General features: G+C 31.9%; 58 protein-coding genes (2 of these 58 only partly in view). 34 read left to right on the top strand and 24 right to left on the bottom strand.

Annotation, left to right across the window (positions count from 1 at the left end; genetic code table 11):
* From meaB to QMG60_RS22130, 5 genes are all read right to left on the bottom strand, one after another.
* Nucleotides 1-911, bottom strand: partial view of a methylmalonyl Co-A mutase-associated GTPase MeaB gene (meaB, locus tag QMG60_RS22150; RefSeq protein WP_281866447.1) — the 5' portion only. Its footprint begins 187 nt before the window's first position; 911 of the gene's 1,098 nt are visible here — the first part of the coding sequence; its start codon is at nt 909-911; its stop codon lies beyond the left edge, outside the window.
* Between the two features lie 159 nt (nt 912-1,070).
* Nucleotides 1,071-1,712 carry an NAD(P)H-binding protein gene (locus QMG60_RS22145; protein ID WP_281866446.1) on the bottom strand — a complete coding sequence of 214 codons (642 nt, stop codon included), beginning with the start codon at nt 1,710-1,712 and terminating at the stop codon, nt 1,071-1,073.
* 58 nt (nt 1,713-1,770) lie between these two features.
* A complete protein-coding gene (locus tag QMG60_RS22140) occupies nt 1,771-2,178 on the bottom strand; it encodes an Rrf2 family transcriptional regulator (protein WP_134139730.1) in 408 nt (135 codons plus the stop codon).
* Between the two features lie 155 nt (nt 2,179-2,333).
* Nucleotides 2,334-2,798, bottom strand: coding sequence for a hypothetical protein (locus tag QMG60_RS22135; RefSeq protein ID WP_281866445.1), 465 nt, complete (start codon nt 2,796-2,798; stop codon nt 2,334-2,336).
* Between the two features lie 61 nt (nt 2,799-2,859).
* Entirely contained in the window at nt 2,860-3,426 is a 567-nt protein-coding gene (locus tag QMG60_RS22130) for a Crp/Fnr family transcriptional regulator (RefSeq protein ID WP_057116913.1), read from the bottom strand.
* Nucleotides 3,427-3,529: 103 nt separating this feature from the next.
* Between QMG60_RS22130 and QMG60_RS22125 the strand changes: the two genes are divergently transcribed.
* Together QMG60_RS22125 and QMG60_RS22120 are read left to right on the top strand one after the other, a co-directional pair.
* Nucleotides 3,530-4,441 (top strand): AEC family transporter, encoded by a 912-nt coding sequence (locus QMG60_RS22125; protein WP_057116912.1) that lies wholly within the window; start codon nt 3,530-3,532, stop codon nt 4,439-4,441.
* Between the two features lie 111 nt (nt 4,442-4,552).
* Nucleotides 4,553-5,191: a peroxiredoxin gene (locus tag QMG60_RS22120; RefSeq protein ID WP_281866443.1), complete on the top strand. Its 639-nt coding sequence runs from the start codon at nt 4,553-4,555 to the stop codon at nt 5,189-5,191.
* A 137-nt stretch (nt 5,192-5,328) separates the two neighbouring features.
* Here QMG60_RS22120 and QMG60_RS22115 read toward each other — a convergent pair whose 3' ends face one another.
* The 3 genes from QMG60_RS22115 to QMG60_RS22105 all read right to left on the bottom strand — a co-directional run bounded on the left by QMG60_RS22115 (nt 5,329) and on the right by QMG60_RS22105 (nt 9,919).
* Entirely contained in the window at nt 5,329-7,566 is a 2,238-nt protein-coding gene (locus tag QMG60_RS22115; RefSeq protein WP_057116910.1) for a cation:proton antiporter, read from the bottom strand.
* 238 nt (nt 7,567-7,804) lie between these two features.
* Nucleotides 7,805-9,151 carry an adenylosuccinate lyase gene (purB, locus tag QMG60_RS22110; protein ID WP_134139736.1) on the bottom strand — a complete coding sequence of 449 codons (1,347 nt, stop codon included), beginning with the start codon at nt 9,149-9,151 and terminating at the stop codon, nt 7,805-7,807.
* A 78-nt stretch (nt 9,152-9,229) separates the two neighbouring features.
* Nucleotides 9,230-9,919, bottom strand: coding sequence for an NAD-dependent deacylase (locus tag QMG60_RS22105; protein WP_281866442.1), 690 nt, complete (start codon nt 9,917-9,919; stop codon nt 9,230-9,232).
* Nucleotides 9,920-10,051: 132 nt separating this feature from the next.
* On the opposite strand from QMG60_RS22105, the gene QMG60_RS22100 reads away from it, so the two are divergent.
* Nucleotides 10,052-10,714, top strand: a complete 663-nt coding sequence (locus QMG60_RS22100; protein WP_281866441.1) for an RNA methyltransferase — start codon at nt 10,052-10,054, stop codon at nt 10,712-10,714.
* Nucleotides 10,715-10,890: 176 nt separating this feature from the next.
* Here QMG60_RS22100 and secA read toward each other — a convergent pair whose 3' ends face one another.
* From secA to QMG60_RS22080, 4 genes are all read right to left on the bottom strand, one after another.
* Entirely contained in the window at nt 10,891-14,235 is a 3,345-nt protein-coding gene (gene secA, locus QMG60_RS22095; protein WP_057116906.1) for a preprotein translocase subunit SecA, read from the bottom strand.
* Between the two features lie 88 nt (nt 14,236-14,323).
* Entirely contained in the window at nt 14,324-14,545 is a 222-nt protein-coding gene (locus tag QMG60_RS22090; protein ID WP_007138072.1) for a DUF2795 domain-containing protein, read from the bottom strand.
* Nucleotides 14,546-14,803: 258 nt separating this feature from the next.
* On the bottom strand, nt 14,804-15,373 hold the full coding sequence (locus QMG60_RS22085; protein ID WP_057116905.1) for a cob(I)yrinic acid a,c-diamide adenosyltransferase: 570 nt from the start codon (nt 15,371-15,373) through the stop codon (nt 14,804-14,806).
* 100 nt (nt 15,374-15,473) lie between these two features.
* Nucleotides 15,474-16,160: an ABC transporter ATP-binding protein gene (locus tag QMG60_RS22080; protein ID WP_057116904.1), complete on the bottom strand. Its 687-nt coding sequence runs from the start codon at nt 16,158-16,160 to the stop codon at nt 15,474-15,476.
* A gap of 277 nt (nt 16,161-16,437) precedes the next feature.
* On the opposite strand from QMG60_RS22080, the gene QMG60_RS22075 reads away from it, so the two are divergent.
* Entirely contained in the window at nt 16,438-17,097 is a 660-nt protein-coding gene (locus QMG60_RS22075; RefSeq protein WP_057116903.1) for a DUF6565 domain-containing protein, read from the top strand.
* A 59-nt stretch (nt 17,098-17,156) separates the two neighbouring features.
* Here QMG60_RS22075 and QMG60_RS22070 read toward each other — a convergent pair whose 3' ends face one another.
* The 3 genes from QMG60_RS22070 to QMG60_RS22060 all read right to left on the bottom strand — a co-directional run bounded on the left by QMG60_RS22070 (nt 17,157) and on the right by QMG60_RS22060 (nt 20,374).
* Nucleotides 17,157-17,936 (bottom strand): class I SAM-dependent methyltransferase, encoded by a 780-nt coding sequence (locus tag QMG60_RS22070; RefSeq protein ID WP_281866439.1) that lies wholly within the window; start codon nt 17,934-17,936, stop codon nt 17,157-17,159.
* A 28-nt stretch (nt 17,937-17,964) separates the two neighbouring features.
* A complete protein-coding gene (locus QMG60_RS22065; RefSeq protein ID WP_057116901.1) occupies nt 17,965-18,429 on the bottom strand; it encodes an FKBP-type peptidyl-prolyl cis-trans isomerase in 465 nt (154 codons plus the stop codon).
* A gap of 82 nt (nt 18,430-18,511) precedes the next feature.
* Nucleotides 18,512-20,374 carry an ABC-F family ATP-binding cassette domain-containing protein gene (locus QMG60_RS22060; protein ID WP_057116900.1) on the bottom strand — a complete coding sequence of 621 codons (1,863 nt, stop codon included), beginning with the start codon at nt 20,372-20,374 and terminating at the stop codon, nt 18,512-18,514.
* Nucleotides 20,375-20,589: 215 nt separating this feature from the next.
* Here QMG60_RS22060 and QMG60_RS22055 point away from each other — a divergent pair, with 215 nt between their 5' ends.
* Nucleotides 20,590-21,021 (top strand): DUF6326 family protein, encoded by a 432-nt coding sequence (locus QMG60_RS22055; protein ID WP_281866438.1) that lies wholly within the window; start codon nt 20,590-20,592, stop codon nt 21,019-21,021.
* A 17-nt stretch (nt 21,022-21,038) separates the two neighbouring features.
* Nucleotides 21,039-21,728 carry a DUF4386 domain-containing protein gene (locus QMG60_RS22050; RefSeq protein WP_057116898.1) on the top strand — a complete coding sequence of 230 codons (690 nt, stop codon included), beginning with the start codon at nt 21,039-21,041 and terminating at the stop codon, nt 21,726-21,728.
* Here the strand turns inward: QMG60_RS22050 and QMG60_RS22045 are convergent.
* Nucleotides 21,712-22,683, bottom strand: coding sequence for a T9SS C-terminal target domain-containing protein (locus QMG60_RS22045; protein ID WP_281866437.1), 972 nt, complete (start codon nt 22,681-22,683; stop codon nt 21,712-21,714). The genes QMG60_RS22050 and QMG60_RS22045 overlap by 17 nt on opposite strands.
* 324 nt (nt 22,684-23,007) lie before the next feature.
* On the opposite strand from QMG60_RS22045, the gene QMG60_RS22040 reads away from it, so the two are divergent.
* The 11 genes from QMG60_RS22040 (at nt 23,008) to QMG60_RS21990 (ending at nt 36,381) form a co-directional block, all read left to right on the top strand.
* On the top strand, nt 23,008-23,433 hold the full coding sequence (locus tag QMG60_RS22040; RefSeq protein WP_281866436.1) for an adenylyltransferase/cytidyltransferase family protein: 426 nt from the start codon (nt 23,008-23,010) through the stop codon (nt 23,431-23,433).
* Nucleotides 23,434-23,502: 69 nt separating this feature from the next.
* Entirely contained in the window at nt 23,503-24,867 is a 1,365-nt protein-coding gene (locus QMG60_RS22035; protein ID WP_281866435.1) for an oligosaccharide flippase family protein, read from the top strand.
* Nucleotides 24,868-24,876: 9 nt separating this feature from the next.
* Nucleotides 24,877-26,238 carry an O-antigen ligase family protein gene (locus QMG60_RS22030; protein ID WP_281866434.1) on the top strand — a complete coding sequence of 454 codons (1,362 nt, stop codon included), beginning with the start codon at nt 24,877-24,879 and terminating at the stop codon, nt 26,236-26,238.
* Nucleotides 26,239-26,244: 6 nt separating this feature from the next.
* On the top strand, nt 26,245-27,141 hold the full coding sequence (locus QMG60_RS22025) for a glycosyltransferase family 2 protein (RefSeq protein ID WP_281866433.1): 897 nt from the start codon (nt 26,245-26,247) through the stop codon (nt 27,139-27,141).
* A 130-nt stretch (nt 27,142-27,271) separates the two neighbouring features.
* Nucleotides 27,272-28,165, top strand: coding sequence for a sugar transferase (locus QMG60_RS22020; protein ID WP_281866432.1), 894 nt, complete (start codon nt 27,272-27,274; stop codon nt 28,163-28,165).
* 2 nt (nt 28,166-28,167) lie between these two features.
* Nucleotides 28,168-29,343: a glycosyltransferase family 4 protein gene (locus tag QMG60_RS22015; protein WP_281866431.1), complete on the top strand. Its 1,176-nt coding sequence runs from the start codon at nt 28,168-28,170 to the stop codon at nt 29,341-29,343.
* Nucleotides 29,336-30,076, top strand: coding sequence for a WecB/TagA/CpsF family glycosyltransferase (locus QMG60_RS22010; RefSeq protein ID WP_281866430.1), 741 nt, complete (start codon nt 29,336-29,338; stop codon nt 30,074-30,076). The genes QMG60_RS22015 and QMG60_RS22010 overlap by 8 nt, the downstream gene beginning before the upstream one ends.
* Nucleotides 30,077-30,088: 12 nt before the next feature.
* Nucleotides 30,089-31,507, top strand: a complete 1,419-nt coding sequence (locus QMG60_RS22005; RefSeq protein ID WP_281866429.1) for an undecaprenyl-phosphate glucose phosphotransferase — start codon at nt 30,089-30,091, stop codon at nt 31,505-31,507.
* 86 nt (nt 31,508-31,593) lie between these two features.
* Nucleotides 31,594-32,385, top strand: coding sequence for a polysaccharide biosynthesis/export family protein (locus QMG60_RS22000; protein WP_281866428.1), 792 nt, complete (start codon nt 31,594-31,596; stop codon nt 32,383-32,385).
* 6 nt (nt 32,386-32,391) lie between these two features.
* Complete coding sequence (locus QMG60_RS21995) at nt 32,392-34,776, top strand: tyrosine-protein kinase family protein (RefSeq protein ID WP_281866427.1); 2,385 nt, start codon at nt 32,392-32,394, stop codon at nt 34,774-34,776.
* 297 nt (nt 34,777-35,073) lie between these two features.
* The gene (locus QMG60_RS21990) at nt 35,074-36,381 is read left to right on the top strand and encodes an undecaprenyl-phosphate glucose phosphotransferase (protein WP_281866426.1); all 1,308 of its coding nucleotides are present in this window, start codon (nt 35,074-35,076) and stop codon (nt 36,379-36,381) included.
* A 14-nt stretch (nt 36,382-36,395) separates the two neighbouring features.
* Here QMG60_RS21990 and QMG60_RS21985 read toward each other — a convergent pair whose 3' ends face one another.
* Nucleotides 36,396-37,133, bottom strand: coding sequence for a CpsB/CapC family capsule biosynthesis tyrosine phosphatase (locus tag QMG60_RS21985; RefSeq protein ID WP_281866425.1), 738 nt, complete (start codon nt 37,131-37,133; stop codon nt 36,396-36,398).
* 110 nt (nt 37,134-37,243) lie between these two features.
* On the opposite strand from QMG60_RS21985, the gene QMG60_RS21980 reads away from it, so the two are divergent.
* Nucleotides 37,244-38,434, top strand: coding sequence for a DUF5009 domain-containing protein (locus tag QMG60_RS21980; protein ID WP_281866424.1), 1,191 nt, complete (start codon nt 37,244-37,246; stop codon nt 38,432-38,434).
* Between the two features lie 84 nt (nt 38,435-38,518).
* Here QMG60_RS21980 and QMG60_RS21975 read toward each other — a convergent pair whose 3' ends face one another.
* Nucleotides 38,519-39,073, bottom strand: coding sequence for a hypothetical protein (locus QMG60_RS21975; protein WP_281866423.1), 555 nt, complete (start codon nt 39,071-39,073; stop codon nt 38,519-38,521).
* A 222-nt stretch (nt 39,074-39,295) separates the two neighbouring features.
* Between QMG60_RS21975 and QMG60_RS21970 the strand changes: the two genes are divergently transcribed.
* The 12 genes from QMG60_RS21970 (at nt 39,296) to QMG60_RS21915 (ending at nt 48,605) form a co-directional block, all read left to right on the top strand.
* The gene (locus QMG60_RS21970) at nt 39,296-40,399 is read left to right on the top strand and encodes a hypothetical protein (RefSeq protein ID WP_281866422.1); all 1,104 of its coding nucleotides are present in this window, start codon (nt 39,296-39,298) and stop codon (nt 40,397-40,399) included.
* A gap of 31 nt (nt 40,400-40,430) precedes the next feature.
* Nucleotides 40,431-41,594 (top strand): glycosyltransferase family 2 protein, encoded by a 1,164-nt coding sequence (locus QMG60_RS21965; RefSeq protein ID WP_281867946.1) that lies wholly within the window; start codon nt 40,431-40,433, stop codon nt 41,592-41,594.
* Between the two features lie 83 nt (nt 41,595-41,677).
* Nucleotides 41,678-43,027 (top strand): dihydrolipoamide acetyltransferase family protein, encoded by a 1,350-nt coding sequence (locus tag QMG60_RS21960; protein ID WP_281866421.1) that lies wholly within the window; start codon nt 41,678-41,680, stop codon nt 43,025-43,027.
* A gap of 218 nt (nt 43,028-43,245) precedes the next feature.
* Entirely contained in the window at nt 43,246-44,016 is a 771-nt protein-coding gene (locus QMG60_RS21955) for a 3'-5' exonuclease (RefSeq protein WP_057116877.1), read from the top strand.
* Nucleotides 44,017-44,110: 94 nt separating this feature from the next.
* Nucleotides 44,111-44,722, top strand: coding sequence for a fumarylacetoacetate hydrolase family protein (locus tag QMG60_RS21950; protein ID WP_281866420.1), 612 nt, complete (start codon nt 44,111-44,113; stop codon nt 44,720-44,722).
* Nucleotides 44,722-45,066: an Hpt domain-containing protein gene (locus QMG60_RS21945; RefSeq protein WP_057116875.1), complete on the top strand. Its 345-nt coding sequence runs from the start codon at nt 44,722-44,724 to the stop codon at nt 45,064-45,066. Before QMG60_RS21950 ends, QMG60_RS21945 begins: the two co-directional genes overlap by 1 nt.
* A 179-nt stretch (nt 45,067-45,245) precedes the next feature.
* Complete coding sequence (locus QMG60_RS21940) at nt 45,246-46,499, top strand: CinA family nicotinamide mononucleotide deamidase-related protein (RefSeq protein ID WP_281866419.1); 1,254 nt, start codon at nt 45,246-45,248, stop codon at nt 46,497-46,499.
* 71 nt (nt 46,500-46,570) lie between these two features.
* Nucleotides 46,571-46,807 carry a 50S ribosomal protein L28 gene (gene rpmB / locus QMG60_RS21935; RefSeq protein ID WP_008468080.1) on the top strand — a complete coding sequence of 79 codons (237 nt, stop codon included), beginning with the start codon at nt 46,571-46,573 and terminating at the stop codon, nt 46,805-46,807.
* A gap of 29 nt (nt 46,808-46,836) precedes the next feature.
* Nucleotides 46,837-47,019 carry a 50S ribosomal protein L33 gene (gene rpmG / locus QMG60_RS21930; protein WP_008253902.1) on the top strand — a complete coding sequence of 61 codons (183 nt, stop codon included), beginning with the start codon at nt 46,837-46,839 and terminating at the stop codon, nt 47,017-47,019.
* A 75-nt stretch (nt 47,020-47,094) separates the two neighbouring features.
* The gene (locus QMG60_RS21925; RefSeq protein ID WP_008468081.1) at nt 47,095-47,247 is read left to right on the top strand and encodes a DUF4295 domain-containing protein; all 153 of its coding nucleotides are present in this window, start codon (nt 47,095-47,097) and stop codon (nt 47,245-47,247) included.
* Nucleotides 47,248-47,465: 218 nt separating this feature from the next.
* Complete coding sequence (gene ftsY / locus QMG60_RS21920) at nt 47,466-48,419, top strand: signal recognition particle-docking protein FtsY (RefSeq protein ID WP_113679751.1); 954 nt, start codon at nt 47,466-47,468, stop codon at nt 48,417-48,419.
* Nucleotides 48,420-48,425: 6 nt separating this feature from the next.
* A complete protein-coding gene (locus QMG60_RS21915; protein WP_281866418.1) occupies nt 48,426-48,605 on the top strand; it encodes a hypothetical protein in 180 nt (59 codons plus the stop codon).
* A 93-nt stretch (nt 48,606-48,698) separates the two neighbouring features.
* Here QMG60_RS21915 and QMG60_RS21910 read toward each other — a convergent pair whose 3' ends face one another.
* Both QMG60_RS21910 and QMG60_RS21905 read right to left on the bottom strand, forming a co-directional pair.
* Entirely contained in the window at nt 48,699-49,763 is a 1,065-nt protein-coding gene (locus tag QMG60_RS21910) for a serine hydrolase (RefSeq protein ID WP_281866417.1), read from the bottom strand.
* 84 nt (nt 49,764-49,847) lie between these two features.
* On the bottom strand, nt 49,848-50,339 hold the full coding sequence (locus tag QMG60_RS21905; RefSeq protein ID WP_281866416.1) for a hypothetical protein: 492 nt from the start codon (nt 50,337-50,339) through the stop codon (nt 49,848-49,850).
* A 324-nt stretch (nt 50,340-50,663) separates the two neighbouring features.
* Here QMG60_RS21905 and QMG60_RS21900 point away from each other — a divergent pair, with 324 nt between their 5' ends.
* The 3 genes from QMG60_RS21900 (at nt 50,664) to QMG60_RS21890 (ending at nt 52,229) form a co-directional block, all read left to right on the top strand.
* Nucleotides 50,664-51,104, top strand: coding sequence for a lipocalin family protein (locus tag QMG60_RS21900; RefSeq protein WP_057116870.1), 441 nt, complete (start codon nt 50,664-50,666; stop codon nt 51,102-51,104).
* The gene (locus QMG60_RS21895; protein WP_057116869.1) at nt 51,085-51,381 is read left to right on the top strand and encodes a DUF721 domain-containing protein; all 297 of its coding nucleotides are present in this window, start codon (nt 51,085-51,087) and stop codon (nt 51,379-51,381) included. The genes QMG60_RS21900 and QMG60_RS21895 overlap by 20 nt, the downstream gene beginning before the upstream one ends.
* 128 nt (nt 51,382-51,509) lie before the next feature.
* Nucleotides 51,510-52,229, top strand: coding sequence for a hypothetical protein (locus tag QMG60_RS21890; RefSeq protein ID WP_281866415.1), 720 nt, complete (start codon nt 51,510-51,512; stop codon nt 52,227-52,229).
* Nucleotides 52,230-52,305: 76 nt separating this feature from the next.
* Here QMG60_RS21890 and QMG60_RS21885 read toward each other — a convergent pair whose 3' ends face one another.
* The 3 genes from QMG60_RS21885 to bshC form a co-directional block, all read right to left on the bottom strand.
* A complete protein-coding gene (locus tag QMG60_RS21885; RefSeq protein WP_012026941.1) occupies nt 52,306-52,725 on the bottom strand; it encodes a nucleoside-diphosphate kinase in 420 nt (139 codons plus the stop codon).
* Nucleotides 52,726-52,955: 230 nt separating this feature from the next.
* The gene (locus QMG60_RS21880) at nt 52,956-54,227 is read right to left on the bottom strand and encodes a DUF5009 domain-containing protein (protein ID WP_281866414.1); all 1,272 of its coding nucleotides are present in this window, start codon (nt 54,225-54,227) and stop codon (nt 52,956-52,958) included.
* Nucleotides 54,228-54,348: 121 nt separating this feature from the next.
* Entirely contained in the window at nt 54,349-55,938 is a 1,590-nt protein-coding gene (gene bshC / locus QMG60_RS21875) for a bacillithiol biosynthesis cysteine-adding enzyme BshC (RefSeq protein ID WP_281866413.1), read from the bottom strand.
* Nucleotides 55,939-56,209: 271 nt separating this feature from the next.
* Between bshC and QMG60_RS21870 the strand changes: the two genes are divergently transcribed.
* Nucleotides 56,210-57,487 (top strand): MFS transporter, encoded by a 1,278-nt coding sequence (locus tag QMG60_RS21870; RefSeq protein ID WP_281866412.1) that lies wholly within the window; start codon nt 56,210-56,212, stop codon nt 57,485-57,487.
* Between the two features lie 71 nt (nt 57,488-57,558).
* On the opposite strand, the gene QMG60_RS21865 is transcribed toward QMG60_RS21870, so the two are convergent.
* Nucleotides 57,559-57,671, bottom strand: partial view of a T9SS type B sorting domain-containing protein gene (locus tag QMG60_RS21865; RefSeq protein ID WP_281866411.1) — the 3' portion only. Its footprint extends 1,957 nt past the window's final position; 113 of the gene's 2,070 nt are visible here — the last part of the coding sequence; its start codon lies beyond the right edge, outside the window; its stop codon occupies nt 57,559-57,561.

Below are 57,671 nucleotides of genomic sequence, written 5' to 3'. Positions count from 1 at the left end.
CTTTTTTCGTCGAAAAATCCGCTTTCTTTAGTTAATTCAAAATATTCAGAAATAGTATTCCAAACTTCAGGAATGCCATCTTTTGTCAGCGAGCTGCAAGTAGTAACTTTTGGCTGCCAATTTGATTTTTTTGGTGGAAACAAATGCAAAGCTCTATTGAATTCAAGTTTTGCCTGATTTGCTTTTTTGATATTATCTCCATCCGCTTTATTGATGACAATTGCATCTGCCATTTCCATAATACCGCGTTTGATACCTTGAAGTTCATCGCCGGCACCAGAAATTTTTAAAAGCAAAAAGAAATCAACCATACTGTGAACGGCAGTTTCGCTTTGGCCAACACCAACAGTTTCTATAATAATAGTATCAAAACCTGCAGCTTCGCAAAGAATAATTGTTTCTCTCGTTTTACGCGCGACACCGCCTAAAGTTTCCCCAGAAGCGCTTGGTCTTATAAAAGCATTTTCATCTTTAACCAATTCTTCCATTCGGGTTTTATCTCCTAAAATACTGCCGTGTGAAAGCGAACTGCTTGGGTCGACTGCTAATACGGCTACTTTTTTTCCTAACTCAGTAAGTTGTTTTCCGAAAGCTTCAATAAAAGTACTTTTTCCAACGCCGGGAACACCTGTAATTCCTATTCGGATAGATTTATTCGCATGTTGTAAGCAGCCTTGAACAACTGCACTGGCTTTTTCAAAATGATCTGGATTTGTACTTTCGATTAAAGTTATAGCACGGCTTAAAGAAGTTCTGCTACCATCTAAAATTCCTTTAATTAATTCCTCAGAAGAAGGCTGTTGTCTGCGTTTGCTTTTAATTTGATTGATAGCCGAAACATTGGTGATTTCAGGAGGTGAAATTCCAGCTTTTTCAGTAATGCTGTTCGACTGTTTCTTTAAACTTGACAAAATACTTTTTTAATATTGTAAAAGTACAGAAAACAAAAACAGTTTCAAAAAGTTAGTTTGCCACGAATTACACGAATTATCACTAATTTGTTATGCTTAAAACTGCTTTGTATAAAAAACAATTCGTGAAAACTCGTGTAATTCGGGGCTAAAAAAAAATTAGTAACCAGCTGTAAATCTAACTTGATGATGTTTTGGATTTTCTGCTTCATCAGCGATAACAACTGCTAAATCTTCTACAGATAAAATACTTCTTTGTTCGTCGTTAAAAACTGGATTTTCTAATCCCAAACGATATTTTCCTGTTCTTCCTGTTGTAATTCCCGCATGCATTTCAAAAGCAGGACTAAAAAATGCCCAGTCTAAATCTTTTTCTTCCTTAATTACATTTAAATAATCTCTTGCCGCCGTAGCTCCTGCATAAAATTCTTTCGGAAAATCTGGAGTATCAACTGCTTGTAAACCTGGAGCTACAAGCAAACTACCGCCCCCGCCAATAGTAATAAAACGTTTTACGCCCGATTTTTTCACTGATTCCTGAATAGCTTTAGAACCTGCTAAAAAGTCATCATAGATGTTTGGGTTTGTCCATCCTGGATTGTAAGCGTTAATAATAGTATCATGACCTTTTAAGATTTCTGCCAATGCATCTACATTAAAAATATCTGCAGCAACCCAAGTTGCGTTTGCAGTATCTTTTGGAGTTCTTGCAATTGCAGTAATTTCATGTTTTCTATCTGCTAATTCGTTTAAGATTGCTGAGCCAACAAATCCTGTTGCTCCGATAAGTGCGATTTTCATAATATATAAATTTATTTAGTAATAAAAAATGTTACAGTTTTGGTTAAAAAAATAGTTGTTAAAATTGATTCGAAAAATCTTCCAACGAAATTCCTTCCAGCTGTTTGCTGACTTTTTGATTCATTTCGCTGTACAAAGCTTCCAAATGCTGATTGATGTTTTTTCCAACAGGACAATCAGGATTCGGCTGATTTTTAGCAAAACCTAAACCAATAGTCTCAAAGGTCATTTCGAATATTTGTTTTAAAGTCAGTTCAGCAGCATTAACTGCCAATTTTGTTCCGCCATTTTTTCCTTCTTTACTTTCTACAACATGATGTGCTTTTAAGTTGGCAATTTCTTTTCGAACCAAAACAGGATTTAAATTAATACTGCCCGCAATAAATTCCGATGACAAAAAATCATTTGGGAATTTATGGAGCAAAGTAAGAATGTGGATCGTTATGGCAAATTTACCTGAAATCATACTGTAATAAAATATGTTACAAATATAAGTGGCTTTTTTGAAATAAAAAAAGTTTTAACTAAAAATTAATTTTTGGCAGTTAAAAGTCACTTAACCAGTTAAAAACAAAAAAGATGCACATCATTAAATTGAATGATGCGCATTTTCCTGATTGACTATTTTGATTTTTGATTATTCCTAATAGAAGAAAAATATACCCAAAGTATAAAAAGAAGTTGCATTGGTATTCTAAGCCATAAATAGGAAAGGCCTTTGCCTGTATAGTCTGCAGTTTGTAAATTGATATTATTACTAGCCGCATAAATGTTAGCTGGAAGTAGCAGTATAAAAAATAAAATAAGCAAATTTCCGGTAAGCACTTTGGTACTTGGCAATAGGAGTCCAATTGCAGCGACTAATTCTATAATTCCTGTCGCCAGTACAATGGCGTTTGCCCAAGGTAAAAAAGAAATCATCATTGCCATTCCTTTCGTAAAGGCAAAATGACCTATAGCTGTAAATACTAGCATAATTGCCATGGCAACCCTTCCTGAGAATGATAGTTCAAGTCGTTTGGTTGTAAGCCAGATAATAAGTAGAGTTGCAGTAAAAGCACCAAATAATACAATTAAGGTTTCCATATCTTTTTGTTTTTATTATACAAAGTTGCACAGTAAAGAAACCTAAAACAATGAACCTGGGTTAAGAAATCCGCTTTCTAATTCGGCTTAAAGCTTGTGGAGTAATACCAATATAAGAAGCAAGGTATTTTTGAGGTATTTTTTGAATTAATTGAGGTTGCTCTGTAAATAAATTAAGGTATCGCTGTTCTGCAGAATCATTTAGTAACGACAATTCTCTTTTAGATTTTTTAAGAAATAATACTTCGCTTGCCAAACGGCCGATAGTATTACCGATTTCGGTTTTGGCATAAATATACTGAAGATCATTATAAGAGATACGCCATAATATAGTATCTGCAAGAGTTTCAATAGTATAATTTACGGGTAATCGGGTAATAAAGGAGTCGTAACCACTTGTAAATTCGCCATCAAATACAAAAGTAAAAGTGAGATCTTTATTTTCTGAAGGAATGTAATATCTAACGATTCCTTTTTCTATAAAGGAAAGGTAACTTTCAACGTGGCCAGTATGAAGAATTGCAGTTTTCTTTGAAAATTCCTGACGGATAAGTTTTGACGAAAAGATATTCCAGTCTTCATCAGAAAGTTTTACCATTCGTTCCAAATTGTCTCGTATTTGCTGCATTACTTTTTTTTAAATATTAAAAGTAACAAAAAACTTAAAGAAGTGCTATAATTTGTTCAGCATCGCAATTTATAAATTCCTATTTTTGTGCGTAAGCCCTGATATGAACAACTTTATATTAATATTTCTTTTTCTTTCGCTAGGTTTAGTTTTACAACACGTAAAACAATTTCCTACTCATATCTATAAGACACTTAATAAAATTGTTATTTATTTCTGTCTCCCTGCGATCACCTTATATCACATTCCGAAAATAAAATGGAGCAGTGAACTTTTGTTTCCAATAGGAGCAGGGTGGATTACTTATTTATTAGCCTTTGTGTTTTTTCATTTTTTAGGAAGAAGAAATGGCTGGTCTAATAAATTAATTGGGTGTTTGATTTTAACTGCTGGATTGAGTAATAGCTCTTTTCTTGGTTATCCAATTATTGAAGCTTTATTTGGAAAAAAAGGATTAGAAACGGCAGTGTTGGTCGATCAGCCTGGAACTTTTGTCGTTGTATCGACTCTTGGTGTGTTTACAGCAGCTTTTTATTCTAAAGGAAGCCCAAACGCTTTGGGAATTTTGAAAAAAATAATTCTGTTTCCGCCTTTTATCATGTTTGTTATATCATGTTTGATGAACATTTTCCAATTTGATTTAAATGAAAATATTCAATCACTGTTATTGAAAATAGGCAGTTTAGTAACGCCTTTAGCTTTGCTTTCTGTTGGTCTCCAATTAACTTTTGATCGAAAAAGCCAGCATTGGAAATTCTTGAGACTGGGACTTTTCTTTAAGTTAATTTTAGTTCCTTTCATAATCTTTGTACTATATGTTTTTATTTTTAATCAACGCTCTGAAGTTATAAAAATAACCTTAATGGAAACCGCTATGGCTCCAATGATTACGGGTGCTATTTTAGCTTCAACTTATGGTTTAAAGCCCAAATTAAGCAGTATGATGATTGGTTTCGGAATTCCAATTTCATTTGTAACTCTTGCTGTTTGGTACTTCGTTTTAAGTTTTATTTAGTTTAAAATAGTAATTATATCGAGGAAGTAGAATTTTAACTTTTTTTTAATTCTATGTTGTTTTCTCAATGTATTTTTTAGTTAATTTTAGAGGAACTAAAAAAATTAAATTATGTCAACATTAAGATTAGGCGATATAGCTCCAGATTTCCATGCAGAAACCACGCAGGGACCAATTAATTTTCATGAATGGCTGGGAGATTCTTGGGGTGTATTATTTTCGCATCCAGCAGATTTTACTCCTGTTTGTACAACTGAATTAGGAACTGTAGCGAATTATGTTCCTGAATTTACTAAAAGAAATACGAAAGTTATTGCTTTGAGTGTAGATGGTTTGGAGTCGCACAAAGAGTGGATTAAAGATATCAACGAGACTCAAAATACAGAAGTTAATTTCCCTATCATTGCCGATGAAGATAAAAAAGTAGCTAATTTATACGATATGCTTCATCCAAATGCGAGTGATAAATTTACAGTACGTTCTGTTTTTGTTATCGGACCAGACAAAAAAATCAAATTGACTTTAACGTATCCAGCTTCGACAGGAAGAAATTTTGACGAATTGCTTCGTGTTATTGATAGTCTGCAGTTAACAGCAAATTATAGTGTTGCAACACCTGCAAACTGGAAAGATGGCGAAGATGTAGTTATCGCACCTGCAATTCCAGACAGCGACATTCCAACGAAATTCCCAAAAGGACATACACCAATTAAACCTTATCTGCGTTTGACACCACAGCCGAATAAGTAGCCTAAAAGGTTCTAAGATACTAAGGCGCTAAGATGCTAAGTTTTTCTCTCGTAGAAGCTTACCATCTTAGCGCCTTAATTATATTAATAGGAAACTTAGAATCTTAGTATCTCAGAAACTTAGCCCCTCAAAAAAAACTATTTCACCGCTAATAAATCAGTCATCCTTTTTTTGTCACCAACCACCCAGAGAATATCGTTTTTCTCTAAGATTAAACTAGATTCTGGATTTAAGATACGATTTCCGTTTCGTTCGATTCCCACAACCATCCCGTCGGTTTTTGCTCTAAATTGCCCGATGCTTTTTTGAATGAATTCTTCCTGAGAAACTTCGAGCTGACGTAGTACAATATTAGTTTCTTCCACTTTTCCAGGTGCCTCAGTTTCATTCTGAGTTAAAAATTTAGTGAATTCAACAATCTGGGCATCTGTTCCAATTACGCAGATTTCATCTCCAGGAAATAGGCGTTCATTTTTTGTTGGAATTGGTATAGTAACTTCGCCTCTTTTGATATAGGCTATATTAATTCCTAATTGTTCCCTAATTTTTAATTCCTGTAACGTTTTACCAACTAAATTAGATTCTTTTTTAATTTCAAAAAAAGACATGTGACCGTCCCATGGCATTAAATTGGCATATCTTCTGTCTATTTTTTTGTTTTCGCGGTCATTAAGATTTTTCAAAAAGTGATTTTCAATTCTATGGTATTGTTCGTTCAGTTTTTTAGGGAAAATTTGATAGGCAGCAATAGCGATAATCAGCGCAACAAATGCTACTAAAGGAGAGAAGAAAATATTCAATAAAAATCCAACAAAAAATAATCCAAGGCTCATTCTAATTAAAATCAGCATTAAAAGGGCTCCACGATATTTTCGTTCTTCCCAAAGTATTTCTACTTCTTCCACTTTAACGCGTCGAAGCGATAGAGCCCATAAAAACGGCGCAATTATCACCAATGTTAGTAAGGCAGCTAAAGTATTTCCGAATCTAGTATCGGCTACTAACGGTGCTACAAATCGAGATGACAATAAAATAATAGCTGCAATAATTATAGTATGAAGAATAATTTGAGTGATTGAAGACCGCAATACAATCTGCCAAGTACTGACAGACTTAATTGCCTGTGCATTCACACTGTAGCGGTTGATATTTTTAACCCATTTTTTGGGCATTTTTGATTCTAAAAATTGAGCAAATGTTTCAGAATATTTGATTAAGAATGGAGTTGTAAAAGTTGTAACTGCCGATACTGCCACAATAATGGGGTACAAGAAATCGCTTGTTACTTTCAAAGTCATACCAAGCGTGGCAATAATAAATGAAAACTCTCCAATTTGCGCCAGACTCATTCCCGTTTGAACAGATTGTTTAAGAGGTTGACCAGAAATTAAGGCTCCTATAGAAGAACTAAATGCTTTTCCAAAAATAGTTATAAGCGTAATTAAAGCCACAGGAAGGGCGTAAGTCACTAAAGTTCCCGGATTAATCAACATTCCTACAGATACAAAGAAAACAGCACCAAATAAATCTTTTACGGGCTGAATTAAATGTTCGATTTTTTCTGCCATTGTAGTTTCAGCAATAATAGAACCCATGATAAATGCGCCTAAAGCTGGAGAAAAACCAACATTTGCAGCAAAAATAACCATCATTAAACAAAGTGCCAATGAAATTATCAAGAGCATTTCGTCTGTCATAAGATGTTTGGCTTTTTTAAAGATAGTTGGAATAATAAAAATTCCGCCTAAAAACCATATAATTAAAAAGAAAATCAATTTTAAAACCGATTGTAATAATTCACCTCCCGAAACTTGGTCGCTTACCGCAATGGTTGATAATAAAACAAGCATTAAAATGGCTACAATATCTTCCACGATTAAAGCTCCGAATACAATGCCGACGAACTTTTTACCTTTTACTCCCAATTCATCAAAAGCCCTGATAATAATAGTTGTAGACGAAATCGAAAGTGTTGCACCTAGAAAAATACTGTCCATTTTTCCCCAGCCCATCCACTGGCCAACACAGTAACCAATCAGCGTCATAAACATAATCTGGGTTATAGCGGTGATAGAAGATGTTCCGCCAACTTTCATTAGTTTCTTAAAACTAAACTCAAGTCCTAAACTAAAAAGTAAAAAAATAACCCCGATTTCTGCCCATACTTCGACACTCTTCATATCGGTTATAGAAGGAAAAAAATCAAAATGGTTTCCAGCTAAGAATCCTGCAATCAGGTATCCTAAAACTAGAGGTTGTTTCATTTTTTTAAATAATAAAACGGCAATTCCAGCAGTCATAAGGATTAATCCTAAATCACTAATTAAAGGTTGTAGGTGATGTGTACTTTCGGCCGCGGCATTTAATGCAATCATATTAAAATGTGGTATTTTTTTAAGGAGATGATCCAGCTTTTCATTACAAGCTTTTGTTCAAAAATGCCTATTTTTTTAACAGTTACAGGAGCTTCCGTTGGTCGCTCTGTACCTGCAAAAAAAATATGGCTTTTTTCACAAAAGGCTTTTCATTTCAATCTGGGCTAAACTCTGATTTAAATAAAAAAAGCTATCTCGATAAAGATAGCTTTTTTTGGTAAAATATTTTGAATTTTCTTTAGATTCCTGTGTAATTACTAGGTGTTATCTGCATTAATTCAGCCCTAACTGCATCAGAAACTTCCAAAGTAGCAATAAAATTATGAATTGCATTTTTGTCAATAGCTTCATTTGTTCTAGTCAAACCTTTAAGAGCTTCATACGGATTTGGGTAAGCTTCGCGGCGTAAAATTGTCTGAATTGCCTCAGCAACTACTGCCCAGTTTTTCTCTAAATCTTCAGCAAATTTACTTTCATTTAAAAGTAATTTGTTTAAGCCTTTTAAAGTAGCTTCAAAAGCAATAATTGTATGTCCAAACGGAACTCCGACATTACGTAAAACTGTACTGTCAGTTAAATCACGCTGTAACCTCGAGATTGGTAATTTTGCTGATAAGTGTTCAAAAATAGCATTTGCGATTCCTAAATTTCCTTCAGAATTTTCAAAATCAATCGGATTTACTTTGTGCGGCATTGCAGAAGAACCAATTTCTCCAGCTTTGATTTTTTGTTTGAAATAATCCATCGAAACATACGTCCAAATATCGCGGTCTAAATCGATGATAATTGTGTTGATTCTTTTCAAAGCATCAAAGAAAGCAGCAAAATGATCGTAATGTTCAATTTGCGTAGTTGGAAAAGAATGCTGCAAACCAAGATTAGTCTCAACAAATTTATTTCCAAATTGTTTCCAGTCAATCTGCGGGTAAGCCACATGATGCGCATTGAAGTTTCCTGTCGCACCGCCAAATTTAGCAGCAAATGGAATATTAAATAACAAACGCATCTGCTCTTCTAAACGTTCTACAAAAACCAAAAGTTCTTTTCCCAAACGGGTAGGAGAGGCAGGTTGTCCGTGTGTGCGTGCCAGCATCGGAATGTCCTTCCATTCAACGCTTAATTCCTTTAATTTAGAAATTACGGCAATTAAAGTTGGCATATAAACCTGCTCAAACGCTTCTTTTGTAGAAAGCGGAATAGCAGTATTATTAATATCTTGAGATGTTAATCCGAAGTGAATGAACTCTTTGTGTTGAGATAAACCTAATTTTTCAAAAGCATCTTTTATGAAGTACTCAACTGCTTTTACATCGTGGTTGGTTACTTTCTCTGTTTCCTTAATCCAAAGTGCATCTTCTGTAGAAAAGTTTTTGTAGATATTTCTTAAGCTGTCAAATAAACCTGAATCAATACCTTTTAATTGTGGTAAAGGAATTTCGCATAAAGCAATGAAGTATTCTACTTCAACTAATACACGATATTTTATTAAAGCTTCTTCAGAGAAAAAAGGGGCTAAATTTTGGGTTTTATTTCTATATCTTCCGTCAATTGGCGATATAGCATTCAGTTCGTTTAGAGTAGTCATTGTTATGTTGTTTTTCGAAAGGTGCAAATATAAACAGAATTTAGCGATTTGAGGTAATCAAAAAGTGCATTTGTGCATTCAAAATGAATTTAATCGCTCTCTTAAATCTGCAACTCCTTCTGAAGCAAATTTGGCAATCGTTTCCACTTTATTTCGAATATTGGGAATAGCAATTGGCTTTGGATCAATATAAAAAACTGGAGTTGTACTTGGAACATAAGAAATTAAGCCCGCCGCAGGATAAACCTGTAGTGAAGTTCCAATTACGGCAAAATAATCTGCGGTTTCAGTTATATCAATAGCTTCTTCGAGAGCAGGAACTTCTTCGCCAAACCAAACAATATGAGGTCTGAGCTGATGTCCGTTTGCATCAAAATCTCCTGTATTTAAATCTTCGGTCCAATCTAGAATTAGATTTTTATTCTGAATGCTTCTCACTTTTAGCAATTCGCCATGTAAATGAAGCACTTTTGTACTTCCCGCGCGTTCATGCAAATCGTCAACATTTTGAGTGATAATGTAAACATCAAAATCTTTTTCCAATTCAGCCAGAATAATATGACCTAAATTTGGATTCACTTCTTTTAACTGCTGACGGCGTTTATTGTAAAAATCTAAAACTAATTCCTGATTTTTATACCAGCCTTCAGGAGTTGCAACTTCCATTACGTCATGTCCTTCCCACAAACCGTCACTGTCGCGAAATGTTTTAATGCCGCTTTCTGCGCTTATTCCAGCTCCTGTTAAGACTACAAGTTTCTTTTTCATTTTTAAGGAGATTTTTTGATTCTCATTCAAAGATAATCAAATGAGGAATTTTTCAAATGAAATGGTTATTTTCGCAGACTAAATTTCTGTAAAATAAGTTGAAGAACTTATTTATTAATAAATAGAATTAAAATGATTGATTTAGATTACCTCGCATTTCTAGAAAATATCTTAACGGATAATAGAAAAAGCAATTTTTTGAAAGTTTTAGAAAACCGTACGAAGCATTTTACAGTTGCGGTAGAAGATGTTTTCCAGATGCATAATACAAGTGCAGTAATGCGAAGCTGCGAAGTTTTTGGAATTCAGGAATTGAACGTAATTGAACAGCGTTTCGGAAAAAGAATTGATAAAGAAATTGCTTTGGGTGCTCAAAAATGGGTAGATATCAATCGGTTTGATTCGGTTTCAGGATGTCTTTCTGATTTAAAAAGCAAAGGTTACCAGATCATTGCTACTACACCTCACGAAAACGACTGCATGCTGGAAGATTTTGATATTACAAAACCAAGTGCTTTATTTTTTGGAACAGAAAAAGAAGGTCTGTCAAAAGAAATAATGGACAATGCCGATGGTTTCTTAAAAATACCAATGGTTGGTTTTACGGAAAGTTTAAATATTTCAGTTTCGGCAGCTATTGTCATTCAAAATTTGACGAATAGATTAAGAAGATCAGATATTGATTGGAAATTGACCGAAGAAGAAATTTTAGTAAAACGTCTGGATTGGGCTAAAAATTCTATTAAAGATATTAAACGAATTGAAGCGCGTTATTATCTGGAAAATCCGAGATAAAAAAGTCGCAGTTTACATTCTCAGTCTTCAGTTTTGAGATGTTTAATTTAAAATATAAACGCTTAAAAAATAAAAAACCGACAGTTTTTGCTGTCGGTTTTTTTTATGGAATTTGAAGTATCAGTGTAAACTGTAAACAGTACTGAGACTGTAAACTGCGACTGAATACTTAGAATTTATTCATTTACAATAACCCAAGTTCCAGCAGCTAAAAGACTTTCTGCTTTTTTGAATTTCATTGTTTCTGTTTTACCAGTTGCAACTTCTTGAACTGTTACAGTATCGTTACGATTGATTTTTGGCATATCTCTCACGATAGTTTCAGTAACTTGACGTTGTTGTGTTTCTCCAGCTTCGCGATTAATATTTTCGCTGTTTGGAATTTCGTCTTTAGTTAATTGTAAATTTTCTTTTTGACGAATTTCTCTTGCTTCATGAATTTCAGGAGCGTTTTGAGCAGGTAAATCACCTTTGAATAAGAATGAGATAACTTCTTTATTAACGTTGTCTAACATTGATCTAAACAAGTTAAAAGCTTCTAATTTATAAATAAGCAATGGATCTTTTTGCTCGTGAACAGCCAATTGAACAGATTGTTTCAACTCGTCCATTTTGCGTAAGTGTTTTTTCCAAGCTTCATCAACGATAGAAAGTGTGATGTTTTTCTCGAAATCAGCAATTAATTGAGCACCTTCACTGTCGTACGCTTTTTTCAAATCAGTAACTACATTCAAAGTTTTGATTCCGTCTGTAAAAGGAACTACAATTCTTTCGAAATGATTGTTAGGTTCTTCATAAACACCTTTAATGATTGGGAAAGCTTCTCTAGCGCTTCTTTCAGTTTTTTCTGTGTAGAATGCCAAAGCTTCTTTGTAAACTTTTCCAGTGATTTCAATATCAGATGATTTCAAGAAATCTGCTTCTGAAATTGGAGATGTAATTCCGAAATAACGAATTAAATCAAAATCAAATCCTTTGAAATCATTTGCCACTTTATTATTGCTTACGATTAATTCGCAAGTGTCATAAAGCATATTAGCGATATCCAGTTTCAAACGCTCTCCAAATAAAGCGTGGCGACGACGTTTGTAAACTACTTCACGCTGTGAGTTCATAACGTCATCATATTCCAATAAACGTTTACGAACACCAAAGTTGTTTTCTTCTACTTTTTTCTGAGCACGTTCGATAGATTTAGTCATCATAGAGTGCTGAATAACTTCACCTTCTTTAAGTCCCATTCTGTCCATTACTTTAGCAACTCTTTCAGAACCAAATAAACGCATTAGGTTGTCTTCAAGAGAAACATAAAATTGAGAACTTCCTGGATCTCCCTGACGTCCTGCACGACCACGTAACTGTCTGTCTACACGACGAGAATCATGACGTTCTGTACCAACGATTGCTAAACCTCCGGCAGCTTTTACTTCTGGAGATAATTTAATATCGGTACCACGACCAGCCATGTTTGTTGCAATAGTTACAACTCCGGCTTTACCTGCTTCTTCAACGATTTGTGCCTCTTGTTTGTGCATTTTAGCATTCAAAACGTTATGAGTAACGCCTCTCATTTTCAGCATTCGGCTTAATAATTCTGAAATCTCTACAGAAGTTGTTCCAATCAAAACTGGTCTTCCAGCGTTTGATAATTCAGTAACGTCTTCAATAACAGCGTTGAATTTCTCACGTGTTGTTTTGTAGATATAATCTTCTTTGTCATGTCTAGCAATTGGACGATTGGTTGGAATTTCAACAACATCCAATTTATAAATCTGCCATAACTCGCCAGCTTCTGTAACTGCTGTACCCGTCATACCACCTAATTTGCTGTACATTCTGAAATAATTCTGTAATGTAACGGTAGCAAAAGTTTGTGTAGCAGCTTCGATTTTCACATTTTCTTTAGCTTCGATCGCTTGGTGTAAACCGTCAGAATAACGACGTCCATCCATAATACGACCTGTCTGCTCATCGACAATCATAATTTTGTTGTCCATGATAACGTATTCTACATCTTTTTCAAATAAAGCGTATGCTTTTAAAAGCTGAGTAAGGGTATGAATACGCTCGCTTTTTACACCAAAATCTTGGAATAATCTTTCTTTAGCTTCAGCTTCAGAATCTTTATCAAGTTTTTGTTTTTCAATAGCAGCAATTTCTGTTCCGATGTCTGGTAAAACGAAGAAATCTGCATCAGTATCTCCAGAAAGGTATTTAATACCATTATCTGTTAATTCAACTTGATTGTTTTTTTCTTCAATCACAAAATACAGAGCTTCGTCAACTTTGTGCATTTCGCGATTGTTGTCCTGCATATATTGATTTTCAGTTTTTTGAAGTAATTGTTTAATTCCTTCTTCACTTAAAAATTTAATTAATGCTTTATTTTTTGGTAAACTTCTGTAAGCTCTTAATAATAAGAAACCACCTTCTTTAGTATTTCCTTCTCTGATTAATTTTTTAGCTTCTGCTAAGAAACCATTTGCTAACTGACGTTGTTGTGCAACTAAGTTCTCGATTTTTGGTTTCAATTCGTTAAATTCATGACGATCTCCTTGCGGAACTGGTCCTGAAATAATAAGCGGTGTTCTAGCATCATCAATTAATACAGAATCTACCTCGTCGACAATTGCGTAATTGTGTTTTCTCTGCACTAAATCGCTAGGCGAGTGCGCCATATTATCTCTTAAGTAGTCAAAACCAAATTCGTTGTTGGTTCCATAAGTAATATCTGCGTCGTAAGCTTTTTTTCTAGCTTCTGTACTTGGCTGGTGATTATCGATACAGTCAACAGTTAAACCGTGAAATTCGAATAAAGGTGCTTTCCAAGTACTATCACGTTTTGCCAAGTAGTCATTCACCGTTACTAAGTGAACTCCATTTCCAGTTAAAGCATTTAAGTAAAGTGGAAGTGTAGCAACCAAAGTTTTACCTTCACCTGTCTGCATTTCGGCAACTTTACCTTCGTGCAATACCATACCACCAATTAACTGAACGTCATAGTGAATCATGTCCCAAGTGATATCTTTTCCAGCTGCATTCCATTTGTTAGCCCAAATTGCTTTTTCACCATCTATAGTAATGTATGGTTTTGTTGCTGAAAATTCGCGGTCTCTTGGAGTTGCAGTAACTTCAATATGTGAATTATCTTTAAAACGACGAGCAGTTTCTTTAACAACAGAAAAAGCTTCCGGAAGAATTTCCATTAAAGTTTTCTCAGAGATTTCATAGGCTTCTTTTTCAAGAGCATCTATTGCATCATAAATATCTTCTCTTTTGTCGATGTCTTCGATGTTTTCTACTTCCGCTTTAAGTGCAGCAATTTTAGCATCTTTTTCTGCTCTAGCTTCTTTTATTCTATCTTTAAAATATACGGTTCTCCCTCTTAATTCGTCATTAGATAGACTCATTAAGGTAGTTTCGAATGTTTTAATTTTGTTTAAGTAAGGTTGTAAAGCTTTGACATCTTTCTGTGATTTATCACCTACAAAGACTTTAATAATACTGTTTATGAAACTCATGATTTATTGTATTTCTTTATTGTTTAAATATGTATTTGAACCAAAAAAAAAGCCTCTGTGATGAGACTTTTTCCTTTGGTTTATTTTTTTAATATTCATCCTCATTCCAAAGATAATCTTCGTCTGTTGGATAATCAGGCCAAATTTCTTCCATTGATTCATATATCTCGCCTTCGTCTTCTATTGATTGAAGGTTTTCTACCACCTCTAATGGAGCACCAGCTCTAATAGCGTAGTCTATAAGTTCATCTTTGTTAGCAGGCCATGGCGCATCACTTAAATAAGATGCTAATTCTAATGTCCAATACATCTGTTATCTGTTTAGTTTGTGCAAAAATAAATTTTTTACTGAAAAAGACAAGTAAATTTTGATTTATTTTAATAAAATTTAAGAACGTCTCTTGTTAAATTCCAAAAAACAAATTTCAAATTCCAAAAAATGGGCTTGAAAGCCTACTCTTTAATCACCATATTGTAATATTGGATGATAATTTTGTCATTTGTAAATTCAAAGAATTTTGTTTTTTTTCTTTGGATTTGGAATTTAAAAATTGGAATTTTAGAAAATTTATTTCCTAGGTATCCATTTCACTTCCTCCGCTTTTAAGTCAGACGACAACTTCCGTGCCAAGACAAAAAGATAGTCAGAAAGTCGGTTTAAGTACTGAATTGCTATTTCTGGTACATGCTCATTGTGGCTTAAATGAACAGCTAAACGTTCTGCTCTACGGCAAATACAGCGTGCAATATGACAATGTGACACAGTAGGATGACCGCCTGGTAAAACAAAGTGAGTCATTGGCGGAAGACTTTCGTCCATTTTATCAATTTCTTTTTCTAATAATTCTATATCAGAATCAATTATTCCTAAATTTTTTAATCTAAGCTCGCCATTCTTCAAAACTTCTTTTTCTTGCGGCGTTGCCAAAATGGCACCAACAGTAAAAAGACGATCCTGAATTTCTATTAAAACTGTTTTATAATTTGAGTCAATTTCTTGGTCGCGAATAAGTCCTATATAAGAGTTCAATTCGTCAACAGTTCCATAGCTGTCAATTCGAATGTGGTCTTTTGGTACACGAGTTCCTCCAAAAAGAGCTGTTGTACCTTTATCGCCGGTTTTGGTGTATACTTTCATTTTTTTGAGATGCTAAGGTTCTGAGGTGCTATCCCGAAGCTTCGGGACTAAGTTTTTTTTTCTAATCTAAAATCTAAAATCAGAAATCAGAAATCTACAATTATTTAGTTGTATCACTTTCAATTAGTCCGTCACGTAGACGAATTACACGATGCGCATAAGCCGCAATATCTTCTTCGTGAGTTACTAGAATTACCGTATTTCCCTGTTCGTGGATATCTCCAAAGAGTTTCATGATTTCTACAGAAGTCTTACTATCTAAGTTTCCTGTAGGTTCATCGGCCAAAATAATCGAAGGTTTATTGACTAAAGCTCTGGCAACAGCGACACGCTGGCGTTGTCCTCCAGAAAGCTGATTTGGCTGGTGATCCATTCTATCTGCTAAATTCACTTGTTTTAGAACTTCGGTTGCTCGTGCAATTCGATCAGATTTGCCGTAGCCGGCATAAATCATAGGAAGTGCAACATTATCAAGAGCTGTTGTTCTTGGAAGTAAATTAAATGTCTGAAATACAAAACCAATTTCTTTATTTCTGATTTCGGCTAATTCATCATCTCTCATTTGGCTGACATCTTTTCCATTTAATATATAATGTCCAGAAGTCGGTGTATCTAAGCAGCCTAATAAATTCATTAATGTAGATTTTCCAGATCCAGAAGGCCCCATTAAAGCAACATATTCTCCTTTTTTTATTTCTAGATCTATTCCTTTTAATACATATACAATTTCGTTACCTAAAACAAAATTTCGTTTGATGTCCGTTATCTTAATTAATGGTTCAGCCATTTCTTTTTACAATTTTGGATTTAAAAGTACAAAACACTTTTGAATTAAAGAGATAAGTAGCTTATAATTGGTTTTTGTTACAAATGGATATTTTCTTATATAGTGATATTATATTTTAAACTGTTACGTAATTTTTATATTACTTTATATAATTGTCATTATTTTTTATTTTTTACAGATTTAATATATTTTTAATATTAAAAATATGGTAATAATGTAATTTATGGGGTTTTGTTTTGGGTATCTTTGAAATGTAATTAATTAAATAATCAACATTATGAAGAATATTAAAATAACTGCAGTAATTGCATTAATGGCGTTAGGTTTTACGTCATGTAAAGATGAGAAACAAGAAAAAGCACAGCGAACAATTGACTCTTATGTAACCTACGTAGATTCGGTTAAAAATGTTAAAGCCGAAGATTTAAAAGAAAATTGGAATGCTGTAGAAGCAGAATATGACAGAAGAGCGGCAGAGGCTAGTTTAGCTTTAGCAGATATTAAAGACAACGCTGCTCAAACTGAAAAAATAAATACAAGTAAAGCAAAATACGAGGACTTTAAAAATGAAATGACCACCCTTTTGGCCCCGCCAGCTCCAAGTCCTAAACAACAATTGAGAAATGCTTTATTTGGTGAAGGAAAAATTGGAGACGATATGAGTTTTAGCTGGGTTAACGCTCAGAATATTCACAGCGTTTACCAACAATTTGTACATACAGTTGAAAACAATAAAGATAGTTATTCTAGAGAAGACTGGGATGAAATTAAATTATTGTATGAAGCACTTGACAGCAGAAAAAATACTGTTGAAAAAGAAGGACTTTCGTCTGAAGATAACAGAAAAATTGCTGGTTTAAAAATCAAATTTGCACCAATGTACACTGTTAACAGAATGGGAGCAAAATCTGAAGAGAATAAAGAAGCAAAAAAATAAAAAATGTTTTTTTGAATTAGTATAAAAAAAGGCAATCAGAGATGATTGCCTTTTTTTATTTATGCTCTTATTATAAAGTGTTCTTTTTCCTGTTCTCGTCTAAAGAAAACAAGTCCCCATTGAAAAGTATCTATTGTTACTTTTACTTTTGGATGATTTTTTATAATCTCCCAAGTTTCCTCCATTTCTGGAGACCAATGAATATCATCAAAAATCCAAACAGAATCATTGTCAATCGTTGGCAATAAAAGTTCAAAATAGTTTAAAGTCGCTTTTTTTGAATGATTACCATCAAAATAGATCAGATTGTAAGTTGTTGATTGTAGATTTTCGGAAATTAAAAAAGATTCAAATTCAGAAATTATATTTTCAACATTTGTACAATCGAATTCATTCAGTTGATTTTTGGCAATATTTGCTGTATTCGGACAGCCTTCTATAGTTATTACTTTTGATTTGGGATTTCCTAAAGCTAAAGCAGAAGTTGCTAAGCCAAGTGATGTTCCTATCTCCAGAATATTTTTAGGTTGAAAATAATTGGATATTCGAAACAATAATTCGGCACGCTTAGGTGAAATTCCCGCTGTTTTAGCAATTTTCGAAATTTGTCTTTTGTTTGATTTAAAAACTTTAGAGCCTGCTCCAAAATCAGTTACTTCAATGAAACTTTTATTATTGAAAAGTGATTTTCGATATTTTTTCAGAATTGAATATTCTGGCTTTTGTTTCTTATCATAAAAACATTTTGTCAGTAAACTAAAAACAAAAGGCGAGTGAACCGCATGTTCGTTTTTAGAATTCCACAAAAATTTTAGATAAGATTTTATTTGAAAGAGCATTATTTTTCTAATAGTTCTTAAAATGGCATTAGTTTACTGCAATAATCTTTACATCAAACACAAGTACAGATCCTCCAGGAATTCCTCTGTCAGTATAACTTCCATATCCTAGGTGAGACGGTATTAGTAAAACACCACTACCACCTTCTTTAAAAAATGGAATTCCTTCCTGCCAGCCTAGTATTACACGATTTAAAGGAAAAGTTGATCCAGAAATTGGGCTTTGATCAAAAGTAGTTCCGCTTGTGTAATAACCTTTATAAACTACTGTAACTGTAGATGCTGTTGTTGGTTGTTTTCCTGTTCCTTCTTCATTAACAATATAATACAAGCCTGAACTTGTTCTCTTTGCAGTTAAGTTATTTTTTGCTAAATAATCTGTGATTTCTTTTTCATTTTCAGCCGTAAAATCTTTAGGCTTTATCAAATCATCAGAACTAGAGCAGGAAACAAAAAGGGTTAAAGTAAATAATGCAGTTAATAATTTTTTCATGTGGTATTTATTTTTAAAGTCGTAAATATATAAAAATTAGATTTCAGTCTCAGTTTAAAACCTGAAACCTGAAAACTAAAAATTACCCTTCAATCTTTGCCGAAAGCTCAAACCAGCGTTCTTCTTTTGCGTCTATTTTCTTTATGATATTTTGCAATTCATTTGCTTTCTTTTCAATATCAGCATCGGCAACTTTTCCGTCAGAGAATAACTGTTCAATTTTAGTTTTTTCGATTTCTAAATCTTTGATTTCTCTTTCGATTTTTTGATATTCTTTTTGCTCGTTAAAGCTTAAATTTCCTGTAGGATTGTTTTGTTTCCAATCTTTCTTTTCGGCTTTGTTTTCTTCTTTTTGAGCAACGTCGGCACTGTCTTCATAAGCTCTAAAATCAGAGTAGTTTCCTGGAAAATTCTCAATTTCACCTTGTCCTCTAAATACAAATAAATGATCGACAATTTTATCCATAAAGTAACGGTCGTGAGAAACTACCAATAAACATCCAGGATAATCTAAAAGGAAACTTTCAAGAACATTCAGCGTTACAATATCCAAATCGTTTGTTGGCTCATCGAGAATTAAAAAGTTCGGATTCTGAATTAAAACGGTACATAAATACAAGCGTTTTAATTCTCCACCGCTCAGTTTTTCCACATAATCGTATTGTTTTTTGGCATCAAAAAGAAAACGCTCTAACAATTGCGAAGCAGAAATAATTTTTCCTTTTGCCAGCGGAATATATTCTCCGTATTCTTTAATGATATCAATAACGCGCTGTCCTGGTTTTGGGTTTATTCCAGATTGTGTGTAGTAACCAATTTTAATAGTATCTCCTTTTACAACACGGCCATTATCGGGCGGAATTGTTCCTGTCAACAAATTTAGAAAAGTAGATTTTCCAGTTCCGTTTTTACCAATAATTCCGATTCTTTCGCCACGCTGAAAATCGAAACTAAAATTGTCTAGAATAACTTTGTCTTTGAATTTTTTAGAAAGTTTATGAAGCTCGATAATCTTGCTTCCCATTCTTTCCATATTAATTTCAAGCTCAACTTTGTTTTCTTTTCTTCGGCTTTGTGCTTTTTCCTTAATTACATAAAAGTCATCCTGACGAGATTTAGATTTGGTTGTTCTCGCTTTTGGCTGGCGGCGCATCCATTCTAATTCTTTTACAAATAAGTTTTTAGCTTTGTCAATGCTAGAGTTTTCAGAAGTTATTCTTTCTTCTTTTTTCTCTAAATAATAAGAGTAATTTCCTTTGTATTGGTATAATTTTCCGTTATCAAGCTCAATGATTTCGTTACATACACGCTCTAAAAAGAAACGGTCGTGCGTAACCATAAACAACGTAATATTTTCTTTAGCAAAATAACTTTCCAGCCATTCGATCATTTCAAGATCTAAATGGTTGGTTGGCTCATCTAAAATCAATAAATCTGGTCGATTGATTAATATAATAGCCAATGAAAGACGTTTTTTTTGCCCTCCTGAAAGATTTTTTACTTTAAGTTTAAAATCTTCTAGTTTTAATTTGAATAAAATCTGCTTGTACTGCGTTTCAAAATCCCAAGCATTATGCTGATCCATTCCGTCAAAAGCCTTTTGATAAGCCTCTTCATCATTTGGGTTTTCAAGCGCTTTTTCGTAAGCCTCAATTATCTTTAGAGTTTCATTATCTGAAGCAAAAATGCTTTCTTCAATCGTTAATTCATCTTGCAAATTATTGTCTTGCGATAGAAATGCCATTCTGATTCCTTTTCTCAGTACAACTTGTCCTGTATCTGGTTCGTCCAAACCATTAATAATGCTCATAATGGTGGTTTTACCAGAACCATTTTTGGCAATAAAAGCAATTTTTTGGTCTTTGTTGATTCCAAAAGAAATGTTGTCAAAAAGGACTCTTTCGCCAAATGACTTTGATATGTTTTCTACAGATAAGTAATTCATGAATATCTTTAACTGATATTTCAGTTTTTATTAATTAAAATTCTAAATATTGCGCAAAGATAGGCTTTTGCATCAGAGAAAAAAAACAGACTTAAAAGCTCTATATCTTTGATTTTGTAAACCTATAACAAGTCCTTCACTAAAAACAGTTTTAAAAATAGATTGTAACGTTTTAAGATTATCTCCGACATATTTAAAAACTTAATTTCTTAAATATGAGTGAGAAAGAGATAAAATCGGGCAGTTTTGAAGATTTTAAAATAAACACTAAAATCAAACTTGCTGCATTGTGGACTTCGGTAATGTTTTGCTACATATATGGAGATTATTTTTCATTGTATGTTCCAAATAAAGTAAAAGATTTTATAAATGGTGAAACGCTTCTTGATTCTCCAGTAAGATTATTTCTTGCCACAATTTTAATGACAATTCCAGCTTTAATGATTTTTGCCTCTGTTATTTTAAAACCAAAAATAAATAGGTTACTGAATATTCTTTTTGGAATTATTTACACATTAATAATGTTATTAATTGCTTTTACCACAATGGCTTCTTGGTGGAGTTTTTATGTTTTTCTGGCATTTATAGAAAGTATACTTACAGCTATAATTGTCTGGTTTGCATTTAAATGGCCAAGATATATTTAATTTTAAAAAGATAAAAGATGACTCAAGAATCAAAAATATCGTTTACTAATACAGGAAGAATTGCAGGTTTGTTATACTTAGTTGTTGTAATAACCGGAATTTTTAGTTTAGGATATGTTCCCTCAAAATTAATTGTTTGGAACAATGCATCTGAAACTTTTAATAATATTGTGAATTCTGAATTTCTTTTTAGACTTGGAATCGTCAGCAGTTTAATCTGCTATACCTTCTTTTTGTTTTTGCCTTTGGTTTTATATAAATTACTCAGGTCTTTTAATAAAACATATGCCAGATATATGGTTGTTTTAGCTGTTGTAAGTGTGCCAATTTCCTTTGTAAATATGTTGAACAAATTTGCGGTTTTGTCTATTATTAATTCGGGAGAACAAAAAAAAGATCTCGTAATGTTTTACCTCAATCAATATGATTACGGAAATTTAATTGTTCAGATTTTTTGGGGACTTTGGTTGTTTCCTTTTGGATACTTAGTTTTTAAATCAGGAGTAATTCCAAAATTTTTAGGAATTTTATTAATGCTTGGCTGTTTGGGATATTTAATAAATTTCTTGGGCAACACATTATTATCTAATTATTCTGAACTCGGAATATCATCTTACGTAAGACTTCCGGCAAGCATTGGAGAAATCGGAACTTGTTTTTGGCTCTTAATAATGGGGGCGAAAAACAAAGTTATTGTTGCCGATTGATGTATTGATTTAAAATTGGACTCAAATCTAAATAATGAATTTGCTGCTTCACATTTATCACAGGTTTGCGAACCAGAGCTTCATTCGTTAAAAAATAATGAAGACCATCTTTAGTTGTAATTCCTTCAATTTGATGAAAAGGGAGTTTTAAATCTATTCTTCTTTTATTTCCAGACAAAAAATCCTGATTTTTAAAATCGTAAAGCAGGTATAAAAATGGTTTTCCAACTTTAGTATACCCGCATAAAACAATCAAGTTTTTATTTGAGAGATAAGTTGCGCCAGTTACTAAACCTTTTGTATCGAATGTTGCTTTAAGTTTTGCAACCTGCGATCCAGTTTGATTGGGAAGAACGTAAATATTGGTTTTAGAAGATTTCCATTCTTTAGTAAACAAATAAATACTGTCTTTAGAAACAATAAAAGCTTCACAGTCAAAATCGGTTTTATTGGGTTTTGAAGCAGAAAAATCCGTTTGATCAGCATAAGAAAATGAAATTGTTTCAATCTTAGGATTTTCTTCCAAAAACGATTTTTTTTCAATTTTAAGGATTTTAAGGTCAGATCGGTTTCCAGAATAATTATTGCCAAAATCACCTATATAAATGTGTGAACTATCTTTGGCAATTTCTTCCCAATCGTGATTTGTTGCTTCATTAAGAATGATTTTTCTTTTGATTCTTCCTAAAGAATCCAATCCGTAAATCGTTTTATCGTGATCGTCGTTATGCGTCCAAAGTAAATTTTCGAAAGCAATTAATCCTGAAGTTTCTCTTATAGAATCGCTTAAAATTTTCGAATATTCTGGTTTAAGTTTTAAATTCTTATAACTACAACTGCCATCATTTTGTATAGCATTCGAATTGTAATTTTCTGCTCGAGAATCTGTACAGAGCGAGATTTGACTGTAGGTCGAAGTAACAATTAAGAAAAAGAATACTATAACTTTTTTCATTTAAAGTCGCGTTTTAGGCATTGCAAAAATAGCTTTTAATGTTCAAAAAGTAGCTTTAAACTATTTTAAATGCAAATCTATATTTTTTTATTCTACTTTTTTGTAAGAGGAACAATACGTTTTTTTTATATTAAAATAAGACATTTCTTTCATTTTTGTTTTTTGATGCTGTTTTACTAAACTACTTTTGCAAAAAAATTAAAAGGACTCGTGGATAAATGAGATGATTTATTAAGAGTATTTTTTAATAGAATTTTAATCTGAATCTGACTTTTGTGAGTGGGAGAAGCGAAGCTATGCTTATAAATAACTAATTTTTTAAATATGAAGATAGGAATAACATTTAGCGCTTTTGATTTACTACATGCTGGTCATATTAAAATGCTGGAAGAAGCAAAAAGACAATGTGATTATTTAATTGTGGGATTACAAATAGATCCGGCATTAGATCGCCCTGAAAAAAATAGTCCGACACAAACAGTTGTTGAAAGGTACATTCAACTTAAGGGATGCAAATTTGTAGATGAAATTATTCCTTATGCTACAGAACAGGATTTAGAAGATATCCTGAGATCGCATAAAATAGATGTTCGAATTATTGGTGAGGAATATCAAAATAAAAACTTTACTGGAAGAAATTACTGTGAGGAAAAAGGAATTAAACTTCACTTTAATAAACGAGATCATCGTTTTTCAAGTAGTGGACTAAGAAAAGAAGTTGCTGATCGGGAATTGAAAAAAGAGCGATAAAATATTTTTTTTTGTAATAAAAACAAGGTTTTTTTAGAAGATTTAAAAGCCGCCTTCATTTAAATTATAGTGATAAAAAAAATTAAACAAAAAGTTTTTTCTTTTTTTTTAGAGGGTCATAGTAGGACCATTTTAGCAAAAAAGAATATAGCAATTTCTTTTTTAATTAAAGGTGCTAGTATAGTTACTGGTTTACTATTGGTTCCTATGACTATAAATTATATTAGTCCTATGCAATATGGTATCTGGTTGACAATTAGCTCGTTGATTGGCTGGATGAGTTTTTTTGACATTGGAATGGGGAATGGTCTTCGAAATAAATTAACAGAAGCTTTAGCTGTAAAGAATTATCATTTAGCCAAGATCTATATTAGTACAACCTATGCCACCTTATTAATTATTTCTTCTTGCTTATTTCTTTTTTTTTCTTTTTCGAACCGTTATATAGATTGGCAAACATTTTTAAATATACCTAAATCTGTCAAAGAGGATATTTCATTTGCAGTTCTAATAGTCTTCTGTTCATTTTGTTTACAATTTGTAGTTCAATTAATTAATACAATATTAACGGCTGCTCATAAGCCTGCTGTAGCTGGCTTAATTTTGTTAATTGGTCAAATATGTGGCTTAATAACCATATATATAATGACAAAAACAATTCAGGGTAATCTTATAGTTTTGGTTTTAGCCCTAACGATAAACCCAATCATCATATTTACATTAGCAAGTTTATATTTTTACAAAACTAAACTTAGAAATATAGCTCCTGCATTTTCTCATGTCGATTTTAGTTACTCAAAAAAAATATTCAAGGTAGGAGGTTACTTTTTTATTATTCAAATAGGATCTATCGTATTACTTCAGACAGATAATATCATTATTTCAAAATTTATAGATCCAGAATCTGTTACACAATTCAATGTGGCTCTTAAATTGTTTTCAACAGTAATTATGCTTTTTTCAACGATTTTGATTCCTTATTGGAGTGCTTTTACGGATGCAAATACAAAAAAGGATTACATATGGATAAGAAATAGCATTAGAAAAATTAGGCAAATTTGGTTTTATATTTCAATTATCGTGGTTCCTATTATATTGATGGTGTCAAAATTTATATATAAATTTTGGATTGGTGATTCAGTCAAAATACCTTTTAGCCTTTCTTTTTTGCTAAGTTTATATGTAATCGCTTATATCTGTTTGAATTTAAATAGTTACTTTTTAAATGGTGTAGGTAAGATTAGGTTACAAGTGTATCTTTATATAATTGTCTGCTTTTTAAATATTCCTTTGTGCTGTTTTTTGGCAGCAAAAATTGGCGTAAATGGTGTGGTTATATCCAATTTAATAATGTTTATAGGAATGAATATTATTCTTTGGATTCAAACTAATAAGATTTTAGCTCAGAAAGATAAAAATATATGGAGCAAATAAAAAAACATTGTGCAATCAGTATATCCTAAAAGAGATTTTTTTTTAAGACAAAAAAATTCAACAAAACCAAATTTAAGCGTTTTACTCCTGATTCATTTACAGCTTATTAATATTATCACAGGACCTGATATCATTTTAAAATTTTTAGGTTTTAGATATGATGATGTAGCTGAAATTGGGCTAGGATGGTTTACATTCTCGGTAAATTTTTTATTTATTTTATTGGACGTATTCGTTCTTCTTAATAATAAAACTAAAAGTCTTAAACTTATTTTAGAGGTAAAAAAAATCGGATTTTTTTTAGTTCTAATTTTTTTGTCAAGCTTTTTAGTTTTAGAAAACTTGTTTGAACAATCTCTTAATTTAATTTTTCTTACTATTGGTTATAGCATTAAAATTTGCAGTCTAATCATTTTATTTGATAAATATAATATTGAATTTTCTTCGATACTATTAAAAGTATTAAAAATACTAATGATAGTAATGCTTGTATATCTTGTTATTTTTTTTGGAAATGGTTTTTCAACAACATTAATAGGTCGATACCAAAGTGTTTTTAATCAGCCTAATACATTAGGACAGTTTTCTTCTTTGGCAATTGCAACTTTATTTTCGGAGAGATTATATATTTCTAGAAAAAATAAAAAATTTAATAATTATTCTTTTTTCTTTTTCTTATCAACTGCAATAGCTTTTGTGATAATCAGTCAAAGCTTCACAAACTTTTTATTAATTATATTAATAGTATTGATGTACTTCTTTTATGTTTTAAAAAACAAAATGTTACATGTTTTATTACTGATTTCAATAGCACTTTTTTCTTTTTTCTTTTTTACAAATTCTAAAGATCTATCGTTCTTATCATTTTCAGATGTTAATGTAACTTCTTCAAATTTTAATCGGGATTTAACTTTAACTGGAAGAACACAAATTTGGAGAGACGTTTTAGATAAAGTTCAATTTGATGACAAGACATTATGTGGTTATGGGATAGGGGGATTTTGGGGGAAAACTGGTGCTCCATCCTCCAAGATTGACAATGCTCTTTTTGCAGAAATAGGACAGTCACATAATGGAATGATAGATTTATATACACAATATGGGTTAGTTGGTATCTCTCTATTTGTTTATATTTTATTTACAATTTTGAAGAAATTATCAAAGTTAAAATCTAATTCTGCCCAAGTCATTTTTTTGAATTTCTTCTTTGTTTTATTTCTTTTTAACAACTTAGTAGAGTCTAGCTATCTTCAGCCTAAGAATTTTTTAAACATCATATTTATTTTAAATACAATTTACATTCTTAATCCTAAATATTTATTAGAATTTAGGAAAGCTAGATTAAACGCAATCAATATTTCTCAAAGTTAAAACTGAATGCTTTATAAATATATTACAGTTGCGATATGCACGTATAATAGACCTTTATTATTGCAGAAATGTATTGAATCTGTTTTAATACAAAATACCGATTATGAATATGAAATAATTGTTGTAGATAATGATTCAAGAAAAACGGCTCAGGAAATTGTCGAAAAATATGAAGCGAGAGTTCAATACTATTTTCAACCATTAAAAGGATTGTCCTTTGCAAGAAATATGGCGGTATCAAAAGCGACAGGAGAATTTGTTCTTTTTATTGATGATGACGAATATGCTGATCGAAATTGGCTCACAAATATGATCAATTGTCAGAAAAAATATTCTGCAGATGTTGTTTTAGGTAAAGTGATCTATGAAATTCCTGAATATTTTCCTTCTTATATTAAAAAGAGTTCTTTTTTTATTCGCAAGAATATAGTTACAGGTCAAGAAGCTAAAATAAATGAAGGATATACAGGAAATACTTTGGTTAATAGAAAATTATTTGATCTAAGAATTCCCTCTTTTCTCGAAAAATTTAATCATACAGGCGGAGAGGATTCTGATTTTTTTAATTTTTTATTATCAAAACAAGCAAAAATTATATTTTCAAATGAAGCTGTTATTTATGAAACTCAAGATAGTAAAAGGCTAAAAGTATCTTGGTTTTTTAAAAGAGGATATCGTTCGGGATATAATTATGCAAGTCATATTTTGAAAAATAACAATTTTTTTATTGGTTCAATAAAATTGATATATAGTGTTTTGGGTGGATTGTTTATAAGCTTTATACTAATTATTAGAACCATTTTTATTCCAAACAAATTTTACATAAAAACGTTAGCAAAAATTGGCAACCAATTAGGGAAGATTGGATATTTATTTCGTTGCCAAATTACAGATTACTCATAATAGTTTAATCAAAGCAATAAAAAGTTTAAAAAAAATGTAGGTTATGAATTCCAACAATCTTAGTTCTACAAGTATTGTCTCATATAGAATACATTTTCGTGTAAAAAAATTTGAGCAGAAATATTAATAAATGAATACTTTTTCTCCAATTGTACTTTTCACATACCGACGACTTGGTCCTTTACAAAAAACTATACAATCGTTAAAAGAAAACTATCTCGCAAGTCAATCAGATCTCTATATTTTTTCTGATGCAGCAAAATCAGATTCTGATAGCGAGGCTGTAAATGCTGTTAGGGAATATATACATTCTATTGATGATTTTAAAACTATTACAATTTTTGAAGCAGCAAGAAATAAAGGATTAGCAAGTTCAATTATAGATGGTGTAACCCAAATTTTGAAGATTCATAACACTGTCATTGTGTTAGAGGATGATCTTGTCAGCAGTAGAAATTTTCTAAATTTTATGAATGAAGCTCTTGATTTTTATCGGGAAGAACCAAAGGTGTTTTCAATTGCAGGATTTAGTATGCCTATTAAAAGTAATACAAAATTTGATAATTATTTTACTCAAAGATCCAGTTCGCATGGCTGGGCAATATGGAAAGATCGTTGGATGAGAATAGATTGGGCTGTTAGTGATTATAATGAGTTTAAGAGTAACAGAAAGTTAAAACATAGTTTTAATAAAATGGGCTCAGACATGTCAGGTATGCTAGATCGCCAGATGCAGGGAAAGATAAACTCTTGGGCTATTCGCTGGTGTTATCATCAATTCAAATACGGATTATTCTCCGTACATGCAATTAACTCAAAAATTGAAAATGTTGGTTTTACAATTGATGCAAGTAATACGACAGAAAAATATAATAGATTCAAGACAATTTTAGATAATGGAGTAAAAACAAGTTTTCTTTTTTCGCCACATATTCGTTTAGATCCAAAAATAATAAAACAGTTCACTAAACCATTTTCTATTCTTTTAAGAATAAAATATAAGGCGATTAATTTATTTCAGTAAAATTGAAAATTCTTATAATTCATACACGCTATCAAATGTCTGGTGGCGAAGATACTGTTGTAGAGCAAGAATTGAAATTATTAAAACAATACCATACTGTTGAGGTTGTTTATTTTCAAAATTATTCTGGATGGAAAGGGGCAATACAATTTTTAGCTTCAATATGGAATATTTATTCTGTTAAGAAGGTTAGAGAAAAAATAATAGAATTTAAGCCGGATTTGGTGCATATCCATAATTGGCATTTTGCTTTAGGACCACTGGTATTTAGGGAAATAAAAAATTTGGATGTTCCAATTGTTCACACAATTCATAATTATAGATTATTATGCCCGTCTGGTATTTTACTCAATAATGGACAATTATTTACTCATAGTTTACATCAAGAATTTCCATATAAAGCAGTCTTTAAGAAGGTTTATCGGTCCTCTTTTTTTCAGACGTTTTGGCTTTCTGTTATTATTTGGTTTCATAAAAAAATAGGTACATGGTCAAAAATTGAAAAATATTTATGCCTGACTTCATTTGCAGTTGAACTTTTTCAAAAATCCAATTTTGGCATACCTGTCGAAAAATTTACGGTTAAGCCAAATTTTGTAATAGACCATAAAAATAACTTGGAAACTAAAAGAGATAATCATTTTTTATTTGTCGGAAGATTGTCTGTAGAAAAAGGGATAGAAGTATTAATTGATGCTTTTAGAGATACTTCATTTGAATTGAAGATAGCTGGAGATGGTCCGTTAAAACAGCTTGTTATAGATGCAGCTGTAGACAATAAAAATATTTGCTATTTGGGAAGCTTAAAAAATGAAGAAGTAAAATTAGAGTTGCAAAAAGCGCAGGCTTTTATTTTTCCTTCTATATGGTATGAAGGAATGCCAATGACGATAATAGAAGCTTTTTCATGCAGTACGCCAGTTATAGCATCAAATTTAGGAGCTATGTCTTCTATAATTTCTAATAATTTCAACGGTTTTCATTTTGAAGAAAGGAGCCCTCAAAAACTAAAAGAAGCAGTAAAGTTATTTGACAATTTAATGCCAGAAGTTAAAAAGCACATTCAAGATAATGCTTATCAAACTTATAAAGAAAAATATTCAGTAAGCTCGCAATTATCATATTTCAATACTATATACATGCCAATTATTAATAAAAGAAGTGATAGAAATGATTAATAATTTATCATTTGAGCCCTGTCTCAATTATAAAATATTCAAGGATGATTTGTCTACTTGTTTCACTAGCAGAAAAACATTAATTAATACCATTAATCAATATTCGTATTGCATTGCTGAAGTAGACTTAACATTTAAAAAAGCGCTACAGGGATCTGATATTTTACTGCCAGATGGTATTGGAATTGTAGCCGCTGTAAAATTACTGAATAATAAAAAAATTTCTAAAATTGCCGGAGCAGATCTTCATCATTATCTATTAGATGATTTAAACAAAAAAAAAGGAAAATGTTTTTATTTAGGTTCTTCACAAAATACATTAGATAAAATTGTTCAACGCCTTTCAATAGAATTTCCCAATGTTAGTGTAGTAACTTTTTCGCCTCCTTTTAAAAGTGAATTTTCTGATGATGATAATCAACAAATGATAAATGCGGTAAATGATTTCAAGCCAGATGTTTTGTTTATTGGGATGACAGCACCAAAACAAGAAAAATGGTCTTATGGCAATAAAGAATTTTTAGATTCCAAAGTTATTTGTTCTATTGGAGCGGTATTCGATTTCTACGCTGGAACTGTAGAAAGACCTAACAAACTATGGGTGAATTTGGGACTGGAATGGTTCATTAGGCTAATTAGAGAACCACGAAGAATGTGGAAAAGATATTTATATTATGGACCAATATTTATTTGGCTGATTTTCGTAAAAAAGATAAAAACTGTTTTTAATTAAAAATTTTTTATCATGAAAATTTTAGAGCAATTATCAAAATATAAGTTTTCAAGATATTTCCAAATACTGTTCATATTGTGGGATGTGATATTGCTTAATACCGCAGTAATTATTTCAGGATTAATAAAATTTGAAAGTCTGGATAGGCTTTTTTTAAAGGAAGTACAAACAATATCGTTATTAGAAAATTTAATTTGGCTTGGGCTTTTATTATATAAAGATTCCTATAGAATTATCAGAGTCGAAACGATTGAATCTATATTATCAAGAACAATAAAAAAAGTTATTGTTCATGGATCAATTGTTGCCATTTTTGTTGTCTTTTTAGATTACTCCGATATTTCGAGATTTCAACTGCTTTATTTTTATATTTTTTTCTTTTCATTTTTAATGCTTTCCAGAATTTTTTCGATGAAAGTTTTAAAATATATCAGAATGAAAGGCTATAATTTCAGAAACGTTATCATTGTAGGAGCCAATGAAACTGGAAATCGCATTCGCAAAATACTGGCTAAAAATTTAACTTACGGTTATAGGTTTCTGGGTTTTTTTGATGAAAAGGAAAATATTTCCGATGCAATTTCTAAAAACCTTATAGGAGGATTTGAAGATGTTCAAAACTTTATTAGTAAGCATCAGGTTGATGAAATGTACATCACACTTCATATTAATGATATTGAGATAATTAATAAATTAATTCAAATATGCGAACAGCATATGGTACGAATTAAATTTATTCCAGACTTTCAATTGTACACTAAATCTAGTCGAGTTGAAATCTCTTTTTATGAAAACACACCTGTTTTAATGTCAAGAAGAGAACCTTTGGAAAATTCATTAAATCGAATCACAAAAAAGATTTTTGATCTGTGTTTTTCCTTTTTGGTTATAGTTCTACTATTTCCTTGGCTGTTTCCTATTTTGATGCTAATTATAAAAATCGAATCTCCAGGACCAGTTTTTTTTAAACAAGAAAGATCAGGAAGAGATAATAAACCATTTTCATGTTTAAAGTTTAGAAGCATGCGTGTAAATGAAGGTTCCCATAAAAAACAAGCCGAGAAAGGGGACAAACGTGTTACAAGATTTGGTGCTTTTATGAGAAAGACAAGTATTGATGAACTGCCTCAATTTTTTAATGTTCTGTTTGGTAATATGTCAGTTGTCGGGCCAAGACCACACATGTTATATCACACCCAAGCGTATAAGGAATTAATTAACAATTATTTGGTTCGTCACTATGCAAAACCTGGAATTACAGGATGGGCACAGGTAAATGGTTATCGTGGTGAAACAAAAGAACTGGTCGACATGGAAAACAGAGTAGAGTTTGATATTTGGTACATAGAAAATTGGAGCTTGCTCTTAGATATAAAAATCATCATAAAAACAGTTCTCAATGTATTTCATGGAGAAAAAAATGCGTACTGATTTAGTACTTCTATAGATTCAAAATATAATCCTAGCAGAATAATTTAGACTATTCCTGTCCTATAATTTTTTTAAAATCAAGTTTAATGAAATCTAAAATTAATTTTTTGATGAGAAACATCAGTTTCTTGTCAATCATACTTATTCTTTTTTCCTGTGCTTCAAAAAAAGATCTAATATATTATCAAAATATTGATTCATTGGAAACAAAGCAAAATGAAAACTCATATGAAGTTAAAATTCAGCCAGACGATTTACTTATGATTATCGTCTCTGCTGATGATCCTGAAGCAGCTTTACCTTTTAATTTAAAAACGTACAGTATTTCTAATAATAACAAACTTGATGTGACCCGAGGCCAAGAAACAGTTCAGACTTATTTGGTGGATTCTAAAGGCAATATTGAATTTCCAATCGTCGGAAGTATTAAAATAGGAGGACTTACACGTACAGAAGCCCTTCAATTATTGCAAAATAAGATTGGTAATTATATTAAGAAACCAATTATAAATCTTCGTATAACAAATTTTAAGGTTTCGCTGCAGGGTGAAGTCAATTTACCAGGGACTTATAATGTAGCTTCCGAAAGAATTACATTAATAGAAGCTTTAAGCATGGCAAAAGATTTAACAATTTATGGTAAAAGGGACAATATTCTTGTTATTAGAGAAACAAATGGTGTAAAAACATACAATAGAGTTGATATAACAAAAGCTGACTTTATGAATTCGCCTCTTTATTATTTGGCTCAAAACGATATTGTTTATGTTGAACCAAATAGAACAAAAGTCAATTCATCTGCAGTTGGTCCCAATACTTCTGTAATTATATCCGCTGTTTCTATTTTAGTTTCCCTAGCAGTTTTAATTTTTAAATAAAAACAAATGCAAAAAAGAGATTATTACAACGATTTTATCGATGATGAAATTGAAGATGACAACTTTAGAGAACAGTTGGAAAAATACTTAGTTCATTGGCATTGGTTTTTATTTAGCATTATTATTGGTTTAGTTGGAGCTTTTACATATTTATGTTATGCAACAAGAACATATGAAGCGCACACAACCGTATTGGTTAAAGATGAGAAAAAAGGAGGCATACTTTCAGAATTATCAGCCTTTTCAGATATCGGCCTTGGTGGAAGCATGAAAAGTAATGTAGATAATGAAATTGAAATTTTAAAATCAAGAAGCCTAATAGAAAAGACAATTAAAAAATTAAATCTTAATATTTCATTATTTGCTGAAAGAAATATAGTAGACCAAGATATCTATCAAGATGCGCCAATAAGTGTCAATTTTATAAATAGAACAGAATTATTTGATGACACTAAAATTATACTAAAATGTAATTTGTTAAGTTCTGGAACTTTTTTATTGAAGAATGAAATAGAAAATGAAGCAAATGTCAATTTTATTTTAACATCTAAAAAAGAGTTTAAATACGGAGAAAAAATACCAACAAAGATTGGTACTTTAATTATTGATAAAGCACAATTGTCTGACAACAACAAAACTGATCAATTTGAATCTATTTCTATTCAAATCAAACCATTCGATGAGGTTGCAGAAGATTTTAAAAAAAGACTCAAAATTGATCCTATAAGTAAAACAAGTAGTATTGTAGAGGTTTCAATTACAGATCCGGTGGCAAATAGGGCAGAAGCATTTTTAGATAATTTGATTAAGATTTATACTGAAGATGCTGCTGAGGATAAAAATCTAATATCAGAAAACACCTCTGAGTTTATTTCAAACAGACTTTCTTTGATAACAAAAGAACTTGATGGTGTAGAACAAAACGTAGAAGGATTTAAAAAAACGAATAGATTAACAGATATAAATTCTGAAGCTAAGCTATTTATCGAAGGATCAAATGAATATGATAAAAAGGGAGTAGAAACTGAAATTCAACTAAATGTCATTTCTTCATTGTTAGGTTTTATGAAAAACAGTACTAATTCAGACTTACTTCCTTCGAATATTATTACTGATAAAGGAGATGCAGGAGGTTTAATTAGCGCCTACAATCAACTGGTATTAGACAGAAACAGGATTTTAAAATCGGCAACAACTGACAACCCGTCTGTAATTAAATTAGACCAGCAAATTAATTCTTTGAAATCAAGTGTTACGGCTAGTTTAAATCGAATCCAGTCCAATCTCGAGATTCAAAATAAAAACATTAGAAATCAAGAAGGAATTTTAAACAATAAAATTGCTAAAATTCCAGTTCAGGAACGTCAATTAAGAGGGATAGCAAGACAGCAGAAAGTAAAGGAAGAATTATATTTATACTTACTTCAAAAAAGAGAGGAAACAGCAATTTCACTTGCGGCAACAGAGCCTAATGCAAGAGTAATTGATAGCGCAAAAGCGGAACAGACACCAGTTAACCCGAAGAAAAAAATTATCTATTTAGCGGTAGTCTTATTAGGGTTGCTAGTTCCATTTGTGATTATTTATGCGAATGACTTATTAGATACCAAAATCAAAAACAGCAATGATTTGGAAGGAAAAACACAAATTCCATTTATTGGCGAAATACCTTCTTGCAATGATATTTCTGAATTAATTAAATCCAATAGCAGAAGCAGCTCTGCAGAAGCTCTTCGGATTGTCAGAACCAATCTTGGATTTATGTTGAATAAGGTAGAAGAAGGTAAGGCTAAAACGATATTTGTAACTTCAACCTTTGCTTCTGAGGGAAAAACATTTGTTTCAACGAATTTAGCAGCAAGTTTTGCATTACTGGAAAAAAGAGTTTTACTTGTGGGAATGGATATTAGAAGTCCACGTCTCAATGAATATATGGATCTTCCTGTCGAAGGGCTAACGAATTATTTATCATCAAATGATCATAATGTTGACCAATATATTGTAAAACATACTGGGTATGAAAATTTTTATATACTGCCGGCAGGTGTAGTTCCTCCAAATCCAGCTGAATTATTAATGGATAATAAAAAAGTAGATCAATTATTCGAAAAACTAAAAAAAGAATACGATTATATTATTGTTGACACTGCTCCATCCAGTCTTGTAACAGACACTTTACTGGTTGCGAAAAACGCTGATACTTTTGTGTATATTATGCGAGCCAGATTTTTAGAAAAAAGAATGATATCAATTGCAAACGGATTTTTTAGAGACAAAAAACTTCCAAATATGTGTATTGTTCTTAATGATACAAATCCGCAACAAAAATACGGTTATGGATATGTTGAAAAAAGTTCGAAAGCAGGATGTTTCAAGAAACTTATCGGCTAAATTTATAAAAGAAAAAAAACGGCTCAAATATATTGAGCCGTTTTTTTTTATGACCAAGCCATTGTATAATATGTCCTTAATCTAAAGTTTCACAAGAATTGATTTAAAAATAGTATATAAGAATAATTAAAATACTATTTTCGTCATCCAGACTAAAAAACAAATCTTATCTAGAGAAATAAGCCGAAGATGAATTTTTTGCAAAACTTATCACGTTATCGTTTTTCGCGTTACTCCAAATTCTTATTTGTGTGCTGGGATCTTTTATTATTAAATTTTGCTATATATCTGTCTGCTATGGCGAGATTTGGAGATTTAGACAAGCTTTTTTTAAAAGACGAAAAAACGATTTCATTATTGGCGAACCTAATCTGGATAGCTTTACTGATGCAAAAAGACTCTCATAGAATTATTAGGATAGAATATATCGAATCAATTTTAAGAAGAACAATTAAAAAGATTTTTATGCATGTTGCGTTAATAGTCTTTTTTGTGGTTCTTTTAAAATATACAGACATCTCCAGACTCAGGCTATTGTACTTTTACCTGTTTTTCTTTGCTTTGCTCGTGATCTCTCGTTATGTGTTAATGAAGATCTTAAAATATATTAGAGCTAAAGGATATAATTTTAAAAAAATCATCATTGTAGGGGCTAATGAAACTGGGGAAAAGATGCGCAAGATATTAGCTAAAAATTTAACCTACGGATACAAATTTTTAGGTTTTTTTGATCAAAAAAATGAAATTGAAAATCATTCTATTCCTATTACAGGAGGATTCGATGATGTACAAGAGTTTATTATTAGAGAAAAAGTAGAAGAAGTTTATGTGGCTCTGCATATAGACAATATTGAAATAATAAATAAGCTGACAAAAATATGTGAGCAAAATTTGGTAAGGATTAAATTTATTCCAGATTTCCAGTTGTACACAAAATCCAGTAAGGTTGAGGTAGCCTTTTACGAAAATACACCTGTTTTAATGCTGCGTCCTGAACCTTTAGAATTAACAATTAACAGACTCATAAAAAAAATATTTGACCTCTGTTTCTCGATACTCGTTATAATTTTAATCTTTCCCTGGCTATTCCCAATAGTAATGTTAATTATCAAATTAGAATCACCAGGGCCAATATTTTTCAGACAAGATCGTTCTGGTCGTGACAATAAATCGTTTTCATGTTTTAAATTTAGAAGTATGTACGTAAATGATTTGGCACACGATAAACAGGCAGGAAAAGGAGATTCACGTATAACAAAATTTGGGGCCTTTATGCGTAAAACAAGCATTGATGAGCTGCCTCAATTTTTCAATGTTATTTTAGGAAATATGTCTGTTGTTGGACCAAGGCCTCATATGGTCAATCTAGCTAAAGAATATGGGGAACTAATAGATAACTACTCTGTCCGCCATTATGCAAAACCTGGAATTACAGGTTGGGCCCAAGTAAATGGCTATCGAGGAGAAACAAAAAAGCTCTCTGATATGGAAAATAGAGTGGAATGCGATATTTGGTATATAGAAAACTGGAGTTTGTTATTAGATATTAAAATTATAATTAGAACAATTATGAATATTGTTCAAGGCGAAGAAAATGCTTATTGATAGCTCTAAAAGTATTAAATCTTAAAAAAAGAATTATTTGCAATTACTTCTTTCAAAACAGAAACACTACTAACATTCACTTTTTGTTCAAAAGATCTGATATGCTTATTATGATGTATATCAGTTCCTGCAAAATCGTACATTCCCTTTTTTAGAAGCTGTTCTGCTGTCTTGTTAATCTCACTTCCATAATACCCAACAACAGAAAGTAAGTTTAATTGAAATTTACACCCCGCCTTTTTTAATTTATCATATTCATTAAAGTTTTTATGATAAAACAAATATCTTTCCGGGTGAGCCAGAACAGGAATATATCCTGCTACTTGTAAATCAAAAAGTATCTTATAAAGCTGTACAGGAGCATTAATGTATGACATTTCTACCAGTACGTAATTATCTTTTAAAGTTAAAAGCTTTTCAGTTCTAAAGTGCCTTTCAAACCAATCATCCATAAAATATTCAGCAGCAGCCTTAAAAGGTATTTTTATTTGATTTTCTTCTAATGCATTTTGTGTTTCCTGAAGTTTTGATTGTATAATTTCAGAAGAGTTATTCCAAACATAATGACTGATATGCGGTGTCGTGATAATTTGACTTATTCCTAATTTTTGAAAAGATTTAGTAAGTTCAATAGATTTCGCAAGAGATTTAGCACCATCATCAATTCCTGGTATAAGGTGAGAATGAATGTCAACAAAACTGCCGTCAAGCAAGTCTTTTAATGCAGGTTTCGATTTAAAGAATGTGAACATGGGGTAAAGCTATGTAACTCAATTTATAAGTGACAAAATTAACATAGAAATTGTAATAAGACATTTTAGAATTATACTATATTTGATTTTTAGTAAAAAAGTAAAAAATTATGAAAATAAAAACGAATTTGTTTAATCAGAGAATTATTTCTATAGATGCTTTGCGTGGAATTACAATTTTTGTAATGATTTTTGTAAATGAACTGGCAAGTATTCAAAATGTTCCTCAATGGATGAAACACATGCCTGCAGATGCAGATGCAATGACTTTTGTAGATTTAGTTTTTCCTGCTTTTTTATTTATTGTCGGAATGTCAATTCCGTTTGCTTTTAATGCCAGATTACTAAAAGGAGATACTACAAAAACAATTTGGACCCATACTTTCAAACGAGCTTTGGCACTTATAATTATTGGTGTTTTTATGGTTAATGCCGAATATGGTTATGATGCTTCTAAAATGATAATTGCACCTGCTTTTTGGGGACTTTTGGCGTATGCCATGCCAATTCCGATTTGGAATAAATATCCCAGAGATTTTCCTTTCTGGCTCAAAAATGTACTTCAATACGGTGGAATTTTGGTTTTAATTGCACTTTACTTTCTGTACATTCAAGACACGGGAGAAAGAGGAATGACTCCAAAATGGTGGGGAATTTTAGGACTTATAGGATGGGCATATCTTTTTACAGTGGTTTATTATTGGCTGGTGTCTGGAAATCTTTGGGCAATGATCGGATTTTTAGTTTTTTGCGTGGTAATGAATTCTTTAAATCTTACCGAAAATTCATTTGTTCAAAACATTTCATGGCTCAGCTTTATTGCAGGTCATCTTACACATGCTGCTTTAGCCTCTGCAGGGATAATTATTTCGTTATTGTTTTTTGACCGAAAAATCGAAAACAAAATGAATTGGCCGGTTATTGGTTTTATAGTTTTGTTTTTTACCGTTGGATTTGCTCTCCGACCTTATTTCGGGATATCAAAAATACACGGAACTCCATCTTGGACAATGCTGTCAGCAGGAATTTGCACAATCTTATTTTACTTTCTGTATTGGTTAATGGAAGTTAAAAAACAGACAAAATGGAGTGACTTTTTTATGCCGGCCGCTGCAAATCCGTTATTGATTTATATTTTGCCGGGCGTTATTTATTATTTCTGTAAAGCATTCAATATTCATATTATTCCGGGATATTTTAGAGAGGGAGTTCCTGGGATTATTTGGTCTTTGGTATTTTCTACGATTATGCTTTTCGTGATGAAAATCTTGAACAAATATAAAATTCAGCTGCATCTTTAGTTAGTATTCAGTCTCAGTCTCGGTCTCAGTTTCCAGTCTCAGTATTCAGTGTTAAAAACTGAAAACTGTCACTGTGACTGAAAACTAAAAAAAGACCGATTTTATCCGTAATATATCTCCAGAAACTGGATTGTAATTTACAAAGTTGAATTTGCATAAATTGTGAATATCTAAAACTTTTCCATCTGGAAGTTCGTCTTGTTTGAAATTTGACCAAGGAATTTTTATCGTTCTAAAGTGGTTTGGAGATGCAGGCAGACTAACTCTTGGGTGAGAACCGCCGTGCACACAGCCAGTTCCTTCAGGATTTCCTTCTCTGGCTTGTAATTTTATAATCTGAGTAGATTGATACGTAATTTCAACATACTTTGATTCGCTGGAAAGATTTGTAGAAATTCCGTCATTCGTTTCAGATGCTGTGATCATTACATTCAGTTCTATTTCGCCTTTTGGATTATCTTTCGCAGTAACAGAAACAATTCCTTTTTGTAGACGAACAGAATTAATTGTTTCTTCATTCTCTTTAACAGGACCAGCTATAAACCATCTATTCGACTTTACAAGATCTTGCTTTTGTTGATCATTTTGAGAAAAACAAAAAAGGGAAAAAAGTAAAAAGTACACAAATAGATAACGCATAGGAGTTTAAAATCAAATGTTTAGATATTCAAATGTAACTTTTTCTATTCATTTTAAAATTCTTTTTTATTCACTTAAAAATTTGACTATAATTCTTAATAAAGTTTTAAATTTGTAAGAAGTGTTTTTAAAATATTGTAAGTGAATAGTTTAAGAATTGTATCAGCACTCTCTTTTTTCTTAATCGCCTCGTTTTGTAATGCGCAAAACGATAGTATAAGTATGGGAAATCGAGACATTCTAGATGTTATTCATAGAATTTTTGATAAAAATGATACAATCAAAAAAGACAATCAAAAAAAACTAGCATTCTCTTTGCTGCCAGTTCCTGTAGATGTAAATTCCAATACAGGTTTAGTGGTTTCTTTTTTAACTACATTTTATTTAGGCGAAGATCATCAAAAAACTAAAATGTCTCAGGTTACATTTTCCCCTTATTTCAGTTTTACGAAACAATATGTTTTTCCTATTCAGACTTATGTTTATACCAGTGAAGATAAGTGGAATTTTATTGGAGATTATCGGTATATGATTTATCCGCAGCTTACTTATGGATTGGGCGAACATGAGTCAAAAAAAGAAATGTCAACTCTCGATTATCAGCAGTGGCGTTTTTATCAGTTCATAACCAGAAAAATTATTGGTAATTATCGTTTGGGAGTCGGTTTTCTTTTTGATAATTACCAGAATATTTCTGAAGAATCTTATATAGATGAAGAAACAGATTATTTTAAATATATGAATGGCAATTATTCTGATGAAAGTTCTTTTGGTTTTGCTGTTCAAGGTTTATACGATTCTCGAAAAAATATTATAAATCCAGAACAAGGATTGTATGTAGAAGCCGATTTGCGAATTAACACCAGCGGAGTGGAAGGAGATAAATGGCAGTCATTGTATATTGATGCTCGAAAATATCATTCATTTAGTACAACCAAACACAGAGTCTGGGCATCAAGAGCTTTTTATTGGTCAACCTTTGGCGGAAAACCACATTATTTAGATCTTCCAAGTATTGGCTGGGACCGCGACGGAAAAACAGGGCGCGGTTTTACCAAAAACAGATATAGAAGTAATGCATTGATTTATTTTGAAACCGAATATAGAACGGATATTAGCCGAAATGGATTTTTTGGTGCCGTATTTTTTACCAATATTTCCTCGGTTTCTAAGTTGGATACTTACGATTTTAAAAAATGGAATCCAGCTGTGGGAACAGGAATTCGGATCAAATGGAACAAACGAAATGGCAGCAATCTCGCGCTGGATTACGGAATTAGTAAAAACGATTGGTCATTGCGTTTGGGGTTATCAGAAAATTTCTAACTTTCGACCCAAATTTACAGATCAAATATTCATGCAGTTATCGATTATTATTCTCAATTATAATGTCCGTTACTTTCTGGAGCAATGCATTTTAAGTGTTCAGGAAGCGATTGCTGCAATTGAGGCCGAAATTATTGTTGTAGATAATAATTCGTCAGACGAAAGTGTTTTGATGATGCAGGAAAAATTTCCAGAAGTTACTTTGATTCAAAACAAAGAAAATTTTGGTTTCCCGAAAGGGAATAATATTGGTTTTCGTCAAGCGAAAGGAAACTACATCTGTATATTAAATCCCGATACTGTTGTTGCAGAAGATACCTTTACGAAGGTTCTGGCTTTCGCCGAAAGGCAGCCCAATCTCGGCATTATAGGCTGTAAATTAATTGACGGGACAGGAAATTTTCTGCCAGAAAGTAAACGCGGTATTCCCACGCCTTGGGTTGCATTTACTAAAGTTTTTGGGTTGTATAAAATCTTTCCCAAAATAAAACTTTTTAATCAATATTACGCACAGCATTTAAGTGAAAACGAAACGGGAAAAGTTGATATTCTAGTTGGGGCTTTTATGTTTTTAGAAAGTAAATTATATCAAGATTTAAATGGTTTTGATGAAGATTGTTTTATGTATGCCGACGATATCGATTTGTCATATCGTGCGCTTCAGAAAGGGAAAAACAACTTTTATTTTCACGATACCACAGTTTTGCATTATAAGGGAGAAAGCACAATAAAAGACGAAAAATACATGAAACGTTTTCAGGAAGCTATGAATTTCTTTTATGCGAAACATTTTAAGAAATCATGGTTTTTTAGTTTTTTCATTCAAGTTGGAACTTGGTTTTTCTCTATTGTAAAAATGTTTCAGGGAAATGTAAAAGAAAAACCATTGCCAGAATGCTATATTTTGTACTCTGAAAATGCGAATTTATCTGAAAAACTAGCTTCGATTTTAGAAAATAAAGTTAGTTTTTTGAATTTGAAAAAAGAAAAAATGGTAAATTCGTGCCTGATTTTAAAGGGTAAAAAGACAGAGATCATTTTGGATAATCAATATGTTTCATTCAAAAAATGTATCAATATAATAGAAACTCTTAAAGATAAGAACATTACTTTTAAGATTTTCCCTAAAAGAACAGCTTTTATTATTGGAAGTAATTTAAGAAATGGGAGAGGGGAAATCAGAAAAATTAAGTAAAAATTATACAAAGTGTAATTTATATTTAATTTTTTCAGTAATTTCGCAATCAGAAAATCAAAATCATCCTTTAGAATAACAATATGGCAAGATTTGAATTAAAGCTTCCAAAAATGGGAGAAAGTGTCGCTGAAGCAACTATTACAAATTGGTTGAAAGAAGTTGGAGACAAAATTGAAGCTGATGAAGCAGTACTTGAAATTGCAACAGATAAGGTTGACAGTGAAGTACCTAGCGAAGTATCAGGAATTTTAGTTGAGCAGTTGTTTGGTAAAGATGATTTGGTACAAGTAGGGCAGACTATTGCTATTATTGAAACTGAAGGCGGTGCGGCACCAGCTCCAGAAACAAGTTCGGTTGAAGAAACTGCTGTTCCTGAAGCGGCGGCTGAAATTGAAAAAACAATTGAAGCAGTAAAAGAAACTGTAACCACTGCAGAAGATTTTTCAGGATCAGAAAAATTCTTTTCTCCATTAGTAAAAAACATCGCGAAAGAAGAAAATATCTCTCTAAATGAGTTAGAAAACATGGCTGGATCTGGAAAAGACGGCCGAGTTACAAAAGAAGATATTTTAAAATATATAGAAGATCGTAAATCTGGTGTTACAGCATCACCACAAACAGTTGAAGCTCCTAAACCTATTGTTGAAGCGCCAAAAGCAGTTCAGACACCAGAGCCAGTTGTACAAAAAAGTCAGCAGGCGGTTCCAGTTTCTGTAAATGGAGGCGACGAAATTGTAGAAATGGACAGAATGCGTAAACTGATTTCAGGATACATGACAGCTTCGGTTCAAACTTCTGCTCACGTACAATCGTTTATTGAAGTAGACGTAACAAACATTGTAAAATGGAGAGATAAAGTAAAAACAGCTTTCGAAAAAAGAGAAGGCGAAAAACTTACTTTTACTCCAATTATGATGGAAGCCGTTGCAAAAGCATTGAAAGATTTCCCTGGAATGAATATTTCTGTCGATGGCGATTATATCATCAAAAAGAAAAATATCAATTTAGGAATGGCAGCAGCACTGCCAAACGGGAATTTAATTGTTCCTGTAATTAAAAATGCAGATCAACTAAATCTTGTTGGAATGGCAAAAGCGGTTAACGATTTAGGAAACCGTGCGAAAGCTGGAAAACTGAAACCAGACGATACGCAAGGAGGAACTTATACAGTTACAAATGTGGGAACATTTGGAAGTGTTTTTGGAACGCCAATTATCAATCAGCCTCAAGTGGGAATTTTGGCGCTTGGAGCGATTCGTAAAGTTCCAGCAGTAATAGAAACTCCAGAAGGAGATTTTATTGGAATCCGTCAAAAAATGTTCTTGTCGCACTCTTACGATCATAGAGTTGTAGATGGGGCATTAGGAGGAAGTTTTGTGAAAAGAGTAGCAGAATATTTAGAAGCTTTCGATGTAGATAGAGATTTCTAAAAATATATTATAAGTATAGATTTAAATCCGATAAGTATAAAAACTTATCGGATTTTTCTTTTGTAAGAAAAGGTTAGAAATCAAAGCGTCAACTAGAAGGTGACCTATTTTTGAAAAGTTAAAATTGCGAATTGAAAGCTTTTTTCGACAAAAAAAATGAGAATAAACGAGGAAATTCGGCTTTAAAAATTACATTTGTAAACTTATAAAAATTAGAAATGGAACTCAAACTAAACAAGCCAATTTGCTTTTTTGATCTCGAAACAACGGGAATTGATATCGGTAAAGATAGAATCGTAGAAATTTCAATATTTAAAGTTTTTCCTAACGGAAATAAAGAAAGTAAAACCTGGTTGGTTAATCCAACAATTCCAATTCCTCCGCAAACAACGGCAGTTCATGGTATTACAGATGAAAAAGTAGCCAACGAACCAACCTTTGCAGAGCTTGCTCCGCAAGTTCATAATATGATAAAAGATAGTGATTTGGGTGGTTTTAACTCAGATCGTTTTGATATTCCGCTTCTCGCAGAAGAATTGCTTCGTGCAGGAGTAGATTTTGATATGAAAAATAAAGTTTCTGTAGATGTTCAGACTATTTTTCATAAAATGGAAGAACGTACTTTAAGTGCTGCTTTGAAGTTTTATTGTGGAAAAAGTCTGGAAAATGCACACTCGGCAGAAGCAGATACAATGGCGACTTATGAAATTTTAAAAGCGCAGTTAGATCGTTATCCAGAATTGGAAAATGATATGAGATCGTTGTCTGAATTCACAACCCGTAAAAAAATAGCAGATTTTGCCGGAATGATCGCTTTTGATAAAGACGATGAAGAAATTTTTACTTTTGGAAAACATAAAGGTGCTAAAGTTGAAAAAGTTTTAGAAGCAGAGCCAGGATATTTCAGCTGGATCCAAAATGCTGATTTTCCTTTATATACCAAAAAAGTATTAACAGCAATTAAATTAAGAAAATTAAATACGAAATAAGTTTCTAAGACGCTAAGTTTATAAGTCGCTAAGTTTTTTTGCGTAGTTTTTATTAGAATCTTACCGTCTTAGAATCTTAGAACCTAAAAAAAAAATGAAAATTATCTGTGTCGGCAGGAATTATGCCAATCATATAGAGGAATTAAAAAACGAGCGTCCAACAGAACCAGTGGTTTTTATGAAACCTGATTCGGCAGTTTTGTTGAAACAGCATCCGTTTGTAATTCCAGAGTTTTCTGAAGATGTTCATCACGAACTTGAAATAATCGTAAAGATTAATAAGGTTGGAAAATATATTGAGCCTAAATTTGCTCATAAATATTATGATGAAATTAGTGTTGGAATCGATTTTACAGCACGTGATCTGCAGAGTAAATTAAAAGAAAAGGGACTTCCTTGGGAAAAAGCCAAAGCGTTTGACGGTTCGGCAGTTATTGGCGATTTTTTGCCAAAAACTAATTTTGTTTCTATGGAAAATCTTAATTTTGAATTGAAAAAAAATGCAGAGACAGTTCAAAAAGGAAATTCAAACATGATGCTTTGGAAAATAGATGAACTGGTTTCTTATGTATCTCAATTTTTTACATTGAAAATTGGAGATATTATTTTTACAGGAACGCCAGAAGGTGTTGCAACTGTAAAACCAAATGATGTTTTAGAAGGCTTTTTAGAAGATAAAAAATTATTCAGAATACAAGTAAAATAATGGCTTTAAAATACAACCTTTCGAAAGTGTATGCGCTTTCAGACAACGATCCTGAATTTGTAAACGAAATTTTAAATTTATTTGTTACAGAAGTTCCCGAAGATTTGAAACAAATTAAAGAGGGAATAAAGAAAAAGGATCATAAATATGCCTATTCATATGCGCACAAAATAAAGCCTACTTTAGATTTAATGGGACTAAATGTGGCTTTTGAAGAGATTTTGCAAGTTGAAGCTTGGACAAAAGCAGAAGGTAAGAAAAAAGATATAATTGAAACTTTTAAAAGTATTAAAATACAAGTTAAAGAAGCAATCAAAGAGATCAAAAAAGACTTTGATTTGTAAAATATAATACCCAGCCCAATTCTTGTTTTTATAAAGAATTGGGTTTTCTTGTCTAAATCTAAAAGATTCGTTTTTTGTGATTTGGATTAAATATGATGAATCTTATAAAAGTTCATCACGAATAACTTCTTCTTATAATAAACCTGTTCGTAATTACAGGTAATATTCCTTACATTGATATGAAAGCAGCAATTATAACAATTGGAGATGAAATCTTAATTGGCCAAATCGTAGATACAAATTCAGCTTTTATTGCCAAATCGCTTGATAGAATTGGAGTTGAAGTAATAGAAATGCTTTCGATCAGTGATGATAAAAGGCATATTTTGGACACTTTTGCCTTACTGCAAAACAAAGTGGATGTGGTAATTGTAACCGGCGGATTAGGGCCAACAAAAGATGATGTTACGAAAAAAACATTCTGTGACTACTTTAACGACGAATTGGTTGTAAATCCAGAGGTTTTGGCGCATGTAACGCAATTAATTGAAGGTTTTTATAAAAGACCAATTTCGCAGCTTAATAAAGATCAGGCTTTGGTTCCGTCAACTTGCACAGTATTGCATAATAAAGTGGGAACTGCTCCGGGAATGTGGATGAAAAAAGAAAATACCGTTTTTATTTCGCTTCCAGGTGTTCCTTATGAAATGAAATATTTGGTTGAAGAAGAAATAATTCCAAAAATAGTTCGTGAATATAAACGTCCATATATTATTCATAAAACCATTTTAACTTACGGTCAAGGTGAAAGTTTAGTTGCAGAACGTATTGAACATTGGGAAAATAATCTGCCTGAATTTATAAAACTTGCTTATCTGCCAAATCCAGGGCGCGTACGTCTAAGATTGACCGCAAGAGGAACAGATAAAGAGCTGTTGGAAACTGCAATAGAGGAAAATGTCCGTTCGTTAGATTTGATTATCCATGACATTATTGTGGGATATGAAGAGAACGAAACCATAGAATCTGTGGTTGGTAAAATTTTAACCAAACAAAATAAAACAGTTTCAACGGCAGAAAGTTTTACTGGTGGAAGAATCGCGTCGCTTTTATCGGCTGTTCCGGGCGCTTCAAGCTATTTTAAAGGAAGCGTGGTCTCTTATGCAACCGAAACTAAGATAAATGTTTTAGGAGTTTCAGAAGAAATAATTAAAAAGCATTCTGTGGTAAGTGCAGAAGTTGCATCTGCTATGGCTTTGAGTGTGAAAAACTTACTCAAAACCGACTACGGTATTGCTACGACTGGTAATGCGGGACCTTCAAAAGGTGATTCAGATGCAGAAATCGGTACTGTTTTTATTGCTTTGGCGACGCCGAACGAAGTAATTGTAGAAGAATTTAACTTCGGACAACCTCGTGAAAAAGTGGTAGATAGGGCAACAGTTAAGAGTTTAGAAATATTGCAGAAAGAAATTTTAAAATTTGTGCAATAATTTTTTGCTACAATGGTTTATTTTTCTTTTCTTTGCACCCTGATTTTGAATAACGATAAAAGATAAGTATAATGTCAAGAGTTTGTGACCTTACAGGTAAAAGAGCGATGGTAGGAAATAACGTTTCTCACGCTATGAACAAAACTAAGAGAAAGTTTTCTGTAAACTTAGTTAAAAAGCGTTTTTATCTTCCAGAAGAAGATAGATGGATTACTCTTAGAGTAGCAGCATCTACGATAAAAACAATTAATAAAAATGGAATCACTGCTGTTTTGAAAAAAGCACAGTCAGAAGGATTTATCAAATAATCTTTTCCTAAATAAAAATATATAGCAAGATGGCAAAGAAAGGTAATAGAATCCAAGTAATTTTAGAATGTACTGAGCACAAGACTTCTGGTGTTCCAGGAACTTCTAGATATATTACAACTAAGAACAAAAAAAATACTCCAGACAGATTAGAGATTAAGAAATTTAATCCAATCTTAAAAAGAGTAACTGTTCATAAAGAAATTAAGTAATAATTAGAGATTTTTGTAAATCTCGAATGGTTTAGCCATGAGAGTTTTATAAAAGCTTCAAATAACATTTGAATCATGGCAAAGAAAACCGTAGCATCGTTACAAACATCTTCTAAGAGATTATCAAAAGCCATCAAAATGGTAAAATCTCCTAAAACTGGTGCGTATACATTCGTAGAATCTATTATGGCTCCTGAAGAAGTTGATGAATTCTTGAAAAAGAAATAATTACAATTACATTATATAGAAAAGCTACTTTCTTTCGGAAGTAGCTTTTTTATTACCTATATTTGTCTATAAATTTAAAGAAACGCAGTAATTGACTTTTTTTAATATGAATTTCTGTTTAAATTAAGGTTAATTGAAAAACAATTGCACTTTCTTTAAAGATTTGGATTTCTGATCTAAACAATCAAGAGATCTAATAAATCTAAAAATCTACTAAAATGAGTTTTTTTAAAAAATTATTCTCTACCGAAAAAAAAGAGACTTTAGACAAAGGTCTTGAAAAAACAAAAACTACTTTTTTCTCTAAGTTAAGTAAAGCCATTGCTGGAAAATCTAAAGTTGATGATGATGTTTTAGATAATCTGGAAGAAATTCTTGTAGCTTCAGATGTTGGCGTAAATACAACTTTAAAAGTAATTTCAAGAATTGAAAAGCGTGTTGCTGAAGATAAATATTTAGGAACAGATGAATTGAACCAAATTCTTAGAGAAGAAATAGGAGCTTTATTATCTGAAACCAATACAGGTGAAGCAACTGAATTTGAAATTCCGAAAGATAAAAAACCTTACGTTTTAATGGTTGTTGGAGTTAACGGTGTTGGTAAAACTACAACAATTGGTAAGCTGGCTTATCAATTTAAAAAAGCAGGTCACAAAGTTGTTTTGGGTGCGGCAGATACTTTTCGTGCTGCAGCAATTGACCAATTACAAGTTTGGGCTGATAGAGTTGATGTGCCTATTGTAAGACAAAATATGGGAAGTGATCCAGCTTCTGTAGCTTTTGATACTTTACAGTCTGCAGTTGCTCAAAATGCTGATGTTGTAATTATAGATACCGCAGGACGTCTTCATAATAAAATCAATTTAATGAACGAATTGACCAAGGTAAAGCGTGTAATGCAAAAAGTTGTTGCCGATGCGCCTCACGATGTACTTTTGGTTTTAGATGGTTCTACAGGACAAAATGCTTTTGAGCAGGCAAAACAATTTACAGCGGCGACAGAGGTTACTTCATTGGCTGTAACTAAATTGGACGGAACTGCAAAAGGCGGCGTTGTAATTGGAATATCAGATCAATTTCAAATCCCGGTAAAATATATTGGTGTCGGCGAAGGAATTGAAGATTTACAAGTCTTTAATAAGTATGAATTTGTTGATAGTTTCTTTAAATAATTTAAAATGAGTTTTGAGTCTATAAAAAATATACCAGCGATTGCTTTTTATTTTGCAAGCGTTATTTGTTTTGTTTTGGCAAATGTATTGAGAGATAACAATCTTTCTTTTTATTATATTTTGCTAGTGGCTGGTATAATTTTATTCTTTTTAGGTATTTTGAAAAGAATAAAAACTAATCGTTAGTTTTTTAGTAGAATTTTATTTCTAAAAAAAAATATTGAGCTTTTAAATATAAAAAGGGTCTTTAAGACATTTTATATTTAAAAGCTCATTTTTTTATTGATACAAAGCATTAATCTTTTCCCATAAAGTTTTATCAAAATCTGATAAAGCTAGATTTACATTGTCGGCTGCGTCTCCCATTCTAATTACAACCATTTTCTTGCTTGGAACGACATATATTTTTTGATCGTTTTTTCCTAAAGCCATGAACATGTCATTTGGACCAGTCGGAATTACGCTTCCTTGAAATGTAAGCTGCGATTGTGGTAAATGATAAGAGCTTTTGCCGTTTAGCCACCATAAATAACCATATCCTAGATTAATATTTTGTGATGTGGCGGTTGCTTCATTAAAAAAAGATTCGTTCAAGATTACATTGTTTTCCCATTTTCCTTTATTCAGCATTAATAATCCAAAGCGCGCCATACTTCTTGTGGTACTTGTATAAACGCTGTTTACTCCAATCTGTACCCAAGTACCATTCATGCCTATTTTATCTCTTAATTTGGCATTGAAATAATTCTCCCAGCTTTGTCCGCTGGCTTTTGCAACAACATCTTGTAGTTTTACATAAACATTATGGTAAGCCCATCTTGTTCCTGCATCAGCTTTATAAATTAAATTGGCTGGTTCAACTTCATCGGTACTGTCATCTAATCCAGAAGTCATAGAGAGTAAATTTTTGCAGGTAATTTGGTTTTCTTGAGCAATTGTTTCGCTTGTCCAGCCAGTTCCAATGTAGTCGGATACTTTATTGTTAATGTTTAGTAATCCTTCTTGCTGCGCAATTCCAGTTAATGTTGAAGTTAAAGTTTTTCCGGCGCTTGCCCAATACCAATTTGTTGTGGCTGTATGATTGTTGAAATAATTTTCTAAAACAATTCGTCCGTTTACTAAAATCATAAACGATTTGGAATGTTTTAGTTCTAAGTAATCTAGCAGTGGTTGAACTGCATTTTGATTCCATTTTAAATCAGTCAGCGATTTTGTTTCCCAAGCATTTCCAGTTAAAGGAGGGAAATACATTGTTTCTGTTGGAGTTGAATCTGGTTCTGTTGAATCTTTACTACAGCTTATAAACGATAAGGCCGCTAGAATTGTACAAATAGTTTTAGTCATGTTTTTTGGTTTTGGTTTAGGGTTTGACTAAAAATATATAAAATAGTTTAATGTTAATAAACTTATTTCTTGTTATGTGGAAATTTACTGATCATCAGATCCCCATTTTGTACCATCAACAAAGACAATATAATAAGCTCTAATTTTAGTTATTTTATCAGCATCTGTAGAAAAGTCTTCCCAGAATTCTGTTCTGCTTTCGCCAGATTTTATTAAGGATATTACCTTTTCAGTAAATCTTCCGTCGGCATAAAAATATCTTCCATTTGCGGGTTTGTCAAATGCATTTTTACAGAACCATTCAAATTTAATGGCTTTAATATTTTTCTTTCCTGAGTTTTTGTAAATTAATTTCAGGTCTTTGTGATTGGAATAGTCGTTTTTTAATAATGTAGCTGCTGTAATTTTTATGGGTGAAACTTCTTTTTTGCTTTTTAAAGAATCGTTTTTTATTGGGTCAGTATCTTTTAAGTTTGAAGTGATTGTCTCTACACTTTGTTTCTTAGTTTTTTCTGGCTTTTCGCATTTTGAGAATATTAGTATTGGACTAAAAAGTAATATCAATATTTTTTTCATCTTTTTTGTAGAGATTTTCAAAAGTAATTTGGATTTGAAATTCATTAAAAATGTGAATATCTTTTGCCTTTAAAAGTTTTTATGTTGTTAAAATAGGGTAATTATTATAAGGGGTATTAAAAAGATTGTTTTGGATAGGCTCAATAAATTAAGAGATAAAGCATTTCTTTTGATGATTATAAGTTTATCTTTGTAGTTCGCTAAAAATTTCTTTTGAAAACTGAAGCACTAGCCCTGATGGAAGCGGCATCCTTTTACTTTTTTCTTTAAAAAGAAAAAGATATAGCGGACAGCAGGTATCAGCTCCTTAATATTATAATAATTATGAAGAACACTTTTATGATCTTGGTTTTGTCAATCTTGTTTGTAAGTTGTAAACAAGAAATAAAACCGACGGATATTACTAAACTAAACGGTTATTGGGAAATTGAAAAAGTAGTTTTTGACAAAGGCGAGCAGAAGGATTATAAAATGAATGAAACATTTGATTTCTTTCAAATTAAAAATAATAAAGGTGTTCGAACGAAGGTAATGCCGCAGTTTGACGGGACATTTTTAACGACAGATACATTTGAAAATGTATCAGTTCGCTTTGCTGGGGAACATGTCTTTTTAGATTATAAAACAGATTATGCAAAATGGAGTGAAGAAATTATTTCGCTTTCTGATGAGCAGTTAGTGGTTAAAAATCCACAAAAAATAGAATATCATTATAAAAAAGCGGGACCAATTAATCTATTGAATGATGGCGAAAAGAATAAATAACGAGTCTACAATAAGTGCAGTTTTGCAGCAAATTATTCAGGTGAATAAATTACAGCCTGGAATGGATCAAATCGATGTTCGTGATGCTTGGAAAAGCCTTATGGGCAGTGGCGTAAATACTTATACAAGAAATGTTGTCCTAAAAGGCAGTACACTTTATGTAGAATTAGGATCTGCAGTTTTGCGTGAGGAATTAAGCCACGGAAAATCTAAAATTGTTAAAATGATTAATGAGGAGTTAGGACGCGAGGTAGTAAAAGAGGTAATTTTGAGATAGCTCTTTTTAATAGGATTATTTTTAAAATAAAATAACACTTCTATTGTGGAGTGTTTTTTTTTGCGATACATTTGCGCGTTATTTTTTGTAAGTAACATCCCTTTAATAACCCAATAATTTAACAAACAATGAAAAATTTTTTACTTATTTTAACCGTATTATTTGCCTTAACTGCTTATTCTCAAAAGAAGAAAGTTGCTGTAGTTTCTTTTTACACTGACAAAACAATAGATCTTTCAGATTTAGGTTTAAATAGCATTGCAGCAGTAACAGATTTAGGAAATAATCCAAATTTTAACCTAGCGCCTATTTTAGAGAAGTATCATAATGCTTTTTTTAATGATTATGCTAAAAAATTTCCGTTTGATTTAGTTCCAGAAAGTGAAGTAACACAAAAACAAGAATATATTGATTTTACTCCAAAATTTGCTAGAGAAGGAGATGCAGGAAGCACTATCATTAATTATCCAGGATATAAATATATATATGAAGGAATAAATGGTTCAACTAATGAAGTAGCATCTGCTAAAATTTTTAGTGAGAAGGCTGACGGAGTTTTATTTACAGAAATTCATTTCGCTTTGCAAAAAGGATTTGCAGTTGGCGGAACTGGAACCGTTAAAATGAGAGCTTATGCAAGAATCGCTTTATATGACAAAAATGGAAAAAAAGTATTTGCATTTAATGAAGGAGCAAATTCTAAGAAAACTGGAACAATTGTAGGAGGAATACCTGTTTTGTCTTTTGATAAAGTATTACCAATGTGTGAAAGTGCATTAGATGAGCTTCTAAAAGATTTAGATGGAAAAATTGAGAAAATGGTGAAAAAGACGTCTGATAACCTTTAATCCATTTATAATTAAAAAATAAAAACCCGCTTCAATTGAAGCGGGTTTTTTATTTGATTGAAAATCAAAATTCTTATTAGAATTGCTCTCTTCCTGCAAAGTGGAATGCGCTTTCGATAGCAGCGTTTTCGTCGCTGTCAGATCCGTGAACTGCATTTTCTCCGATTGAAGTAGCGTATGCTTTACGAATAGTTCCTTCAGCAGCTTCAGCAGGGTTTGTAGCTCCAATTAAAGTTCTGAAATCTTCTACTGCGTTATCTTTTTCTAAAATAGCAGCAACAATTGGTCCGCGTGACATGAATTCAACTAATTCTCCGTAGAAAGGTCTTTCTGCGTGAACTGCGTAAAATGCTTTTGCATCAGCTACAGTTAGTTGAGTTAATTTTAATGAAACGATTTTGAAACCACCATTAGTAATCATTGCTAAGATATTCCCGATGTGTCCGTTTGCAACAGCATCTGGTTTAATCATTGTAAAAGTTCTATTTGTTGCCATTTTATATTTTATTAAATTTTGTGCAAAAGTATACTTTTTTTATCAATTGATTTTAATAAATTCATAATTAAAACTTGATAGAAAGGTGTTTTGGTTAATAAAAATGTCTTTTGAGAACCATTTAAGTAATAATTAGCGATATGCTGTCGTGCATTTAATATAAAAAGCATAATTATAATAATAAAAAATACACTTTGGTATGTCTTTATATTAGATCTAGTTAAATTGTTTTATACTTTGAAAATCAGTTTGTTTCTGTAAAAAATCCATAAAATAAATGTCCAGATTGCTACATAAGTTAAAGCACCTGCGAGAGATGCTGTCATTGGATTGCTGAAAAATGGTGCAATTCTGAAGCGGTATAAATAATCTAAAAGATTGGTTTGTTCTTGTGGGTTTTGCGGATTTTGAAATCGAATCATAGTCAATGCCTGCGGAATAATCTGTGAAGCAAAGAATACAATCATTGGATTTACACCCCAGATAACAAATAACTTAAAACCTTTTTTATATTCGGCAATATCAATTATATAATACAGTAAAGCGAGACAAGTTGAAGCTAAACCTGTAGTATACAAAACATAACTGCTGCTCCAAAGTGATTTATTAATTGGAAATACAAAATTCCAAATTAATCCTCCGATAATTAAAGCGATTCCGGCAATTGCCATTTTTTTTGCCTTTTCGGTTTTTAATATATTTTGCAGTAATAGTTGCCCTATCAGTAAACCAATAATTCCGTTTACAATTGACGGAATCGTGCTCAAAATTCCTTCAGGATCCCAAGTATTAGTTTCATGGTACATATGTCCTTTTAGAAGTATACTGTCGACCCAGGCTGCTAAATTGGTTCCTCGTTCTAAATTAGCTTCTCCAATTCCAGGAACAGGAATTAAAGTCATAACTGCCCAATATCCTAGAAGCAAAATAGCTCCCGTAATAATTTGTGTTTTCTTGGAGGTTTTTAAATATAAAAGTGAAACAACAAAATAGACTATTGCAATACGTTGTAAAACTCCTGGAAGTCTAACGTCTTGGTAGTTTTCGAAACCGCCGTAGGCTAAAATGAGATAGATTAGTAATATACTGAAAGCTAAAATATTTTTTACTTTAGTACTAAAACTTCCCATTAAGGCATATCCAACAGCAATTGTTACTGCTAGTCTAGCAATAAGTAACGGAATTCCGTCTAGACCAAATAATTGAATTTTTCCAAAGAAGTTAAAAAATATACCAAGACAGAACATTCTTAGAGAGCGAATGAGTATTTTATTAAATGTAGTACCGTCGTAAATTTTGTCCGGCATTGCAAGTGGAACTGCAACTCCCATTATAAATATAAAAAACGGAAATACAAGATCGGTTGGTGTACAGCCGTTCCAGTGTGCGTGTAAAAGCGGCGGATAAACATTTCCCCAGTCACCGGGATTGTTTACAATAGTCATTAATAGAATAGTCAGTCCGCGAAAGACATCAAGCGAAATTAGGCGTTCTCTTACCATTTGGTTAGTTAGTTAATAGGTTATAAAAATAATTCTATTTGGTTTGAGAGAGCAATAATCTCGGAAATGAGCTGGTTATTTGTTCCGAAATACTTACTTTAATTTTTTAAAGATAATTATTTTAGGTGATTATGATGTTAAAATTATTTTCCAAGGGTTTTAATTTCTGAATTAAAAGCGGAATTAGCTGTTCTCCATTTTCTAGATAAAATTCAGAGAAGTTTGCCTGACGTTCTTGAAGACTATAATTCGGAAACAATTCGCATTGCAAATCAGTTACACGCTGTAATTGATCTTGGAGTTTTCTCTTTTGAGCTTTTAACAAACGTTTTTCCAGATTTTCTAAACCTTTTTTCTGCTTTACTTCTTGTGCTTTTACAGCGCCACTAAAAGATTTGTCGGTCTTTTCAGCCAATTCAAAAAGGTAATTAAATTGCTTTTCAAGCGCTTCTTTTTGTTCAGTTAAATCAATTGGAAAAGGAGATAGTTTACGGGTAATAGTATTAATTAAAACTTCAGATTTACTAAATAAATCTTTCCAGCTTAAATTTAAATTATCAGCTTTTTTAGCTTGTTTTTCTGTAGCTAAAAGAACCGAATTTCGAACCAATAAGATCGGGAAAGTAATGTTTACGGCATCAAAAAATGCTTTTAATTCTAACCAATAAGCAATTTCACCGCCTCCGCCAATGTAGCAAAGATTTGGCAGAATAATTTCCTGATATAACGGACGCATGATTACATTTGGACTGAATTTTTCAGGATTGCTGTCAACTAATTTTAGAATTTCTTCTTTAGAGAATGAAATTTTAGTGTTGTTAACCCAATATTTATCATCTTCAAAAATTATTCGTTCGCGGAGTTTATCTTCTATATAAAATAAATTAATTTCTCTCGGATTTACCTGAATAGTATAATCTGAAAGATTTTCAATCGATTTTTGAACTTCCTTAAATGACGTTTGATTTTCTAACTCATTTTTTACATATGGAATAAAAACACGCTTTAAATCGGTATTGTCAGCATCTATAATAACTAAACCGTAATTTGAAAAAAGACTATTTGCCAAGAAACGTGTAGCATCAGCCAGATTTTCATGTTTTAAATAGGCTTCTTCAAATAGATCTTTTAAAGTATTTGCATTTGAGCTTGAACCTAATTCTTTAGAATAAACTTCAAATAAATCTTCTAGCCCTTTTGTAGATAATCTGCCAACAGGACCTGTACTTTCGGCATTCCAACGGATTTTTTTTCCTTTAAAATTAAAATAATTAATTTCTTCAAAATCGTGATCTTCTGTAGCCATCCAATATACAGGTACAAAATTATAAGAAGGATATTTCGATTTTAATTCTTTAGTTAAATTAATAGTAGAGATAATTTTATATAAGAAATACAACGGGCCAGTGAATATATTTAATTGGTGGCCAGTTGTAATTGTAAACGTATTTTCTAACGCTAAAAGAGTGATGTTATGTTGAGTTGATTCTGAAATATCAATATTTTCATATTGTTTTTTTAAAGTATCAACTAATGCAGTTCTATTATTGTTATCAAAATTAGATGCTTTTTCTGCAATCTGTTTTTCGAAATTTTCCAGTGTAGGGAAGTTGTTGTACAGCGGTTTTAATTCTGTTTTTTGATCTAAATAATCTTGCATCAATTTAGAAAAATATCCAGAAGATTGAAAGCTGATACAGTCGGTAGGCATAATTTTAAATTTATTTTTGACAGCTGTAAATTTAATGAAAATATACAGTTAAAAAGTCTTTTAACGATTGCTTAAGATTTGATTTTTAAATTTTCTTTTAAAGTTCCTGTAATCAAGTTTTTAAAAACAGATCAAATGCTTATTTTTAAAATATAAAATACATGAAATTTGTTAAAAAGCATAAGTGTTCTAAAACTAATTCTATTAAAGATAAATTATTGGTAATGAAACTATATTTTTGTAATCAAAAAAAAAGTTATATCTATTTTACATGAAAACGAACCCGAATCAAAAGAACTCCCTAAAACATGTTCTTTTTGGAAGCCTTATTGGCACGACAATCGAATTTTTTGATTTTTATATTTATGCCAACGCCGCGGTGTTGGTTTTCCCTCAGTTATTTTTTCCAAGTTCAGATTCTACAATGGCGACATTAGAATCTTTAGCTACTTTTTCAATTGCATTTTTATCCCGTCCGTTAGGTTCTGCTTTTTTTGGACATTATGGAGATAAAATCGGTCGTAAATTTACTTTGGTTGCAGCTTTGCTGACTATGGGAATTTCGACAGTTACAATCGGATTTTTGCCAAGTTACGCCAGTATTGGTGTTGCCGCTCCATTATTATTGATGCTATGCCGTTTCGGTCAAGGTGTTGGTTTAGGAGGCGAATGGGGAGGAGCAGTTTTATTGGCGATAGAAAATGCACCGCCAAATAAACGTGCTTGGTACGGAATGTTTCCACAATTGGGCGCTCCAATAGGTTTGTTACTTTCTGGTGGAACTTTTCTACTATTAACGGATTCTATGAGCAATGAGGATTTTATGGAGTATGGGTGGAGAATTCCGTTTATTGCCAGTTCGCTTTTGGTAATAGTAGGTTTTTATATTAGAACCAAAATTACGGAAACCCCTTCTTTTGAAAATTCTAAAAAAGAACACGAAGAAGTAAAAGTCCCATTTTTAGAATTAGTTAAATCATATAAAAATCAACTTATTTTTGGAACCTTTGCAGCGATTACAACCTTTTTAGTTTTTTACTTAATGACAGTTTTTACATTAAGCTGGGCAACTTCGGACTTAGGAATTGTAAAAAGAGATGGTTTATTAATACAATTATTTTCGGTATTGTTTTTTGCTATTTTTATTCCAGTTTCGGCTGTAGTGGCTGATAAAATCGGACGTCGTAAAATGCTTATTATTGCGACGGCGGCAATCGCAATTTTCGGCTTTTTCTTTTCTTACTTTTTAAGCTCAGGAAATATTGTTTTAGTGACCACATTTGCCTGCATAGGAATGGCTTTAATGGGATTTACTTACGGCCCGCTTGGAACTTTTCTATCTGAGTTATTTCCAACAAACGTTCGTTATTCAGGTGCTTCACTAACTTTTAATATGGCAGGAATTCTAGGCGCTGCTTTCGCACCTATGATTGCGATTTGGCTGGCTTCAACTTACAGTGTGAGTTACGTAGGTTTGTATTTAACAGCTGCTGCGTTTATTTCTTTAATTTCATTTTTGGTAATTAGTAAAGACGAGCATAAATTTTAATTTATACCTAGACAATAAGATTTAAGCAAAGTCCGCAACGTATTAATTTACCTTGCGGACTTTCTGTTTATTTATCTTTTTAAACTAAAATGACCCCTAAATTCTGTTCCATTTAATCTTTTTACAATAAACCAATAATCTGCGGCAGGTTCTTGATGACCGAGATAGGTTCCGTCCCAAGAAG

This window comes from Flavobacterium sp. GSB-24 (assembly GCF_027924665.1).
In the GTDB taxonomy this organism is placed as follows: domain Bacteria; phylum Bacteroidota; class Bacteroidia; order Flavobacteriales; family Flavobacteriaceae; genus Flavobacterium.
This window is presented reverse-complemented; position numbering and strand designations above follow the sequence as displayed.

Bases quoted from the DNA above. Each gene is read 5' to 3' on its own strand.
- QMG60_RS22145 (WP_281866446.1), bottom strand. From the start codon at position 1,712: ATGAAAATCGCACTTATCGGAGCAACAGGATTTGTTGGCTCAGCAATC.
- QMG60_RS22140 (WP_134139730.1), bottom strand. From the start codon at position 2,178: ATGATTTCAGGTAAATTTGCCATAACGATCCACATTCTTACTTTGCTC.
- QMG60_RS22135 (WP_281866445.1), bottom strand. From the start codon at position 2,798: ATGGAAACCTTAATTGTATTATTTGGTGCTTTTACTGCAACTCTACTT.
- QMG60_RS22130 (WP_057116913.1), bottom strand. From the start codon at position 3,426: ATGCAGCAAATACGAGACAATTTGGAACGAATGGTAAAACTTTCTGAT.
- QMG60_RS22125 (WP_057116912.1), top strand. From the start codon at position 3,530: ATGAACAACTTTATATTAATATTTCTTTTTCTTTCGCTAGGTTTAGTT.
- QMG60_RS22120 (WP_281866443.1), top strand. From the start codon at position 4,553: ATGTCAACATTAAGATTAGGCGATATAGCTCCAGATTTCCATGCAGAA.
- QMG60_RS22115 (WP_057116910.1), bottom strand. From the start codon at position 7,566: ATGATTGCATTAAATGCCGCGGCCGAAAGTACACATCACCTACAACCT.
- purB (WP_134139736.1), bottom strand. From the start codon at position 9,151: ATGACTACTCTAAACGAACTGAATGCTATATCGCCAATTGACGGAAGA.
- QMG60_RS22105 (WP_281866442.1), bottom strand. From the start codon at position 9,919: ATGAAAAAGAAACTTGTAGTCTTAACAGGAGCTGGAATAAGCGCAGAA.
- QMG60_RS22100 (WP_281866441.1), top strand. From the start codon at position 10,052: ATGATTGATTTAGATTACCTCGCATTTCTAGAAAATATCTTAACGGAT.
- secA (WP_057116906.1), bottom strand. From the start codon at position 14,235: ATGAGTTTCATAAACAGTATTATTAAAGTCTTTGTAGGTGATAAATCA.
- QMG60_RS22090 (WP_007138072.1), bottom strand. From the start codon at position 14,545: ATGTATTGGACATTAGAATTAGCATCTTATTTAAGTGATGCGCCATGG.
- QMG60_RS22085 (WP_057116905.1), bottom strand. From the start codon at position 15,373: ATGAAAGTATACACCAAAACCGGCGATAAAGGTACAACAGCTCTTTTT.
- QMG60_RS22080 (WP_057116904.1), bottom strand. From the start codon at position 16,160: ATGGCTGAACCATTAATTAAGATAACGGACATCAAACGAAATTTTGTT.
- QMG60_RS22075 (WP_057116903.1), top strand. From the start codon at position 16,438: ATGAAGAATATTAAAATAACTGCAGTAATTGCATTAATGGCGTTAGGT.
- QMG60_RS22070 (WP_281866439.1), bottom strand. From the start codon at position 17,936: ATGCTCTTTCAAATAAAATCTTATCTAAAATTTTTGTGGAATTCTAAA.
- QMG60_RS22065 (WP_057116901.1), bottom strand. From the start codon at position 18,429: ATGAAAAAATTATTAACTGCATTATTTACTTTAACCCTTTTTGTTTCC.
- QMG60_RS22060 (WP_057116900.1), bottom strand. From the start codon at position 20,374: ATGAATTACTTATCTGTAGAAAACATATCAAAGTCATTTGGCGAAAGA.
- QMG60_RS22055 (WP_281866438.1), top strand. From the start codon at position 20,590: ATGAGTGAGAAAGAGATAAAATCGGGCAGTTTTGAAGATTTTAAAATA.
- QMG60_RS22050 (WP_057116898.1), top strand. From the start codon at position 21,039: ATGACTCAAGAATCAAAAATATCGTTTACTAATACAGGAAGAATTGCA.
- QMG60_RS22045 (WP_281866437.1), bottom strand. From the start codon at position 22,683: ATGAAAAAAGTTATAGTATTCTTTTTCTTAATTGTTACTTCGACCTAC.
- QMG60_RS22040 (WP_281866436.1), top strand. From the start codon at position 23,008: ATGAAGATAGGAATAACATTTAGCGCTTTTGATTTACTACATGCTGGT.
- QMG60_RS22025 (WP_281866433.1), top strand. From the start codon at position 26,245: ATGCTTTATAAATATATTACAGTTGCGATATGCACGTATAATAGACCT.
- QMG60_RS22020 (WP_281866432.1), top strand. From the start codon at position 27,272: ATGAATACTTTTTCTCCAATTGTACTTTTCACATACCGACGACTTGGT.
- QMG60_RS22010 (WP_281866430.1), top strand. From the start codon at position 29,336: ATGATTAATAATTTATCATTTGAGCCCTGTCTCAATTATAAAATATTC.
- QMG60_RS22005 (WP_281866429.1), top strand. From the start codon at position 30,089: ATGAAAATTTTAGAGCAATTATCAAAATATAAGTTTTCAAGATATTTC.
- QMG60_RS22000 (WP_281866428.1), top strand. From the start codon at position 31,594: ATGAAATCTAAAATTAATTTTTTGATGAGAAACATCAGTTTCTTGTCA.
- QMG60_RS21995 (WP_281866427.1), top strand. From the start codon at position 32,392: ATGCAAAAAAGAGATTATTACAACGATTTTATCGATGATGAAATTGAA.
- QMG60_RS21990 (WP_281866426.1), top strand. From the start codon at position 35,074: ATGGCGAGATTTGGAGATTTAGACAAGCTTTTTTTAAAAGACGAAAAA.
- QMG60_RS21985 (WP_281866425.1), bottom strand. From the start codon at position 37,133: ATGTTCACATTCTTTAAATCGAAACCTGCATTAAAAGACTTGCTTGAC.
- QMG60_RS21980 (WP_281866424.1), top strand. From the start codon at position 37,244: ATGAAAATAAAAACGAATTTGTTTAATCAGAGAATTATTTCTATAGAT.
- QMG60_RS21975 (WP_281866423.1), bottom strand. From the start codon at position 39,073: ATGCGTTATCTATTTGTGTACTTTTTACTTTTTTCCCTTTTTTGTTTT.
- QMG60_RS21970 (WP_281866422.1), top strand. From the start codon at position 39,296: ATGGGAAATCGAGACATTCTAGATGTTATTCATAGAATTTTTGATAAA.
- QMG60_RS21965 (WP_281867946.1), top strand. From the start codon at position 40,431: ATGCAGTTATCGATTATTATTCTCAATTATAATGTCCGTTACTTTCTG.
- QMG60_RS21960 (WP_281866421.1), top strand. From the start codon at position 41,678: ATGGCAAGATTTGAATTAAAGCTTCCAAAAATGGGAGAAAGTGTCGCT.
- QMG60_RS21955 (WP_057116877.1), top strand. From the start codon at position 43,246: ATGGAACTCAAACTAAACAAGCCAATTTGCTTTTTTGATCTCGAAACA.
- QMG60_RS21950 (WP_281866420.1), top strand. From the start codon at position 44,111: ATGAAAATTATCTGTGTCGGCAGGAATTATGCCAATCATATAGAGGAA.
- QMG60_RS21945 (WP_057116875.1), top strand. From the start codon at position 44,722: ATGGCTTTAAAATACAACCTTTCGAAAGTGTATGCGCTTTCAGACAAC.
- QMG60_RS21940 (WP_281866419.1), top strand. From the start codon at position 45,246: ATGAAAGCAGCAATTATAACAATTGGAGATGAAATCTTAATTGGCCAA.
- rpmB (WP_008468080.1), top strand. From the start codon at position 46,571: ATGTCAAGAGTTTGTGACCTTACAGGTAAAAGAGCGATGGTAGGAAAT.
- rpmG (WP_008253902.1), top strand. From the start codon at position 46,837: ATGGCAAAGAAAGGTAATAGAATCCAAGTAATTTTAGAATGTACTGAG.
- QMG60_RS21925 (WP_008468081.1), top strand. From the start codon at position 47,095: ATGGCAAAGAAAACCGTAGCATCGTTACAAACATCTTCTAAGAGATTA.
- ftsY (WP_113679751.1), top strand. From the start codon at position 47,466: ATGAGTTTTTTTAAAAAATTATTCTCTACCGAAAAAAAAGAGACTTTA.
- QMG60_RS21915 (WP_281866418.1), top strand. From the start codon at position 48,426: ATGAGTTTTGAGTCTATAAAAAATATACCAGCGATTGCTTTTTATTTT.
- QMG60_RS21910 (WP_281866417.1), bottom strand. From the start codon at position 49,763: ATGACTAAAACTATTTGTACAATTCTAGCGGCCTTATCGTTTATAAGC.
- QMG60_RS21905 (WP_281866416.1), bottom strand. From the start codon at position 50,339: ATGAAAAAAATATTGATATTACTTTTTAGTCCAATACTAATATTCTCA.
- QMG60_RS21900 (WP_057116870.1), top strand. From the start codon at position 50,664: ATGAAGAACACTTTTATGATCTTGGTTTTGTCAATCTTGTTTGTAAGT.
- QMG60_RS21895 (WP_057116869.1), top strand. From the start codon at position 51,085: ATGGCGAAAAGAATAAATAACGAGTCTACAATAAGTGCAGTTTTGCAG.
- QMG60_RS21890 (WP_281866415.1), top strand. From the start codon at position 51,510: ATGAAAAATTTTTTACTTATTTTAACCGTATTATTTGCCTTAACTGCT.
- QMG60_RS21885 (WP_012026941.1), bottom strand. From the start codon at position 52,725: ATGGCAACAAATAGAACTTTTACAATGATTAAACCAGATGCTGTTGCA.
- QMG60_RS21880 (WP_281866414.1), bottom strand. From the start codon at position 54,227: ATGGTAAGAGAACGCCTAATTTCGCTTGATGTCTTTCGCGGACTGACT.
- bshC (WP_281866413.1), bottom strand. From the start codon at position 55,938: ATGCCTACCGACTGTATCAGCTTTCAATCTTCTGGATATTTTTCTAAA.
- QMG60_RS21870 (WP_281866412.1), top strand. From the start codon at position 56,210: ATGAAAACGAACCCGAATCAAAAGAACTCCCTAAAACATGTTCTTTTT.